The 55962-nt window shown below is 55.4% G+C and carries 55 protein-coding genes and 2 tRNA genes (1 of these 57 only partly in view); 32 read left to right on the top strand and 25 right to left on the bottom strand.

Annotation, left to right across the window (positions count from 1 at the left end):
• Positions 1 to 94 precede the first annotated feature (94 nt).
• Positions 95 to 817, bottom strand: a complete 723-nt coding sequence (locus tag AC6I8I_RS06930) for an autoinducer binding domain-containing protein (protein ID WP_312052634.1) — start codon at positions 815 to 817, stop codon at positions 95 to 97.
• A 540-nt stretch (positions 818 to 1357) separates the two neighbouring features.
• On the opposite strand from AC6I8I_RS06930, the gene AC6I8I_RS06925 reads away from it, so the two are divergent.
• Positions 1358 to 2032: a DUF4396 domain-containing protein gene (locus tag AC6I8I_RS06925; protein WP_312052635.1), complete on the top strand. Its 675-nt coding sequence runs from the start codon at positions 1358 to 1360 to the stop codon at positions 2030 to 2032.
• Position 2033: 1 nt separating this feature from the next.
• Here AC6I8I_RS06925 and AC6I8I_RS06920 read toward each other — a convergent pair whose 3' ends face one another.
• A complete protein-coding gene (locus AC6I8I_RS06920; protein WP_312756527.1) occupies positions 2034 to 2729 on the bottom strand; it encodes an extensin-like domain-containing protein in 696 nt (231 codons plus the stop codon).
• Positions 2730 to 3015: 286 nt separating this feature from the next.
• Between AC6I8I_RS06920 and cycA the strand changes: the two genes are divergently transcribed.
• Entirely contained in the window at positions 3016 to 4413 is a 1398-nt protein-coding gene (cycA, locus tag AC6I8I_RS06915; protein ID WP_312052638.1) for a D-serine/D-alanine/glycine transporter, read from the top strand.
• Positions 4414 to 4457: 44 nt separating this feature from the next.
• Here cycA and AC6I8I_RS06910 read toward each other — a convergent pair whose 3' ends face one another.
• Positions 4458 to 5432 carry a metal-dependent hydrolase gene (locus tag AC6I8I_RS06910; RefSeq protein ID WP_312052640.1) on the bottom strand — a complete coding sequence of 325 codons (975 nt, stop codon included), beginning with the start codon at positions 5430 to 5432 and terminating at the stop codon, positions 4458 to 4460.
• 36 nt (positions 5433 to 5468) lie between these two features.
• Positions 5469 to 6104 (bottom strand): HTH-type transcriptional regulator RutR, encoded by a 636-nt coding sequence (rutR, locus tag AC6I8I_RS06905; RefSeq protein ID WP_031376093.1) that lies wholly within the window; start codon positions 6102 to 6104, stop codon positions 5469 to 5471.
• 306 nt (positions 6105 to 6410) lie between these two features.
• Between rutR and rutA the strand changes: the two genes are divergently transcribed.
• Genes rutA through rutG form a run of 6 tightly spaced genes read left to right on the top strand, consistent with a single transcriptional unit; the run spans position 6411 to position 11373 of the window.
• Positions 6411 to 7502, top strand: coding sequence for a pyrimidine utilization protein A (gene rutA / locus AC6I8I_RS06900; RefSeq protein WP_089561072.1), 1092 nt, complete (start codon positions 6411 to 6413; stop codon positions 7500 to 7502).
• The gene (gene rutB, locus AC6I8I_RS06895) at positions 7502 to 8224 is read left to right on the top strand and encodes a pyrimidine utilization protein B (RefSeq protein ID WP_312052644.1); all 723 of its coding nucleotides are present in this window, start codon (positions 7502 to 7504) and stop codon (positions 8222 to 8224) included. The genes rutA and rutB overlap by 1 nt, the downstream gene beginning before the upstream one ends.
• A gap of 24 nt (positions 8225 to 8248) precedes the next feature.
• Positions 8249 to 8644 (top strand): pyrimidine utilization protein C, encoded by a 396-nt coding sequence (rutC, locus tag AC6I8I_RS06890; RefSeq protein ID WP_031376096.1) that lies wholly within the window; start codon positions 8249 to 8251, stop codon positions 8642 to 8644.
• Complete coding sequence (rutD, locus tag AC6I8I_RS06885; protein WP_312052647.1) at positions 8644 to 9453, top strand: pyrimidine utilization protein D; 810 nt, start codon at positions 8644 to 8646, stop codon at positions 9451 to 9453. Before rutC ends, rutD begins: the two co-directional genes overlap by 1 nt.
• A 20-nt stretch (positions 9454 to 9473) precedes the next feature.
• Positions 9474 to 9989: an NADH-dependent FMN reductase RutF gene (gene rutF / locus AC6I8I_RS06880; protein ID WP_312052648.1), complete on the top strand. Its 516-nt coding sequence runs from the start codon at positions 9474 to 9476 to the stop codon at positions 9987 to 9989.
• A 55-nt stretch (positions 9990 to 10044) separates the two neighbouring features.
• Positions 10045 to 11373, top strand: a complete 1329-nt coding sequence (gene rutG, locus AC6I8I_RS06875) for a pyrimidine utilization transport protein G (protein ID WP_312052649.1) — start codon at positions 10045 to 10047, stop codon at positions 11371 to 11373.
• Here the strand turns inward: rutG and AC6I8I_RS06870 are convergent, their stop codons facing one another.
• Together AC6I8I_RS06870 and AC6I8I_RS06865 are read right to left on the bottom strand one after the other, a co-directional pair.
• Positions 11374 to 12297: a DMT family transporter gene (locus AC6I8I_RS06870; RefSeq protein WP_312756514.1), complete on the bottom strand. Its 924-nt coding sequence runs from the start codon at positions 12295 to 12297 to the stop codon at positions 11374 to 11376.
• Positions 12298 to 12391: 94 nt separating this feature from the next.
• Positions 12392 to 12568 (bottom strand): con-10 family general stress protein, encoded by a 177-nt coding sequence (locus tag AC6I8I_RS06865; RefSeq protein WP_312052652.1) that lies wholly within the window; start codon positions 12566 to 12568, stop codon positions 12392 to 12394.
• 302 nt (positions 12569 to 12870) lie between these two features.
• Between AC6I8I_RS06865 and wrbA the strand changes: the two genes are divergently transcribed.
• Genes wrbA through AC6I8I_RS06850 form a run of 3 tightly spaced genes read left to right on the top strand, consistent with a single transcriptional unit; the run spans position 12871 to position 15148 of the window.
• Positions 12871 to 13470, top strand: a complete 600-nt coding sequence (gene wrbA, locus AC6I8I_RS06860; protein ID WP_312052654.1) for an NAD(P)H:quinone oxidoreductase — start codon at positions 12871 to 12873, stop codon at positions 13468 to 13470.
• Positions 13471 to 13490: 20 nt separating this feature from the next.
• Positions 13491 to 13721 carry a YccJ family protein gene (locus AC6I8I_RS06855; RefSeq protein ID WP_031376101.1) on the top strand — a complete coding sequence of 77 codons (231 nt, stop codon included), beginning with the start codon at positions 13491 to 13493 and terminating at the stop codon, positions 13719 to 13721.
• Between the two features lie 53 nt (positions 13722 to 13774).
• Positions 13775 to 15148, top strand: coding sequence for an NAD-dependent succinate-semialdehyde dehydrogenase (locus tag AC6I8I_RS06850; protein ID WP_497828467.1), 1374 nt, complete (start codon positions 13775 to 13777; stop codon positions 15146 to 15148).
• A gap of 65 nt (positions 15149 to 15213) precedes the next feature.
• Here the strand turns inward: AC6I8I_RS06850 and agp are convergent, their stop codons facing one another.
• From agp to AC6I8I_RS06835, 3 genes are all read right to left on the bottom strand, one after another.
• Entirely contained in the window at positions 15214 to 16962 is a 1749-nt protein-coding gene (agp, locus tag AC6I8I_RS06845) for a bifunctional glucose-1-phosphatase/inositol phosphatase (protein WP_497828466.1), read from the bottom strand.
• A 272-nt stretch (positions 16963 to 17234) separates the two neighbouring features.
• Positions 17235 to 17322, bottom strand: a tRNA-Ser gene (locus AC6I8I_RS06840).
• Between the two features lie 72 nt (positions 17323 to 17394).
• Positions 17395 to 17482 (bottom strand) — tRNA-Ser (locus tag AC6I8I_RS06835).
• Between the two features lie 220 nt (positions 17483 to 17702).
• Between AC6I8I_RS06835 and yccA the strand changes: the two genes are divergently transcribed.
• Complete coding sequence (gene yccA / locus AC6I8I_RS06830; RefSeq protein ID WP_031376104.1) at positions 17703 to 18356, top strand: FtsH protease modulator YccA; 654 nt, start codon at positions 17703 to 17705, stop codon at positions 18354 to 18356.
• 107 nt (positions 18357 to 18463) lie between these two features.
• Entirely contained in the window at positions 18464 to 18790 is a 327-nt protein-coding gene (locus AC6I8I_RS06825; protein ID WP_312756507.1) for a TusE/DsrC/DsvC family sulfur relay protein, read from the top strand.
• Positions 18791 to 18802: 12 nt separating this feature from the next.
• Here the strand turns inward: AC6I8I_RS06825 and yccX are convergent, their stop codons facing one another.
• Complete coding sequence (yccX, locus tag AC6I8I_RS06820) at positions 18803 to 19081, bottom strand: acylphosphatase (RefSeq protein WP_497828465.1); 279 nt, start codon at positions 19079 to 19081, stop codon at positions 18803 to 18805.
• A gap of 85 nt (positions 19082 to 19166) precedes the next feature.
• Between yccX and rlmI the strand changes: the two genes are divergently transcribed.
• Entirely contained in the window at positions 19167 to 20357 is a 1191-nt protein-coding gene (gene rlmI / locus AC6I8I_RS06815; protein ID WP_046288409.1) for a 23S rRNA (cytosine(1962)-C(5))-methyltransferase RlmI, read from the top strand.
• Between the two features lie 59 nt (positions 20358 to 20416).
• Positions 20417 to 20734 (top strand): heat shock protein HspQ, encoded by a 318-nt coding sequence (hspQ, locus tag AC6I8I_RS06810; RefSeq protein ID WP_031376107.1) that lies wholly within the window; start codon positions 20417 to 20419, stop codon positions 20732 to 20734.
• Between the two features lie 36 nt (positions 20735 to 20770).
• On the opposite strand, the gene AC6I8I_RS06805 is transcribed toward hspQ, so the two are convergent.
• Positions 20771 to 21184: a CoA-binding protein gene (locus AC6I8I_RS06805; RefSeq protein WP_497828464.1), complete on the bottom strand. Its 414-nt coding sequence runs from the start codon at positions 21182 to 21184 to the stop codon at positions 20771 to 20773.
• Between the two features lie 176 nt (positions 21185 to 21360).
• Here AC6I8I_RS06805 and AC6I8I_RS06800 point away from each other — a divergent pair, with 176 nt between their 5' ends.
• The gene (locus tag AC6I8I_RS06800; protein WP_497828463.1) at positions 21361 to 22002 is read left to right on the top strand and encodes a YccT family protein; all 642 of its coding nucleotides are present in this window, start codon (positions 21361 to 21363) and stop codon (positions 22000 to 22002) included.
• 69 nt (positions 22003 to 22071) lie between these two features.
• The gene (mgsA, locus tag AC6I8I_RS06795; protein WP_312052669.1) at positions 22072 to 22530 is read left to right on the top strand and encodes a methylglyoxal synthase; all 459 of its coding nucleotides are present in this window, start codon (positions 22072 to 22074) and stop codon (positions 22528 to 22530) included.
• Between the two features lies 1 nt (position 22531).
• On the opposite strand, the gene helD is transcribed toward mgsA, so the two are convergent.
• A complete protein-coding gene (gene helD, locus AC6I8I_RS06790; RefSeq protein ID WP_497828462.1) occupies positions 22532 to 24586 on the bottom strand; it encodes a DNA helicase IV in 2055 nt (684 codons plus the stop codon).
• Between the two features lie 123 nt (positions 24587 to 24709).
• Here helD and AC6I8I_RS06785 point away from each other — a divergent pair, with 123 nt between their 5' ends.
• Entirely contained in the window at positions 24710 to 25150 is a 441-nt protein-coding gene (locus AC6I8I_RS06785) for a YccF domain-containing protein (protein WP_312052672.1), read from the top strand.
• Positions 25134 to 27293 carry a YccS family putative transporter gene (gene yccS, locus AC6I8I_RS06780; protein ID WP_312052673.1) on the top strand — a complete coding sequence of 720 codons (2160 nt, stop codon included), beginning with the start codon at positions 25134 to 25136 and terminating at the stop codon, positions 27291 to 27293. Before AC6I8I_RS06785 ends, yccS begins: the two co-directional genes overlap by 17 nt.
• Here yccS and AC6I8I_RS06775 read toward each other — a convergent pair.
• A complete protein-coding gene (locus tag AC6I8I_RS06775; RefSeq protein WP_312052675.1) occupies positions 27290 to 27919 on the bottom strand; it encodes a TfoX/Sxy family DNA transformation protein in 630 nt (209 codons plus the stop codon). The genes yccS and AC6I8I_RS06775 overlap by 4 nt on opposite strands.
• A gap of 211 nt (positions 27920 to 28130) precedes the next feature.
• Here AC6I8I_RS06775 and sulA point away from each other — a divergent pair, with 211 nt between their 5' ends.
• Together sulA and ompA are read left to right on the top strand one after the other, a co-directional pair.
• Entirely contained in the window at positions 28131 to 28622 is a 492-nt protein-coding gene (gene sulA, locus AC6I8I_RS06770; RefSeq protein WP_312052677.1) for an SOS-induced cell division inhibitor SulA, read from the top strand.
• Between the two features lie 350 nt (positions 28623 to 28972).
• Positions 28973 to 30040, top strand: coding sequence for a porin OmpA (gene ompA / locus AC6I8I_RS06765; protein ID WP_312052679.1), 1068 nt, complete (start codon positions 28973 to 28975; stop codon positions 30038 to 30040).
• An 85-nt stretch (positions 30041 to 30125) separates the two neighbouring features.
• Here ompA and matP read toward each other — a convergent pair whose 3' ends face one another.
• Complete coding sequence (gene matP, locus AC6I8I_RS06760; RefSeq protein ID WP_497828461.1) at positions 30126 to 30593, bottom strand: macrodomain Ter protein MatP; 468 nt, start codon at positions 30591 to 30593, stop codon at positions 30126 to 30128.
• 53 nt (positions 30594 to 30646) lie between these two features.
• On the opposite strand from matP, the gene AC6I8I_RS06755 reads away from it, so the two are divergent.
• Together AC6I8I_RS06755 and fabA are read left to right on the top strand one after the other, a co-directional pair.
• Complete coding sequence (locus AC6I8I_RS06755; RefSeq protein WP_312052682.1) at positions 30647 to 32515, top strand: AAA family ATPase; 1869 nt, start codon at positions 30647 to 30649, stop codon at positions 32513 to 32515.
• Between the two features lie 68 nt (positions 32516 to 32583).
• Positions 32584 to 33102 (top strand): bifunctional 3-hydroxydecanoyl-ACP dehydratase/trans-2-decenoyl-ACP isomerase, encoded by a 519-nt coding sequence (fabA, locus tag AC6I8I_RS06750; protein ID WP_008925876.1) that lies wholly within the window; start codon positions 32584 to 32586, stop codon positions 33100 to 33102.
• 68 nt (positions 33103 to 33170) lie between these two features.
• Here the strand turns inward: fabA and rmf are convergent, their stop codons facing one another.
• The 6 genes from rmf to rlmKL all read right to left on the bottom strand — a co-directional run bounded on the left by rmf (position 33171) and on the right by rlmKL (position 41139).
• Positions 33171 to 33338, bottom strand: a complete 168-nt coding sequence (rmf, locus tag AC6I8I_RS06745; protein WP_072050988.1) for a ribosome modulation factor — start codon at positions 33336 to 33338, stop codon at positions 33171 to 33173.
• 280 nt (positions 33339 to 33618) lie between these two features.
• Entirely contained in the window at positions 33619 to 34188 is a 570-nt protein-coding gene (gene pqiC / locus AC6I8I_RS06740) for a membrane integrity-associated transporter subunit PqiC (protein WP_312052684.1), read from the bottom strand.
• Positions 34185 to 35828 (bottom strand): intermembrane transport protein PqiB, encoded by a 1644-nt coding sequence (gene pqiB, locus AC6I8I_RS06735; protein ID WP_312052685.1) that lies wholly within the window; start codon positions 35826 to 35828, stop codon positions 34185 to 34187. The genes pqiC and pqiB overlap by 4 nt, the downstream gene beginning before the upstream one ends.
• The gene (gene pqiA / locus AC6I8I_RS06730) at positions 35815 to 37083 is read right to left on the bottom strand and encodes a membrane integrity-associated transporter subunit PqiA (protein WP_312052686.1); all 1269 of its coding nucleotides are present in this window, start codon (positions 37081 to 37083) and stop codon (positions 35815 to 35817) included. The genes pqiB and pqiA overlap by 14 nt, the downstream gene beginning before the upstream one ends.
• 15 nt (positions 37084 to 37098) lie before the next feature.
• A complete protein-coding gene (locus AC6I8I_RS06725) occupies positions 37099 to 39018 on the bottom strand; it encodes an ABC transporter ATP-binding protein (protein ID WP_312756484.1) in 1920 nt (639 codons plus the stop codon).
• Between the two features lie 6 nt (positions 39019 to 39024).
• The gene (rlmKL, locus tag AC6I8I_RS06720) at positions 39025 to 41139 is read right to left on the bottom strand and encodes a bifunctional 23S rRNA (guanine(2069)-N(7))-methyltransferase RlmK/23S rRNA (guanine(2445)-N(2))-methyltransferase RlmL (RefSeq protein ID WP_497828460.1); all 2115 of its coding nucleotides are present in this window, start codon (positions 41137 to 41139) and stop codon (positions 39025 to 39027) included.
• A gap of 111 nt (positions 41140 to 41250) precedes the next feature.
• On the opposite strand from rlmKL, the gene AC6I8I_RS06715 reads away from it, so the two are divergent.
• Positions 41251 to 42360 (top strand): YcbX family protein, encoded by a 1110-nt coding sequence (locus AC6I8I_RS06715; RefSeq protein WP_497828459.1) that lies wholly within the window; start codon positions 41251 to 41253, stop codon positions 42358 to 42360.
• Here AC6I8I_RS06715 and AC6I8I_RS06710 read toward each other — a convergent pair whose 3' ends face one another.
• The 4 genes from AC6I8I_RS06710 to AC6I8I_RS06695 all read right to left on the bottom strand — a co-directional run bounded on the left by AC6I8I_RS06710 (position 42361) and on the right by AC6I8I_RS06695 (position 46567).
• Positions 42361 to 42903 (bottom strand): cell division protein ZapC, encoded by a 543-nt coding sequence (locus AC6I8I_RS06710; RefSeq protein ID WP_312052692.1) that lies wholly within the window; start codon positions 42901 to 42903, stop codon positions 42361 to 42363.
• A gap of 153 nt (positions 42904 to 43056) precedes the next feature.
• A complete protein-coding gene (pyrD, locus tag AC6I8I_RS06705) occupies positions 43057 to 44067 on the bottom strand; it encodes a quinone-dependent dihydroorotate dehydrogenase (RefSeq protein ID WP_312052694.1) in 1011 nt (336 codons plus the stop codon).
• 134 nt (positions 44068 to 44201) lie between these two features.
• Positions 44202 to 45503: a flippase gene (locus tag AC6I8I_RS06700; RefSeq protein ID WP_069728118.1), complete on the bottom strand. Its 1302-nt coding sequence runs from the start codon at positions 45501 to 45503 to the stop codon at positions 44202 to 44204.
• An 83-nt stretch (positions 45504 to 45586) separates the two neighbouring features.
• Entirely contained in the window at positions 45587 to 46567 is a 981-nt protein-coding gene (locus AC6I8I_RS06695; protein ID WP_312756479.1) for a glycosyltransferase family 2 protein, read from the bottom strand.
• Here AC6I8I_RS06695 and AC6I8I_RS06690 point away from each other — a divergent pair.
• The 6 genes from AC6I8I_RS06690 to ssuB all read left to right on the top strand — a co-directional run bounded on the left by AC6I8I_RS06690 (position 46557) and on the right by ssuB (position 51577).
• Positions 46557 to 46742: a hypothetical protein gene (locus AC6I8I_RS06690; protein WP_497828458.1), complete on the top strand. Its 186-nt coding sequence runs from the start codon at positions 46557 to 46559 to the stop codon at positions 46740 to 46742. The genes AC6I8I_RS06695 and AC6I8I_RS06690 overlap by 11 nt on opposite strands.
• A 573-nt stretch (positions 46743 to 47315) precedes the next feature.
• Positions 47316 to 47867, top strand: coding sequence for an NADPH-dependent FMN reductase (gene ssuE / locus AC6I8I_RS06685; RefSeq protein WP_312757314.1), 552 nt, complete (start codon positions 47316 to 47318; stop codon positions 47865 to 47867).
• Between the two features lie 13 nt (positions 47868 to 47880).
• Positions 47881 to 48834, top strand: a complete 954-nt coding sequence (locus AC6I8I_RS06680; protein WP_497828457.1) for a sulfonate ABC transporter substrate-binding protein — start codon at positions 47881 to 47883, stop codon at positions 48832 to 48834.
• Between the two features lie 10 nt (positions 48835 to 48844).
• Positions 48845 to 49990 carry an FMNH2-dependent alkanesulfonate monooxygenase gene (gene ssuD, locus AC6I8I_RS06675; RefSeq protein ID WP_497828456.1) on the top strand — a complete coding sequence of 382 codons (1146 nt, stop codon included), beginning with the start codon at positions 48845 to 48847 and terminating at the stop codon, positions 49988 to 49990.
• A 10-nt stretch (positions 49991 to 50000) separates the two neighbouring features.
• On the top strand, positions 50001 to 50792 hold the full coding sequence (gene ssuC, locus AC6I8I_RS06670) for an aliphatic sulfonate ABC transporter permease SsuC (RefSeq protein ID WP_312052702.1): 792 nt from the start codon (positions 50001 to 50003) through the stop codon (positions 50790 to 50792).
• Complete coding sequence (ssuB, locus tag AC6I8I_RS06665) at positions 50789 to 51577, top strand: aliphatic sulfonates ABC transporter ATP-binding protein (protein ID WP_497828455.1); 789 nt, start codon at positions 50789 to 50791, stop codon at positions 51575 to 51577. Before ssuC ends, ssuB begins: the two co-directional genes overlap by 4 nt.
• Before the next feature lie 41 nt (positions 51578 to 51618).
• Here the strand turns inward: ssuB and pepN are convergent, their stop codons facing one another.
• Positions 51619 to 54234, bottom strand: a complete 2616-nt coding sequence (gene pepN / locus AC6I8I_RS06660) for an aminopeptidase N (protein WP_497828454.1) — start codon at positions 54232 to 54234, stop codon at positions 51619 to 51621.
• A 244-nt stretch (positions 54235 to 54478) separates the two neighbouring features.
• Here pepN and pncB point away from each other — a divergent pair, with 244 nt between their 5' ends.
• Both pncB and asnS read left to right on the top strand, forming a co-directional pair.
• The gene (gene pncB / locus AC6I8I_RS06655; protein ID WP_312052707.1) at positions 54479 to 55684 is read left to right on the top strand and encodes a nicotinate phosphoribosyltransferase; all 1206 of its coding nucleotides are present in this window, start codon (positions 54479 to 54481) and stop codon (positions 55682 to 55684) included.
• A 157-nt stretch (positions 55685 to 55841) separates the two neighbouring features.
• A protein-coding gene (gene asnS / locus AC6I8I_RS06650) for an asparagine--tRNA ligase (RefSeq protein WP_312052708.1) crosses the window boundary here: on the top strand, positions 55842 to 55962 show its 5' end (the start). 1280 nt of this gene lie beyond the right edge of the window; only the first 121 of its 1401 coding nucleotides appear in the window; its start codon is at positions 55842 to 55844; its stop codon lies off the right edge, out of view.

The raw sequence follows: 55962 nt of genomic DNA, 5'->3' as shown, positions 1-55962 counted from the left end.
AATGATTTCTTTGCGCCAGCCTGGCAAAGCCCCGGCGCAGGGTAGACAACTGACCTGGACGAGGGAACTACTAAAACTGGTAGTTGCTTTTCGTCTAAATCAGCCCAGCTGCTGCTGCATAGCAGGCAATCTGGGTTTTATTGGAAACATTGAAACGCTTTTGCATATTTTTCTGGTGAAAGTTAACGGTATGTTCAGAGATGGATAGAATAAGCGAAATTTCTACCGCAGTTTTTCCCTCTGCAGTCCATTTCAAAATTTCCAGCTCGCGCTGACTAAACTCTTTTTTTAGTACCAGCATGGCATCATCGCTAAAGCGTTCCAGCGTATCTAAGCTTAGCTCCGCTAAAAAGTGTAGTTTGACTTCCAGCTCAATGCGGCGCTGTTGAATAGGAAGCGGCTGTTGCGATGATATAGATAATATACCAATGACGCGATTTGGTGCCATCGCAGAGCAAGAAAAACCGCTCTGCAGGCCGTGCTCTCTCGCCTCCTGCCACAGGTTACCGGCCTCGTTAAACAGCGCATGCGTCCACACCATTCCTTTGCCGGGCCGCTGGCACTGTGTCAGTACCGGATCAACCGCGTAATAATTGTTCGCTTCATAATGCTTAACCCACCGTGGGGGATAACTGCTGTGTAAATGAATCCGCGGCCGGGTGAAAGGTACCGGATGCTGAATCAAAAAGGAAAAATAGTCGAAACCTAAGGCTTCAGTAAAATGTTGCAATAACGTCTTAAGTTCAGCAGAACACGTTAATGCCTGAAATTTTTCTTCAGCTTCACCCCGCCAGGCGAAATAATCCCTGCTACTCATATTGCCTCGGCATTATTTTTACGCATTTGCGCGTTATTCATTTTGGTTATTCAGATAAAAAATAAATTATCAGGAGTAAATTAATTTATTGTACAAATCGCCATCGCCACAATAAACAGGGTAGTTAATTCTCTGAACCACAGGCTCCGGGAAAATTGCCGTACCCGGTCAATATGCGGCCGTCCGGGGCAACTTTCAATCATTGACGGAGAATAAGATTTTTCCGATAGAATTTCAATCCTTGTCTGTCGGTGAGTTTTGCATCAGGGTGGGAAATGTTCCTGTATGGCGAAAAAAGTCATTTGCTAAGCGCCAGTAATTTGCGACTAAACAGCAGGTTAATTACGCGTAATATAAGCGAAGCGGTAAAAATTGTTTTCAACATATTTTTCATCAGGAAATAAGAACCCATTTCACTCTTTTGATCCTGAGACTACGCTTTACCTGCGGGCAACGTGACTACCCTTAAGATCCCGGACGAAACAACCGTTACATGCGCGCGTTAACACGGCATGGATTAACCCGGCACAGGAGCATACGATGCTAAATCAGTGGGCTTTACTCTTTCTGGTGTCCGGCGTTTGTACCGCGCTGATGATTACCAAGGATATTTTCCTTTATCGTCAGCCCGGCAAACTGATGAACCTGATCTGGCCACTCACCGGGCTTTATCTGCCGTTTATCGGCTGGCTGGCATGGTGGTATCTCGGTCGCATTCCCCGCCATCAGTTAAAAGCAGCGTTACTGCTTTCGCCCAAAGCACCCCGCTATCGCGGCTGGCAAACCCTATTTATCGCCACTGCTATCTCATCTGCCGCCTGTATTTTAGCTGAGGCGCTAACCTTACCAATTATCACGCTGCTGAACTATCTGAAAATACCGCTATTGATCTGGCAACAGGCAGCCATTTCACTGCTGATCTCTTTGCTGTTACTGCTGCTTTTTCAATTTTTATCCCTGCGACAACATGAAAAAAAATCATTCTGGCAACGATTGTCGCTGGCATTTAAACGCAGCGCCTTTCCGCTGCTGATTTGTCAGGCTGGCATTTTTCTCTTTATGTCGCTGGCCCTGAAATTTGTGCTGCATCAGCAGATCAATCCGTCAGGAAGTCGCTTCTGGTTTATGTTGCAATTAGCGATGATGACTGGATTTGTTTTTTCGTGGCCAGCCAACCATTTCATAATCAAACGCGGCATTAATCCTGTTTTATGATTTATCGGCAGTAACCAGCGCCACGCATACCCAGATGAAAATGGGTGGTATGAGCGGCGTTATAGTCGGGTCCCAGCGCATTACCGAACACCTGGCAACCGCCACGCCACAGCGTATGCAACAAGGCTGCTTTTTCTGCGGGCTGCTGCCAGTGCTGGCTGACAGTAAGCCGCTGACCATTGGCCAGCTGAAAGCCGGTCACATCCCAGGCATCAGCCGTGGCATGCTCGCTTAACCGCCCTTCGGCCCGATGATAAATATTGCGACAGGCATAACTGCCGACGTGGTTAATCCGCACCAGCGGACTGTGCATCTGCTGCAGGGCCTGTTCACGGCTGCGTATGGCGTACATGGTGCTGGCTACCGCCATCGGACAGCTGGCAAGAAAACTGCTGCTCAGGCTGACCGGGCCAAATTTCTGGATGCGCAACGGATCGGCGAGGGGACAGTTGCCCCGTAACGGCGGTCTTTCGCTGAAGCTGACCCAGCCCGCCTGCTGTGCGCGCCGCATCACCGCCAGACAGGCGGCAGGATCGCCCGCCAGCCGTTTCATTTTGAGTTGCGTCATCCAGCCGGGCGGGTCGGTAACTGACAGCGGAGTAAAGGGGTTAAACTGCGGCGGCAGGTGCTGTTTTAGCCAGGGTAAACTGACCCATCCCAGCGCGATCAACAGCAAAAGCAGGATAAGCGTGCGCATAGTCCCTCTCGCAGCATGATGAATAACCAACAAAAAGTGTAGAAGTACAATCCCCGTCGCGCCCTGGACCTGACACAACGTGATGAAAACTTACCCAGCCTGACGCAGGATTAACCCGCGTAACGCTTTGCTGCCACCTGATTGAGCGGCAATGGTCACAATTGATAAAAAACCGTTACCGGCTTTAGACTGACTTCCACTATCTTATGCCGGCTTGCCTTCGGGCGGCTCCATTCAGTAACAGCCAGCAGAGCTGACACAACATCAAGAAAGGAAAGACAATTCTATGGTTGATCAATCTAAAGACGCGCCACTCGCGCAGGAAGGCCCGGATAAGCTACAGCGCAACCTGCATAATCGCCACATTCAACTTATCGCCATCGGCGGCGCTATCGGTACCGGCCTGTTCATGGGGTCCGGTAAAACCATTAGCCTGGCAGGTCCCTCGATCATTTTCGTTTATATGATCATCGGCTTTATGCTGTTCTTCGTGATGCGGGCAATGGGTGAGTTGCTGCTCTCCAATCTTGAGTACAAATCATTCAGCGATTTTGCCGCTGATCTGCTCGGTCCCTGGGCGGGCTATTTTACCGGCTGGACCTACTGGTTCTGTTGGGTGGTGACCGGCATTGCTGATGTGGTTGCCATCAGCGCCTACTTTCAGCTCTGGTTTCCCGGCTTCTCAATCTGGATGAGCGCCCTGCTGTGCGTGGTGGTTTTTCTGACACTCAACATCGCGACGGTCAAACTGTTTGGTGAGATGGAATTCTGGTTCGCGATCATCAAAATCGTGGCGATTGTGGCGCTGATCATCACCGGCATTGTGCTGGTATCGATGCACTACCCCTCGCCCGGCGGCGGCACTGCCTCGCTGAGCAATATCTGGGATCACGGTGGGCTGTTTCCAAAAGGGCTGAGTGGCTTCTTTGCCGGCTTCCAGATTGCGGTGTTTGCCTTTGTCGGCATTGAACTGGTCGGGACCGCCGCAGCAGAAACTCACGATCCGCATAAAGTATTGCCGCGCGCGATTAACGCCATTCCGCTGCGGGTGATTATGTTTTACGTGCTGGCGCTGATGGTGATCATGGCGGTAACCCCCTGGACCCAGGTGATGGCTGACCGTAGCCCGTTTGTTGAAATGTTTGTGCTGATTGGCTTGCCCGCTGCGGCCAGTATCGTTAACTTCGTGGTCCTGACCTCGGCTGCCTCCTCTGCTAACAGCGGTATTTTCTCGACCAGCCGTATGCTGTATGGCCTGTCGCAGCAGGGCGTGGCCAGCCGTGCCTTTGGCCGCCTGTCAGCACGTGCCGTTCCGACCACCGGCCTGTTTTTCTCCTGCCTGTGTCTGCTGGCTGGCGTGGCGTTGATTTACCTGATCCCGGACGTGATGACGGTATTCACCCTGGTGACCACCGTGTCCGCCATTCTGTTCATGTTCGTCTGGACCATCATCCTGTGCAGCTATCTGGCCTACCGCAAAAAGTATCCGCAGCGTCATGCGCAGTCCGGCTTTAAAATGCCAATGGGCAAGTTCATGTGCTGGGTTTGCATGGCGTTCTTCGTTTTCGTGCTGGTGTTGTTGACGCTGCAGGAAGATACGCGCCAGGCCCTGATGGTGACACCGCTGTGGTTTGCGCTGCTGACGATGGGCTGGCTGGTGCGCCGCCGCAGTCAACCGCGCTAATCGCCTGCTGGAGATAAAAGGCCCGGTCACTGACCGGGCCTTTTTTATAGCCGCTCAGACAGTGCAGAGAACACCGCCTGCAAAGCAGGCCGCTCTGACGGCAGCCGCTGTGGCTGTGGATCGGGCTGTTGTGGGCGACCGAGGTTAAAAGTAAAGGTGAAATCATCGCCTTCTCCCATCCGCAGATCGGCGATGGTGATCTGCCCGTTGCGTTCCGCCATGGCATAAAAACCGTGGCTGAACCACGCGACCCGCTCGGCATACCAGTCGCCGCGCAGCGCATCAAACAGTTCGGGATGACGGGGACGCCATACCACCTGCAGCGCGCGCCGTGGTGACAGCAGTGACCAGTAAACCTCGCCGTAGCGATCCGGTGTCATCACCACGCTGCGCCACACCAGGGTATTAAAGGCGGTCGGCGTGACCAGCACCTTATCAGCTGGAATTCCCTGCCGCATCAGCGCCTGCTTAATCTGCCCTGTCGCCACGCTCTGAATGATCACGCTCCACAGCAGATAGAGTGTACTCAGGGTCAGGCCAAGCCGGTTCCAGCGTAGCCCGCGCTCACTGCGCCGCCACAGCGCCAGCGCCACGCCAATCAGCAGTGGCAGCGTATACAGCGGATCGACAATGTAAATACTGCCAATCGCATAGGGATGATCGGTAAGCGGCAGGCCAAGCTGAGTACCATACACCGTCATTAAATCGAGTAACGGATGGGTAATCAGCGCCAGCCAGATCGCAGGCCACCATACCGGCCATTTCACCCGATGCCGGAACAGCCCCGCCACCAGCCAGGCGATCAGTGGCGATATTAAGGTGAGATAGAGCAACGCATGACTTTCGGTGCGATGCAGCGTCATATTACGTATCGCATCGCCATGATTGAGGAACACATCAAGATCGGGCAAGGTGCCGCAGACGGCACCGACCGCCGCAGCCTGCCAGACCGGCACCCGCCGTCCCATTACCGCCACGCTGACCGCGGCACCCAGTACCAACTGCGAAACAGAATCCATGGTTTACTCCGTCGCGAACGGTCGATCCAGCGTCAGTCAGCGCACCCGAATCCCTTCAATTATCATGCGCTGCACGTTGCTGACCGTCTGATCAAAAAAATCGGGATCGTTAAGCGTCTGACCGGTGACCGCTTCGACCTGACTGGCAAAATCGGCATAGTGCTGGGTAGTGGCCCACAGCATAAAGATCAGATGCTGCGGCTGAACACCTGCCAGCCGGCCTTCATCAATCCAGCGCTCAATAATCGCCGCTTTGTCATCCACCAGCTGTTTCAGATCGCCCGCCAGCTCACCTTTAAGCAGCGGCGCGCCCTGCAACATTTCCAGGCAAAACAGCCGCGAGGCCTGCGGATGATCGCGAGATACTTCCAGCTTAAGGCGGATGTAGCGGCGAATCGCCACCAGCGGATCCTGATCGTGCGCCAGCGCCCGCAGCGGAGCCAGCCAGACATCGAGTATCTGTTTCAGCACCGCCACATACAGCGCTTCTTTAGAGGGAAAATAGTAGAGCAGATTGGTTTTCGATACGTCAGCCCGTTCTGCCACCTTATCGAGGCTGGTGCCATGAATGCCAAACTGTGAGAAGAAGGTCAATGCCGCCTCCAGAATGGCAGCACGTTTCGCGGCGACGGCACGCGAACGACGCGTTGGCTTTTTTTCATCGGTTTTCACACGTTTACCTCATCCCTCTTGTGTTAGCGCATCATAGCAAAGTGCTTCCGCCCTGCCCAATCCACCGCCTGCACCTTTTTTGCCCAGCCTGCATGGAAAATGTGCAGCGAATTTTGACCAAACGGTCCGAAATGGACCATCTGCTCCGGTTACCTCTTTCGGGTTAAGTTTAACTTGTTGTTATCTATTGCATTAAAAAAAGTGGCACACCCTTTGCAGAACTGTGACTGAGCGCAGCCATCAGGGATGAAGCAGGAAGCAGTGCCGCGCGTGAAATGTCCTCCCCCGACTGCATAGAGGTTTCACATGAAGATAGGCGTCTTTATTCCGATTGGTAACAATGGCTGGCTGATTTCATCCCATGCACCGCAATACAAGCCGACCTTTGAACTGAACAAAGCGATCGTGCTGAAAGCAGAGCATTACCATTTCGACTTTGCGCTGTCGATGATCAAACTGCGCGGCTTCGGCGGTAAGACCGAATTCTGGGATCACAACCTTGAGTCCTTCACCCTGATGGCGGGCCTGGCGGCCGTCACCTCGCGCATTGAGATCTACGCGACGGCGGCCACGCTGACGCTGCCCCCGGCTATCGTTGCGCGCATGGCTGCCACCATTGATTCGATTTCCAATGGCCGATTCGGTGTCAACCTGGTGACCGGCTGGCAGAAGCCCGAATATGAGCAAATGGGATTGTGGCCAGGCGATGAGTACTTTGGCAGCCGTTATGCCTATCTGACCGAATACGTTACCGTGCTGCGCGATCTGTGGGGCACCGGCAAGTCTGACTTTAAGGGTGATTTTTTCACCATGAATGACTGCCGCGTCAGCCCGCAACCTCAGCGTCCGATGAAGGTGATTTGCGCCGGTCAGAGTGATGCCGGTATGGCATTTTCCGCCCAGCACGCCGATTACAACTTCTGCTTTGGTAAAGGCGTGAATACCCCTACTGCGTTCAGCGCGACCTCCACGCGAATGAAGCAGGCGGCGGAAAAAGCGGGACGCGATGTCGGTTCCTATGTGCTGTTTATGATTATCGCGGCCGCGACTGATGAAGAAGCCCGCGCCCGATGGGAACATTACAAAGCCGGCGCCGATGAAGAAGCACTCTCATGGCTGACCACCCAAAGCCAGCAGGACACTAAATCCGGCAGCGACACCAACGTGCGCCAGATGGCCGATCCCACCTCGGCGGTCAACATTAATATGGGGACGCTGGTCGGTTCCTATGCCAGCGTGGCGCGGATGCTGGATGAGGTGGCGCAGGTGGACGGTACCCACGGCGTACTGCTGACGTTTGATGATTTCCTGCAGGGCATCGAGGACTTTGGTCAACATATTCAACCGCTGATGCAGTGCCGCAGTGCCCTGCTGGAAGCCCAACAGGAGGTGGCCTGATGAGTACAGTTTATTGCGCCCACACCCCCGACGTGCCACAGGTTGAACTGCCGGCGCGTCCCGAACCAATCGCTTTTCCACCCAGCCAGAGCGCGCTGATTGTAGTGGATATGCAAAATGCCTACGCCACCGAAGGCGGTTATCTGGATCTGGCCGGGTTTGATGTCTCTGCCACCCAGCCGGTGATCGCCAGCATCGCACAGGCAGTGACCGCAGCCCGGTCGGCAGGCATCCAGATTATCTGGTTTCAGAACGGCTGGGATGCAGATTACGTTGAAGCTGGCGATGCCGGTTCACCCAACTTCCACAAGTCGAATGCGCTGAAAACCATGCGTAAACGTCCGGAACTGCACGGCACGCTGCTGTCGAAAGGCAGCTGGGATTATGCGCTGGTCGATCAGCTGGTGCCGCAGCCCGGCGACATTGTGTTGCCGAAACCGCGCTACAGCGGCTTCTTTAATACGCCGCTCGACAGCATGCTGCGTAGCCGCGGTATCCGTCATCTGATCTTCACCGGCATTGCGACTAACGTCTGCGTCGAATCGACGCTGCGTGACGGTTTCTTCCTTGAGTATTTCGGCGTGGTGCTGGAAGACGCGACTTATCAGGCCGGGCCGCCTTTTGCACAGCAGGCGGCCCTGTTCAATATCGAAACGTTTTTTGGCTGGGTGTCGGACGTCGCCACCTTCTGCGAGAGCCTGAAACCGGCGGATCCCCGCTGAGCGATCCACAAAGGAGAAGTTGCTATGCCAAAAAGCGTGATTATTCCGCCGGGGACCACTACCCCGATTGCCCCTTTCGTCCCTGGCACGCTGGCTGATGGCGTGGTGTACGTTTCGGGTACGTTACCGTTCGATGCTGACAATAACGTGGTGCACGTTGGCGACGCTGCGGCACAAACCCGCCACGTGCTGGAAACCATCAAGAAGGTGATTGAAACCGCTGGCGGCAGCATGGCGGACGTGACGTTCAACTCGATATTCATCACCGACTGGGCCAATTACGCGGCGGTGAATCAGGTCTATGCCGACTATTTTCCCGGTGATAAACCGGCCCGCTTCTGTATTCAGTGCGGGCTGGTCAAACCCGATGCGCTGATTGAAATCGCCAGCGTGGCGCACATCGGTAAACAGGAGGTCTGATGCAGCTGGATATCCTTGGCCTGCAGTCGCCGGATGCCCCAACGCTGGTGCTCTCTTCCGGTCTGGGTGGCGTGGCCGGCTTCTGGCAGCCGCAGCTGGCTGCCCTGACCGCTCGTTACCGGGTGGTGCTCTACGATCAGCGCGGCACCGGTCGCAGCGCCGATACCCTGCCGGAAGGTTACAGCATGGCGATGATGGCGGCAGAGCTGGCCGCCGCGCTGGCGCAGCAGGGGATCCTGCGTTTCAGTCTGATCGGTCATGCGCTGGGCGGGCTGGTGGGGTTGCAGCTGGCGCTGGATTATCCGGAGCGGGTTGAACGGATCGTGGTGATCAACGGCTGGCTGACGCTGCATCCCCACACGCGCCGCTGCTTTCAGGTGCGCCAGGATCTGTTGCTTAACGTCGGTGTTGAAGCCTTTGTGCGTGCCCAGCCGCTGTTTCTCTATCCGGCGGAGTGGATGGCGCAGCATCAGTCGCGGCTGGAACAGGAGGACAGCCATCACATTGCCCATTTCCAGGGAATGGAGAACCTGATGCGGCGTTTGCACGCCCTGATGAGCGCCGATTTCAGCGCCCGCGCCGCCGCTATTCCTCAGCCGGTGCTGGTGATCTGCAGTCAGGACGATCTGCTGGTGCCCTGGAGCTGTTCCGCTCAGCTGGCGGCGGCGCTGCCGAACGCTTCGGAGCAGGTAATGGCATGGGGCGGCCACGCGATGAGCGTAACCGATGCCGATCGTTTTAATGCCCTGCTGCTGCAGTGGCTGGATGACACCGATGACGTGCAGCCGCTGGCACGCGTCACCGGGTAACCCTTTTTGTGGAGATCGCGATGAATCCGAATCATCTTGCGCCTGTGGTAGAGAAAACTGAGTTTCGCAACGCCATGTCGCGGCTGGGTGCCGCTGTCAATATCATCACCACCGAAGGCCCGGCCGGGCGCGCTGGCTTTACCGCCTCGGCGGTCTGCAGCGTTACCGATTCGCCACCTACCCTGCTGGTCTGCCTCAATCGTTCCGCCTCGGTCTGGCCGGTGTTCTGTGAAAACCGCCAGCTGTGTGTCAATACGCTGGCGGCGGGCCACGAAACCTTATCCAACCTGTTCGGCGGCAAGACGCCGATGGCCGAACGCTTTATTGCTGCCGAATGGTCTACGGCGGTTACCGGTTCGCCGGTGCTGAGCGGCGCAGTTGCCTCGTTTGACTGTCGCATCAGCCAGATTGTCAGCGTCGGAACCCACGACATCCTGTTTTGTGAGGTACTGGCGCTGGTGCGTAACGACGATACCCACGGTCTGGCGTGGTTTGACCGCGGTTATCATCCGCTTATGCGGCAGGAAGCCTGTTAATCCGCCAGCCCTCAGCAGGCCTGGCCCCGGCATTCATCACCTTCTGGAGTATACGATGGCTCGTTCCTGGTTCCCGCAATGGCAAAAGAAGTCGGCACTGAGTGAAAACGGCATTATCGCCCCGGATGAAACGCTGCCGATGGGGCAAACGCTGATTCTGGGTTTGCAACATGCAGTCGCGATGTTTGGCGCAACGGTGCTGATGCCGTTGCTGATGGGGCTGGACCCTAACCTGGCGATTCTGGTGTCGGGGATTGGCACCCTGCTGTTCTTTTTGATTACCGGCGGTCGGGTGCCCAGTTACCTTGGCTCCAGCGCCGCGTTTGTCGGGGTGGTGATCGCCGTGACCGGCTTCAGCGGTCAGGGACTCAACCCCAATCTCAGCGTGGCGCTGGGCGGCGTGATCGCCTGTGGCCTGGTCTATACCCTGATTGGGCTGGTGGTGATGAAAGCCGGAACCCGCTGGATCGAAAACCTGATGCCGCCGGTGGTAACCGGCGCGGTGGTGATGGCCATCGGGCTGAACCTGGCCCCGATTGCGGTGCATGGCGTATCCGGTTCCTCGTTTGACAGCTGGGTGGCGGTAATGACAGTGCTGTGTATTGGCGTGGTGGCGGTATTTACGCACGGCATGATACAGCGCCTGCTGATCCTGATTGGCCTGATGGTGGCGTGGGCGCTCTATGCACTGCTGACCAACGGGCTGGGGCTCGGCAAGCCGGTCGACTTTACGTCGCTGGCGCAGGCACCGTGGTTTGGTCTGCCGCACACCACCGCGCCAGCCTTTAATCTGCAGGCGATGGTGATGATCGCACCGGTCGCGATCATTCTGGTGGCGGAGAATCTCGGTCATCTGAAAGCGGTGGCCGGAATGACCGGACGTAACCTTGACCCGTATATGGGTCGGGCGTTTGTCGGCGACGGTCTGGCGACCATGCTCTCCGGCTCGATCGGCGGCAGCGGTGTGACCACCTATGCCGAAAATATCGGGGTGATGGCGGTCACCAAAGTCTACTCAACGCTGGCGTTTGTCGCGGCGGCAATCGTTGCCATTCTGGCCGGTTTCTCACCGAAGTTTGGTGCGCTGATCCATACCATTCCGGCTCCGGTAATTGGCGGCGCATCGATTGTGGTGTTTGGGCTGATTGCGGTGGCAGGCGCACGCATCTGGGTACAAAATCACGTTGATTTCAGCCAGAACAGTAACCTGATTATGGTTGCCACCACCCTGGTGCTGGGTGCCGGTGACTTTGCGCTGAAGATCGGTTCATTTACCCTCGGCGGTATCGGCACCGCCACCTTTGGCGCCATTATCCTTAATGCGATTCTGCGCCGACGCGGCATGACGCTGCCGGATAAACCGCTGGCGCGACAGGAGGGCTAACTATTCCTGCGATTCCTGCGGTGTGGCCGCTGGCTGCACCGCTTTCTTCCTTTTCAGCCGCAGCTCACTGACAATCACGCCGCAGACAATCAGCGCCCCGCCGAGCAGCGCTAAAGCAGGCAAACGCTCGCCCGCTATCCGCCCGACTACGCCCGCCCAGACCGGTTCGCCAGCATAAATCACCGTCGCCCGGGTCGGTGAAACGCTGCGCTGCGCCCAGTTCATCGTAACCTGAATTAAGGCGCTGGCCGCGCCAAGCCCCAGCGCGCTGAGCAGCAGCGGCATCGAAAGCGCCGGCACCGTTTCACCATTAGGGATCATCAGCGCGAAAGCGCACAGCGACGCCACCGCCAGCTGTATCAGAGTAACCCGGCGTACATCAACCTGACCGGCATAGCGGCTGATTAAGATGATCTCAGCCGCGATCGCCAGAGTACTGAGCAGGGTCGCCAGTTCACCGGCGTTCAGGCTGATGCGGCCATCCTGCGGCCCAGCCACCAGCAACAGGCCGGTAAACGCCAGCACAATGCCGAGCCACGACATCACCCCCGGCGGACGGCGTAAAAACAGCCATTGCAGCAGCGGCACTACCGGCACATAGAGCGCGGTGAGAAACGCCGACTGGCTGCTGGAGATGGTCTGCATTCCCCAGGTCTGTAAGCCGTAACCGCCGGCAATCGACAGGCCAATCAGGGTGCCAGCCTTGATTTCCAGCCAGCTGACGGCGGCCAGATACCGGCGGAAAAACAGCGCCAGCAGCAGCGCTGCCGTAGCAAAGCGCAGCCCGACAAAGAAAAAGGGACCGGAATGCTGCATCGCCCGGTGCACCACCAGAAAGGTGCCGCCCCAGACCATGGTGATAAACAGTAGTACCAGCTCCTGCCGCGTAAGGCGCAGGGATAAACCGCGGGGTGCGTCCGACATAATTCACCTGATGATGGATTCGGGCTTATTGTGCGGAGTGAACAGGGGAAAATCAACGGCGTTGACCGCCGGTAGTTACCGGCGGAACAGAGGTTTATGCATCATCGGATTTTTTACTGCTGCTGCGCCCCCCTTTCTCGCCAGCACGGGCAGCGCGTTGCGGATCGTTCTTAAAGTTCCCGCCGCTGTTTTTACCGCCTTTTCGCCCTGCTTCTGCAGCACGTTCTCGGTTTTCAGCGAAATTTCCTGAACCTCCACGATGTGATGCCATGATCTACTCCTGTCGCGTAACGCGATAAATGAGGAAAGAAAGCAACCTGTGACTGACGGCAATAGCACCGGTCTCAGCCATGCTTAAAGAATAGCCAGGTTCTGTTTTCGCTCCTGCGACAGTCACATTTAGCAACAGACTATTCACCGCCAGTTTGATTAAACAACGCACATTCTGTTGCCTTACAACCGATTGCCTGGCGGTTTATTACCCGACTGCCGGACACCTGAGCCGCGCTTCGCCCACGTGAAACGAAAGCTCTTCTATACTTTTCAGGACGTCAAACCGACCCGGAGAGATTAATGGCTAAGATTCTGGTGCTCTACTACTCAATGTATGGACATATCGAAACGATGGCGAACGCGGTTGCAGAAGGCGCTCGTCGGGTGCCTGGTGCGGAAGTGGATATCCTGCGGGTGCCAGAAACCATGGATGCCGAGCGCTTTGCGCAGGTGGGCGGTAAAACCGAACAGGCGGCTGCAGAAGCAACCCCTGAGGTGTTGACGCAGTATGACGCCATTATCGTCGGCACCCCGACCCGCTTCGGCAATATGTCAGGTCAGATGCGCACCTTCTGGGATCGCACCGGTGGACTGTGGGCCTCGGGTGCGCTGCATGGAAAAGTCGGCAGCGTGTTTACCTCAACCGGCACCGGCGGTGGCCAGGAGCTGACGATTACCTCGGTCTGGACCACCCTGGCGCATCACGGCATGGTGATTGTCCCGATCGGCTACGGCACGCAAGAGCTGTTTGATATTTCCCGGACACGCGGCGGTACGCCTTATGGCGCCTCTACCCTGGCGGGCGGGGATGGTTCACGTCAGCCCACGGAAGAGGAACTGAACATCGCCCGCTATCAGGGTGAGCACGTTGCCGGGCTGACTGTAAAACTGAAGGACTGATTTCATCGAAGGAGAACATTATGGCTACTGAACAAGCAAAAGCACATCACGTTGGCGAATGGGCCAGTCTGCGTCATACCTCGCCTGAAATCGCCGAGGCCATTTTCGAAGTGGCAAATTACGATGAGCGGCTTGCAGAAGAGATCTGGCGCCAGCAAGGCAGTGACGACGTGCTGATTCGCGCCTTTGAAAAAACCGATAAAGATGTCCTGACCTGGGATGACAAAACAGTAGAACGAAAAAACGTGTAATTCAGGGGCGGGAATTTCCCGCCTCGACTTTTTAACTGACCAAGGAGCACGCTATGTCTTCCTATCAAAGCATTAATCCCGCGAACAACCAGCTGCTGAAAAGCTGGCCCTCCCATGATGAGGCGGCCGTCAGCCATGCCCTGGAGGTCGCCGATCGCCTTTACCACTCAGACTGGAGCAAAGGCGATATTCAGCCACGTCTGCAGGTGTTGCACAAACTGGCCGATCTGATTGATAGCCGTGCGGAAGAGCTGGCCACCATCGCCAGTAAAGAGATGGGCAAGCTGATTGGTCAAAGCCGCGGCGAAGTAAAAATTTGTTCGCAGATTGCGCGCTACTATGCCGAAAACGCAGAACGTATCCTGAAACCGCAGTCCTACACAAGTGAACTGGGCGAAGCCTGGATTGAGTATCATCCGATTGGCGTGCTGGTGGCGGTTGAGCCGTGGAACTTCCCCTATTACCAGCTGATGCGGGTGCTGGCACCTAATCTGGCGCTGGGTAATCCGGTGCTGGCGAAACATGCCAATATCGTCCCGCACTGTGCCGACGTGTTTGAAAAGCTGGTCCGCGAAGCCGGTGCGCCTGAAGGTGCCTGGACTAACCTGTTTATCTCAACCGATCAGGTTGCGGATTTGATTGCCGACGATCGGGTTCAGGGCGTGGCGCTGACCGGTTCGGAGCGGGCAGGCAGCGCCGTCGCAGAGCAGGCCGGTAAGCACCTGAAAAAGTCGACTCTCGAACTGGGCGGCAACGATGTTTTTGTCGTGCTGGATGATGCCGATCTCGATGAAGCGGTGCGTCAGGGGGTACAGGCTCGCCTGAGCAACTGTGGTCAGGTCTGTACCGCCGCTAAGCGCTTTATCCTGCATGAAAAGATTGCCGACCGCTTTATCAGCCAGTTCAGCGCGGCGCTGAGTTCCGTCACGCTGGGCGATCCGCTGGATGAGAAAACCACGCTGGGCCCGCTTTCGTCGAGTGATGCGCGTGACCGGCTGGTGAAACAGGTGGATGAAGCGGTGGCGCATGGCGCGCAGCTGGTCACCGGCGGCAAAGCCGTTGAAGGCGTTGGATGTTACTATCAACCTACCCTGCTCACCGGCATTACGCCGGATAACCCGGCTTATTATCAGGAATTTTTCGGCCCGGTTGCGCAGGTTTACGTGGTTGGCGACGATCGGGCTGCCATCGCGCTGGCCAACGATTCTCACTACGGTTTAGGTGGATCGGTCTGGACCCGTGATATTGCACGCGGTCGCAAGCTGGCTTCAGCGATTGAAACCGGCATGGTGTTCATCAACTCGCAAAGTGACACTTCGGCCGAACTGCCGTTTGGTGGAGTTAAACGTTCCGGCTATGGTCGTGAGCTTTCAGACCTCGGCATTAAAGAATTTGCCAATCAGAAGCTGGTGGTGGTCGCCGGTTAACCGGACGTCAGCCATAAAAAAACCCCGTTTCGACGGGGTTTTTTATTTTACAGCGGCAGATAAAGTTACTGCGCTGCGGTTGCCACCGATTTTGCGTCGTCGTTTTGCGCAGCGGCCGGGGCCTGGCTGGCTGTGGCGTTATCAGCTTTCGCTTTTTCAGCCGCGGCTTTCTCAGCGTCTGCTTTCTCTGCTTTAGCATTCTCTGCCGCCGCTTTGTCGGCTGCTGCTTTGTCGGCTGCTGCCTTGTCTGCTTTAGCTTTTTCAGCTGCAGCTTTATCGGCTTCAGCCTTCTCTGCTTTGGCTTTTTCAGCTGCAGCTTTATCGGCTTCAGCCTTCTCTGCTTTAGCTTTATCCGCTGCGGCTTTCTCTGCCTTGGCTTTTTCAGCTGCTGCTTTATCGGCTTCAGCCTTCTCTGCTTTGGCTTTATCCGCAGCGGCTTTGTCGGCGTTCGCGTTGTCCGCAGGCTTATCGGTTGCGCTGTTAGCTGCGTCGTTAGCCGCCGGTGCCGCATCGCTGTCAGGCTGAGCCGCTGCCGCCGGTTTAGGTGCAGCCGCAGGCTGCATTGGCGTACCCTGCAAGGCGGTATTTAACGCCTGCGAGAACTGCTCCCAGCTGCAATAGCCATTCGCATCGGTCTGACAACCGGTCAGTTGCAGAGTGACGCGCTTCGGCGGGTTTTTCAGGCTCAGTACATCGGCATCACGCAACTGATCGGCGGTCTGGTAAACGTACTCGACCTTCAGCAGATCTTTATCATTTTTGGCATCGTGCCAGCGCTCAAATACCACCTGACCGCCAATCGGCGTTTTTTCATAGGTATCCGGCAGCTCATATGGCTTCACCTGTAACGCACTCAGCAAGGAGGCGATATTGGAGTCGTGACCAACCATCAGGGTCACTTTTGGCGCATTAGCCTTGTCCTGATCGACTAGCTGGCTACGGATGTAATCCACCAGCGGGGCCGCCACTTCACGGGCAATTGTCGGGCTGGTGAACAGCGTATCCTGATAACCGTTTTTAATCGCAGACAGCTCTTTCCACTGCTCAGGCGTTTTAATCTGACCCCAGGCAACCTGCTCCAGCGGGAAACCTTCATAATATTGCAGCGTAAAGGCATCCATCAGCGAGTTCCCCACTTTTAATGGGCCGCTGACGTTAGGTTCTTTGCCATTTTCTGCACTGAAGCTATTCTGGCCGCTGCTCAGATCGCACTGCTTTTTGTTGTTACAGGCCGGTGCGGATTTGTAGTCAACGATCTTTTCCAGCCGCTGGAAAGCGGGTTTCAGCGCCAGCTTTTCATTGGCGGCAGCCATGTCAGCCAGCGCTTGCTTGTTGAACGCTTCGCTGCCATCGGTGATGACCGGATTGAAAATAGGATCCATGGTTCCCATCGCATCCTGATGGGTGACGGCGACATCACAACCCGGGAAGGCACCATTAACAAAGAACTGGGCGGTAGCGACGGTGCGCTGCAGGCTATTGGCGTACACGAAGACGTTATTGCTGTCAGGACAGCTGCCATTTTGCACCAGGCCCTGCTGCGCCAGCCATTGACGGGTGTAGTTACCCATGTAGATTTCCAGCACGCCGCCTTTGGTGGTCAGCTGTCCACCGGGCACATCCCATTGTGGCCAGCTTTTTTTGGTCGACTGCTCCAGCACGCTGCCATTATCGGCCAGCGGCGCACGCAAATTATGTCGACTTAACATCAGCACCTGTTGCAGCTGCATATCGCCATCAGCGGCGAAGGCGACCGTTCCGACAGGTAATGCTGCCAGCACTGATAATGCGCAAAGACTCAGTTTCTTGATCATTGTGCCTATTCCATTCATTCAGTAGAGAAACACTCTGGCTATCAACCGATTAGCTCGCCTCAGAGCGAAGTGCTAAACAGTGTAACCCAGCTCATCCAGGAAAATCGCCAGATGTTTACAAAAACAGTGAGTGGACTATAGCAGAGATGCGCCGGGCAGATGAACGCTGCCGCCCTCATCAGAAAGCTAAACGGGAGAATTTCGGAAATGCGGAAGACGGATAGCAGAAACAGAACAGGCCAGCACAATGTGCTGGCCTGTTCTGTAAAATGTGGCGGAGGAGGAGAGATTCGAACTCTCGGATGGTTTCCCATCGGCGGTTTTCAAGACCGCTGCCTTAAGCCGCTCGGCCACCCCTCCGTTTTGTAACATTACTGCATAAGCAAAATCATCATCAGACATTTTGCCGCTTTATCGCCTGAGCAGATAAAGTGGCGGAGGAGGAGAGATTCGAACTCTCGGATGGTTTCCCATCGGCGGTTTTCAAGACCGCTGCCTTAAGCCGCTCGGCCACCCCTCCGCAATGACGCGCACTATAAACATCCCGTTTGGCGATGTAAAGCATCGATCAATTCATTCGCCTGAAAAACAGTCAAATTGCGATTATTCGATGTCAAAATCGCCACTCTGCTCAAAGAATTAGCGGAATGGCGCGTAAAGAAGGGTAAAACGCCTTTTCCCTCATTATTGCACTGCGTATTCTCAGCGCATATTCAGTGTTCTGCTAAAAGGAGCGCAACATGGAAAGAATTGTTACTTCATCGCAGTCGTCATTGCTGACGACCCATAAAGTTCTGCGTAATACCTATTTTCTGCTCGGCCTGACGCTGGCCTTCTCGGCGGTAACCGCGACCGCCAGTACCCTGCTGGCCCTGCCTGCGCCGGGACTGATCCTGATGCTGGTCGGCTTCTACGGGCTGATGTTCCTGACCTACCGTCTGGCCAATAGCCCGATGGGTATTCTGGCCGCTTTCGCCTTTACCGGCTTCCTTGGCTATTGCCTCGGCCCTATCCTTAGTTCGTTCCTGACTGCCGGCATGGGCGATGTGATCGCGCTGGCGCTGGGCGGTACTGCGCTGGTGTTCTTCTGCTGTTCGGCGTATGTGCTGACCACCCGCCGCGATATGTCATTCCTCGGCGGAATGATGATGGCAGGCTTTGTGGTACTGCTGGTGGCGGTCATCGCTAACCTGTTCCTGCAACTGCCGGCGCTGCATCTGGCTATCAGCGCGCTGTTTATTCTGTTCTCAGCCGGTGCGATTTTGTGGGAAACCAGCAATATCATTCACGGCGGCGAAACGAACTATATCCGCGCGACGGTCAGCCTGTATGTCTCGCTGTATAACATCTTTATCAGCCTGCTGAGCATCCTCGGTTTCTCGCGCAGTAACTAACCTGTTATCGCCGGTCAAACCTGCTCAACCCCGCTTCGGCGGGGTTTTTGCTTTTTCTGCCGGGCGAATTTGGTAAACTGCGCCGTGATTAATCAAGAGGATCAAACGTGAATTTCAACGGTAACGAAATCGCCGTCGATGCCGAAGGCTACCTGAAGCATCGTGACGACTGGAGTGAGGCACTGGCCAGCCACATCGCCGACCAGGAAGGTATCGTGATGACCGAGGCGCACTGGGAAGTGGTAAATTTTGTGCGGGCGTTTTACCTCGAATACAACACCTCGCCAGCGGTGCGGATGCTGGTTAAGGCAATGGCGCAGAAATATGGCGAAGAGAAAGGCAACAGCCGCTATCTGTTTCGTCTGTTTCCTGAAGGGCCGGCCAAACAGGCAACCAAAATCGCTGGCCTGCCCAAACCGGCCAAATGCTTATAGCATGACGGAGGGTCAACCGGTGGTAAAACCACGCGGCGGCTGAGCAGGCTGATGGGGTTCCACCAGCACCTGGTCGACCCGGGCGCTGCGCGGTCCGCCCGCTTTCAGCCAGCTGATTAACGCATCGACCTGTTCAGACTCACCGCAGGCCAGCACTTCGACACTGCCATCGTCCAGATTACGTGCATATCCCTGCAGGCCGAGCATTTTTGCTTCGGCCTGGGTGCTGTAACGAAAACCGACGCCCTGTACGCGACCGTGAACCCACGCTTTAACACAGGCTACTGACATTTTTCACTCCTGCTGCTGTTCGTTGCATTTTCCCGTTATCCACCGGACAATGGCGCCTCATTTTTTCAGGTAAGCATAGCAAACTATGACAGTCAGATTGATTCTCGCGAAGGGACGTGAAAAGTCCCTGCTCCGTCGCCACCCCTGGGTCTTTTCGGGTGCGGTTGCCCGTATGGAAGGCAAAGCGCAACTGGGCGAAACCATTGATGTTTGCGACAGTAACGGTAAATGGCTGGCCCGTGCCGCCTGGTCACCTCAGTCGCAGATTCGTGCCCGCGTCTGGAGCTGGCAAGCTGATGAATCCATCGACATCGCCTTCTTTGTCCGCCGCTTTGAACAGGCACAGCAGTGGCGCGAATGGCTGGCCGCCCGTGATGGCCTGGACAGCTACCGTCTGGTAGCCGGTGAATCAGACGGTTTACCCGGCGTCACCATTGACCGCTTCGGCAATTTTTTAGTGATGCAGCTGTTATCCGCCGGGGCGGAATATCAGCGTCCGGCGATTATCTCTGCCTTGCAGCACTGCTTCCCGGGCTGCGCTATCTATGACCGCTCTGATGTCGCGGTCCGTAAGAAAGAGGGACTGGAACTGGCGCAGGGCACCGTTACCGGTGAGATCCCGCCGCCGCTGCTGCCGATTACCGAACATGGCATGAAGCTGCTGGTGGATATTCAGGGCGGCCATAAAACCGGCTATTACCTCGATCAGCGCGACAGCCGTCTGGCAACGCGCCGCTACGCCAAAGATGCCCGGGTGCTGAACTGCTTCTCCTATACCGGTGGATTTGCCGTCTCTGCCCTGATGGGCGGCTGTAAAGAGGTGATCAGCGTTGATACCTCACAGGATGCGCTGGATGTGGCGCGTCAGAACGTTGAGCTTAACCAGCTGGATGTGTCGCGCGCCCGTTTTGAACGGGATGACGTGTTTAAACTGCTGCGTCGTTATCGTGACGCGGGCGAGAAGTTTGATCTGATCATCATGGATCCGCCGAAGTTTGTTGAGAATAAGAGCCAGTTGATGGGCGCCTGTCGCGGCTATAAAGATATCAATATGCTGGCGATCCAGTTGCTCAACCCAGGCGGCATTCTACTGACTTTCTCCTGCTCCGGCCTGATGGCGACCGATCTGTTTCAGAAGATTATCGCCGACGCGGCGCTGGATGCCGGACACGAGGTGCAGTTCATTGAGCAGTTCCGTCAGGCGGCTGACCATCCGGTCATTGCCAGCTATCCGGAAGGTCTCTATCTGAAAGGTTTCGCCTGTCGGGTAATGTGACTTGAAAAAATGGCTCCTGACCCCATATTGGATCAGGAGTACTTTTTTCGGAGGTCACTATGATTGCCAGTAAATTTGGTATTGGTCAGCAGGTTCGTCATCGTTTGTCCGGTGTGCTGGGCGTTATCGTCGATGTCGACCCGGAATACTCGTTAGATGAGCCTAAAATTGAAGACGTTGGCGCGGAAGAGAAGCTGCGCAGCGCGCCCTGGTATCATGTAGTGATGGAAGATGAAGAAGGCGATCAGGTGCATACCTACGTTGCTGAGATTCAGCTTGCCGGTGAAACCAGCGTTGAGCATCCGGAACAGCCGTCAATGGACGAACTGGCTGCGTCAGTCCGTCAGCAACTGCAGGCCCCTCATCTGCGACATTGATTCGTGGCGGCACGGTTTGCCGCCACGTCTGCTCAGTTAACGCGTGATTCCCAGACGCGGAATCTCAATCTTCGGGCAACGATCCATAATCACCGTCATGCCCGCATCCTGTGCCAGCACCGCCGCCTGTTCATTGATCACTCCCAGCTGCAGCCATAGCGTATCCGCACCCGCCGCGATCGCGTCCTGCGCGACGCCCCATGCGGCTTCAGAATTACGAAACACATCCACCATATCGATTTTCCCGGGCACCTCAGCCAGGGTGGCATAAGCCTGCTGCCCCAGCAGCGTTTTGCCCGTCAGTTTCGGGCTGACCGGGATCACCTCATAGCCCTGATCGAGTAAATACTTCATCACCCCATAGCTCGGGCGTTCCGGGCGGTCGCTCGCGCCCACTAAAGCGATACGTCGGGTGCGAGTCAGCACATCACGAATGGTTTGATCGTTCATTGTTATCTCCTTTCTGGCCTGCGTTGAGTGTAGATTGGCCGGGTCATTCACGGCGAAGCCGGCAGCGAAATTAATTGAACCGGCGCACGAATAAATATGTTCAAATGTAAATTAACTGCCATAATGTAAGAATTTGCTACACGCCTTCCCTTGCGCCCACTGCTACTGGAGTTGAAATGAAGCTGTCGCTGGCTGTCACGGGGCTGTTAACACTCCTCGTCTCGGCGTCCTGTTCTGCCATCACCTTAAAGCTCGATCCGCAGATTGACCTGTTAGTGCTGGATGGCCGAAAAATTTCGGGCTCGCTGCTCAAAGGTGCCGACAGCTTAGAGCTGGATCGCGGTCAGCATCAGTTTCTGTTCCGGGTTGAAAAACTGCGAAACGATCAACCGGATACGGTTCAGCGCTACCAGTCGGTGCCGATGATCGTTACGTTTACCGCCGCCGCCAAAACCATCACCATTAAGCTGCCGTCGCTGGAGACCAAACGCGAGCGTTACCATTTCGATCGCACCCTCAATTTCCAGCTGGTGGATGAACACGGCAAAGAGATTGTCAGTATGCGCGACCATCTGCCACCCAGCGCCAGCGCAGATATGGAAAAGGCGATGCTTAACTATAATCGCACCGGTCAGGTCGCCTCGGTACCGCAGTTTGCTCGCCAGGTGAAGACGTCTTCTTCCTCCGCCCGGTTAACCGCCGATCTTGCCTGGACCCCCCAGGCGGAATTGCCCTCGCTTCATCGCTGGTTTCAGCGCTTTGATGAAGCGACCCGCCAGCAGTTTATGACACTGGTCAAAATGTTACGTACGAGTTGATAGAGAGGAAAGGCCAGGGGTAAACTCATGCCACCGATTCTTCCGCATGAGACTTATCAGGAAGCCTTTATGGAACAAACCGTTCGTACCCTCGGCATAAAAAAACATATCGCACTGGTTGCCCATGACCACTGCAAAGCCGCGTTACTCGACTGGGTTAAACAAAACCAGGCCGCACTCGAACCGCATACCCTGTACGCCACCGGCACCACCGGCACGCTGATCAATCGTCATACTGGTTTAACCGTTAACGCCATGCTGAGCGGCCCGATGGGCGGTGACCAGCAGGTCGGTGCGATGATCTCCGAAGGCAAAATTGATGCGCTGATGTTCTTCTGGGATCCGCTGAATGCGGTGCCGCACGATCCGGATGTCAAAGCGCTGCTGCGTCTGGCGACCGTGTGGAACATTCCGGTCGCCACCAACCGCTCAACCGCCGACTTTATTATTCAGTCGCCGCTGTTTGCCGGCGCGGTTGATATTTTGATCCCCGATTATCAGCGCTACATGGCGGAACGCCTGAAGTAACTCAGGCTTTGCGCAGCACCGGCACACCGAGTTCGCGGAACTGTTCGACAAATACCGACGGCTGCGCTTTATCGAACATCAGCCAGACCTGCTGACGCGCCCGCGTCAGTGCCACATAGGCCAGCCGTCGCTCTTCTGCATCCGGAAACGCTTCCGGCTGCGGTAACAATCCCTGTTCGATAATCGATTCACGCGCCGCCGCAGGAAAGCCTTCTTTCCCCTGCTGTAAGCCGAGCAGAATAACGTAATCTGCCTGCTGTCCTTTACTGGCGTGAATCGTCATGAAATCCAGCTTAAGCTTTGGCCAGCGGGTTTTCGCTTTATCCAGCAATTCCGGCCGCAGATAGTGGTAGCGCGCCAGCAGCAGGATGCGTTCCTCCGGTTTTGCGTAGCCACTGAGCTTGTTCAGCAGCCCTTCGAGCTGATCCTGTGCCAGCAGCGAAATCGACTTCTTATTCCCTTTGGTCACGCTGTTAAGCGGTTTGCGTAACTGCTGCGGGTTTTGTTGCACAAAGCGATTGGCGATCTCTCCAATCCGATCGTTGAAGCGATAAGTGGTGTCCAGTACACAGCGATCGCCTTCGCCAAAATAGTGATGAAAGGCGGTGGTCAGCGACATTTCTGCCCCGCTGAAACGGTAGATCGCCTGCCAGTCATCTCCCACCGCAAACAGCGAGGTACGCTTATTCTGCTGGCGTAATGCGGTCAGCAGCGCTGCGCGTTGCGGAGAAATATCCTGGAATTCATCGACCAGAATATGTTTCCACGGGCTGATGAAACGGCCCTTTTCCAGTATCGCAATCGCCTGGTGGATCAGGCCGGAAAAATCGACTGCACCCTCCTCTTTCAGCGCACTCTTCCAGGCTTTCAGCAGCGGCGCCATTAGCCTGATGCGTTTGCTGAACAGGTCGCGGGTTTCGTCCGGTACCTCAGCGATCATTGCCGCCTGGGCGCCGCCGTGCATGCGCATCAGGCTCAGCCAGCGCTCCAGTCGCGTTGCCAGCCGGTTAGCCAGCCGGTCATCCTGCCAGAACGCGCCCTCCGGCAGCTCCCACTCCAGCTCATCACGCAGCCATTGCCGCCAGCCGTTGGCCTGCGCTTTCTTCTCGCTGCACTGCTGACGCCAGTGCTGAATCAGTAAGGCCCGGCGAGCGTCGGTATCGCTCTCCAGTTTACTGATCGCCGGCTGCTTATTACTGCCTTCGCGAATAATGTGCAGCGCCAGCGAGTGAAAAGTACGTGCCTGAATATCGCTGGCGCCCAGACGGGACTGGATCCGATCGTTCATCTCTTCCGCAGCCTGCCGGCCAAAGGCCAGCAGCAGGATTTGATCGGCACTGGCCAGCCGGCGCTGCATCAGCCAGCCCGCTCTTGCCACCAGCACCGAGGTTTTTCCGCTACCGGCGCCTGCCAGCACCAGCAGCGAAGCTTCACCGTTCACCACGGCTTCGCACTGGGCGGTATTCAGCGGCGTTGTTTCTACGCTGGCGAAGAAGTCGTGATAGCGCGTCAGCATGGCGGCGGTCCAGTCACGATTACGCTGACGCAGCGCCGTTTCGCCCTGCTCCAGCCAGCGCTGGCAAAATTCCAGGTCATCGCGACAGGTGGCAAATTCATTAAGGCGGGTCAGCGGCAGGGGCAAGGCATCAAACTGTTTAACGATCTGCGCTTTTAACCCCTGCAGCTCACTGCGGTTGAGCCAGCGATCCTGGGTGCTGAACGCCTCAATCTCGCTACGCAGCGCCTGTAAAACCTCGCGGCACACCTCGCTCATCTCCAGGCTCCACTGCTGCCAGGATTGCAGCAGGTAGTGGTGAAAACGCTGTGTTTCCTGCCATTCCGTGCCGTGCAGCCGGACCACTTTTTCGTCAGCCAGTAAGAATTCCAGCTCTCCCCACACCAGCCCGCGTTTGCAGGTGATATCCAGCAGCTGGTTAAAAGGGATCAGGTACTCATGCTTATCGCCGCAGACTTCGACGCCAGCCGCCATCAGACGGACCCGATTATAAGGATGCTGGGCAAGCCGTTTGCCCATGGAGGTTGCTTTCAGTTCCACGCCGACACCAACGACAGAGAATAGGATTAGGGGGAGTTTACCTGTCAGACCCTTGGCGCTCCAGCCTTAAAACAGGCTAAACTTGGCGTCACATCTTGCGGAATGCAAAAGGAAAAAAATGTCATGCGCACCGTCTTAAACGTTCTTAATTTTGTTCTGGGTGGCTTTTTCACCACCCTGAGCTGGCTGTTTGCCACTTTAATCAGCATTGTGCTGATTTTTACCCTGCCGCTAACCCGCTCCTGCTGGGAAATCACCAAACTGTCGCTGTTGCCCTTTGGCAACGAAGCGGTGCATGTCGACGTGCTGCGCCCGGAAAACAGAAGCCACATCATGAACACCGGCGGCACCTTCCTGAATATCTTCTGGCTGATCTTCTTCGGCTGGTGGCTCTGCCTGTCACATATTTCGATCGGCATTGTGCAGTGCATCAGCATCATCGGCATTCCGGTCGGCATCGCTAACTTCAAGATTGCCGCAATTGCACTGTGGCCGGTAGGACGCCGTGTCGTATCGGTGGAAGAGGCGCGTGCTGCGCGCGAAGCCAATGCCCGTCGCTATTAGTATGATGTCGAAAAGCCTGCCCGGCTGGCGGCAGTATCTGTTTAATAGCACCTGGCGCTACCTGCTGCGCATTCTGTTTGCGCTCAGCGGGTGCGCCGCCATTCCCTGGTGGCTGCACCAGATTGAGTGGACCATCCCGCTGACGCTGGGCGTGGTGGCCGCGGCGCTGGCGGATCTTGACGATCGGCTGGCCGGGCGGCTGAAAAATCTGCTGATCACCCTGCTCTGCTTCTGCATCGCTTCGGTGTCGGTTGAACTGCTGTTTCCCTACCCGCTGGCGTTTATTGCCGGCCTGGCGCTCTCCACCTGGGGCTTCATTCTGCTGGGGGCGCTTGGCCAGCGTTACGCCACCATCGCCTTTGGCGCCTTGCTGATTGCGGTTTATACCATGCTCGGCATCGGGCTGTTCAGCCAGTGGTATATGCAGCCGATTCTGTTGCTGGTGGGCGCGCTCTGGTACAACCTGCTAACCCTGCTCGGTCACCTGATGTTTCCGGTACGGCCGGTTCAGGAACAACTGGCGGGCAGTTTTTCCCAGCTGGCACGTTATCTGGATGCCAAAGCCAATCTGTTCGATCCGGATGCTGGTGAACAGGATGATGCCACCTTTATTGATGCCGCGATGGTCAACAGCCAGTTGGTTGCCCAGCTCAATCTGACCAAGACCACTCTGCAAAGTCGGCTGCGTGGCGATCGCGGCTCACGCGGTACCCGGCGCAGTCTGCACTACTACTTTGTGGCGCAGGATATCCACGAACGCGCCAGTTCGTCTCACCTGCAATACCATCTGCTACGTGGCGACTGGCGCTACAACGAGATCCTGTTCCGTTTCCAGCGTTTACTGAATATGCAGGCCCAGGCCTGTCGGCAGCTGGCGCACTCTATTTTAATGCGTGAACGCTGGGTGCACGACAGCCGGTTTGAGCGGGCATTTGAACGGCTGCAAAAAGCGATAGAACGCCTTGAACAGCGCGAGCCAGAGGCCACTCACACCCGCGCGCTTTACTGGCTGCTGCGCAACCTGCGGGCGATTGACGCCCAGCTGGCTTCTATTGAATCAGAGCAGACGCTGGCTGGCGACGATCCCCAGCACAGCGACAATCTGCTATCACGCGAAGGCCTGAGCGGCTGGAGCGATATCCGGCTGCGCTTCAGTCGTCACCTGACTCCCGCCTCGGCGCTGTTCCGTCATGCGGTGCGGATGTCGGTGGTGCTGTGTATCGGTTACGGCTTCATTCAGATTACCGGACTGGAGCGAGGCTACTGGATACTGCTGACCAGTCTGTTTGTCTGCCAGCCCAATTACAATGCGACACAGCGGCGGCTGGCGCTACGCATTGGCGGGACGCTGGCGGGGATCGCTATTGGCTTGCCGGTGCTCTGGCTGGTGCCCTCGGTCGAAGGACAACTGATTCTGATCGTGATCAGCGGGGTGCTGTTTTTCGCCTTCCGGCAGGTGCAGTACGCGCAGGCGACGCTGTTTATCACGCTGCTGGTGCTGCTCTGTTTCAACCTGCTCGGCGAAGGGTTTGAGGTGGCTTTACCGCGGGTGGTCGACACGCTGCTGGGCTGTGGTCTGGCCTGGCTGGCCGTCGCCTTTATCTGGCCTGACTGGCGCTTCCGTCAGTTACCGGCGGTGGCAGAACGCACCTTGCAGGCCAACTGTCGCTATCTTGATGCGATTATGGAGCAATACCATCAGGGCAAAGATAACCGGCTGGCTTATCGTATTGCCCGACGGGATGCGCATAATGCCGATGCCGAACTGGCGTCGGTGGTTTCCAATATGAGCAGTGAAAGCCGTACCAGCCAGGCGATGCGTGAATCCGCTTTTCAGCTGCTGTGCTCAAATCACTCTTTCCTGAGCTACATCTCTGCACTGGGTGCGCATCGCGATAAAATTAGCGAACCGGAACTGCTCAAACTGCTGGATGATACGGTCTGTTATGTTGAGGATGTGCTGCAAACGGATGTCGTCAGCGATCAACAGGCTGAGACGATGCGTCATCAACTGGCTCAGCGCATCAGCCAGCTGGCCACCGATGCGGATACGCGCGCGCCACTGGTATTGCAGCAACTTGGCTTGCTGGTGGCGCTGATGCCTGAGGTCGCTCGCCTGCGCCGCACGCTTAACGCAGACTAGTTTACCCCGCCTTTCGGGTTCAGCGTCATCAGCACGGTACGCTGAAACCAGGCGTTAAGTTCCGCCCTGACCGCCTGCGGCAGGGCGGCATAATGATGACCCGATATTGCTCCCTCCAGCGCCAGCAGCGTTTGTAATCCGATATTCTGGTTCACCACCTTAAGCTTCAGCCAGCACTGCTTAGCCCCAATCTCATGAAGATGCTGAACGTTCAGAATACCCGCTTCATGCAACATCATCTCCATACGCAGGCTGAGATTAGGCAGATCTTTTAAGCGGAGGGATAACTGCTTATGCTGCTGCTCTTCCCTTGCGGTCTCCAGTGATGCGGCTGATAGCGTCAACAGATGTGCTGGCGTATGCCATAAGGCATCGTCCACCCGGTAATAGTTGAGGCTGACCAGCACGCCACGCTTACGAAAAATTAACGGCTCCAGCGGACGCTGCGCGATGTATTCACGTAACGGCTCACTGGCGCGCAGATAGAGTGCGTCATTATTAACTAAAGCAAAAACCACGCGCTCGACAGCCAGTGCATAACCACCAAACTGGGTTCGCGACTCAATCGTACCCAGCGGGGCTAGCTGCGCTCTGGAACGTTCAATGATCGGATTTAACTTTTTCATCACACCACCTCCATGTAAGAGAAATGCCTGAAATTATCTTTTGTTTCAGACAATTAGAAGATAGGAAAAAGGCCTGATCGGTTCAATCAATTAATAGCGGTTCCGCTAACCTTGTGACGTTTTTGCGAGCCGTTATCAGAAATTTGGGTTGATCTTTATGCGCAACGCCAGTACTGTATATTCATACAGTCCACTGCTGAGTGATTAACTTATGCGAACACAACATCCGAACAATACACGCTATGCTCATCATTATGCGTCCTCTTCCGTATCCGCTTCTCAACACGGCTGGATTACTGAGTTACGCTATAGTGAGCAGCCCGGAATGATGCAGATGTTACTGTTACCGCTGTTGCAGCAGCTGAGTCAGCAGTCGCGCTGGCAACTGTGGTTAACCCCTGCGCATAAGCTGAATCGCGCCTGGCTACAGCAGTCCGGCTTGCCGCTGGACAAGAGCATGCATATTGCCGATTCTGAGCGTCTGAACGCAGTTGAAGCGATGATTAAAGCGCTGCGTACCGGAAATTACAGTGTCGTTCTGGCATGGATTCCCTACGAGCTGGATGAAGATGAACGACGTCAACTGGAAAATGCAGCAGCCGAAGGTGATGCCCTGGGATTGATTTTGCGTTCGAGTGGAACACCCGAAGCGCCTCTCGGACCACAAAATGCGCTAAAAATTCAGTCGGATTTGTTTCATTAAGTAAAAATCGGAAGTTTCTCAAGCTATATTTCTTATCTGTCGTCGCTAAACCACTGATTCTGTTAGTTCGAGCGTTGACAATGGTTTAGCAGGTTTTTTGGGCGTTGAGCCGCGACAATAATACCAGGCTAATTGTTAGAATTTGTGTATAAATCTCTGTTTTTTTACAGAAGCGCCTCACATCATACTTGTAAGTTTCCAATCTCGTTGTAGACTTTATCTCGCCAGGGTGCTCAATAACCTCCGTTTTTTTGCGGTAGAGTCATAAGCGAGCGTTTTGACCCGGCGAAGGATTAAACCAAGAGCAACCTTTTTGCTCATTGCCTATTTGGATGATAACGAGGCGCAAAATGAAAAAGACAGCTATCGCAATTGCAGTGGCACTGGCTGGCTTCGCTACCGTAGCGCAGGCCGCTCCGAAAGATGACACCTGGTACACCGGTGCTAAACTGGGCTGGTCTCAGTACCACGACACTGGTTACTACGGTAACGGTTACCAAAACAATGACGGTCCAACTCACGAAAGCCAGCTGGGTGCAGGTGCATTCGTTGGTTACCAGGCAAATCCATACCTGGGCTTCGAGCTGGGCTATGACTGGCTGGGTCGCATGCCTAATAAAGGCAACGTGACTAACGGCGCGTTCAAAGCACAAGGCATTCAGCTGGCTGCTAAACTGAGCTACCCAATTTATGACGATCTGGACGTGTATACTCGTCTGGGCGGCATGGTATGGCGTGCAGACTCAACGCAGACTAACCCAACTAATGGCCGCATCAGCGACCACGACACCGGTGTTTCTCCACTGGCAGCAGTTGGTGTTGAGTATGCGCTGACCAAAAACTGGGCTACCCGTCTGGATTACCAGTGGGTTAACAACATTGGTGATGCACAGACCGTTGGTACCCGTCCAGACAACGGCATGCTGAGCGTAGGCGTTTCATACCGCTTCGGTCAGGATGAAGCTGCTCCAGCACCAGCTCCGGCTCCAGCGCCAGCACCAGTTGTTGAAACCAAGCGTTTCACTCTGAAGTCTGACGTTCTGTTCACCTTCAACAAAGCTACCCTGAAGCCAGAAGGTCAGCAGGCTCTGGATCAGCTGTACAGCCAGCTGAGCTCAATGGATCCTAAAGATGGTTCCGTTGTCGTACTGGGCTTCACCGATCGCATCGGTTCAGAGCAGTACAACCAGAAACTGTCTGAGAAACGTGCTCAGTCAGTAGTAGATTACCTGGTATCTAAAGGTATCCCTTCTAACAAGATCTCTGCACGTGGCATGGGTGAATCTAACCCAGTTACCGGCAACACCTGTGACAGCGTGAAAGGCCGTAACGCCCTGATCGACTGCCTGGCGCCGGACCGTCGTGTAGAAATCGACGTTAAAGGCATCAAAGACGTTGTAACTCAGCCACAGGCTTAAGTTTATACGTAATAAAAAACCCCGCTAAGGCGGGGTTTTTTTATGCCGGTCTGCCGGCAAAATGGCCCGGCTACGCCGGTCTTAGTTACTCTTTTTCTGAGCCAGACTTACCGAGAATCGCCTGCAGATCCTCTCTCAGGCTCGACATCTGGTTTGCATACTTCTCTTTGCGTTCCGCATCTTCAATCAACTGAACAACCGTCTCAGACAAGGTGCTGTTACGCCGCTGCGCCAGTCCTGCCAGTCGTTGCCAGACCAGATACTCCAGGTCGATCGACTTCTTGCGCGTATGCTGGTGTTCAGCGTTGAAATGGCGTTTGCGTCGCGCACGGATGGTCTGCTTTAGCCGGTTATCGAGATCGGCATGAATATGCTCAGCAATCCATTCATTTACCGATACCGGATTATTTTCCATCGCCAGCAGCTTATCGACTGCCGCCTGCGCCGCACTTAATTCAAGGTGACGCGTGATCAGTTCACCCTCCCGATGTTTTTTCACCAGGTATTTCCATTTCCATCCACTTTCAAGATTTTCGAGTTGCTGGTATTTCATCGGAATCTCATCGTGATCACGTAACGAGCTAAGAATAACAGCTTTTTTCCCGGATGCAGCAACGAAAAACATGCTGCCAGCATCACATCTTCAACAGGAAGTCTGCAGTGCTTAACAAGGGTGAATCCTGTATAATCTCGCTTTTCTTAAATCAGACAAATGCGATTATTTTGACCAGCACCCAACTTACGTGGCAAACCTTACAGCCGGATAGCGCACAATACCAATCCGTTTTCTCCCGAATTGCTGATGAAGAAACCGATGCTCTGGCAACGGTACAGCCCCGATTGCTGAATGCACTGGCGCATTTACACCACCAGACGCAGGGATTCCCGTTACTGCTGGTTCGCAGCCAGGAAAATCGCGACTACCTGGCGCTGATAGCCCAGGCGGCTCAGCGGGTCATGGAGGACAACACCACGCTGTATGGTGGTGATTACCATATCATGGCCGACAACGTCACGCTGCAGCCCCCTTCTGACCCGCAGCGCCCTTTCACCAGTCAGGGCGGTATCCATTTCGCCGACTGGATTGAGACCGAACAGCTGTTTGGCTGTGTGCGTCAGCACAAGGATCGTATCCAGCTTGAGCCGGGCCTGATCCATCGCGCCAATGGCGGCACGCTGGTGCTGTCGCTGCGCAGTTTTATGACCCAGCCGATTCTCTGGCTACGCCTGAAGAAATGCATCGAGCAGGGTTATGTCGACTGGACATCTCAGGATGAACGTCGTCCGCTGCCGATCGCTATCCCGCCATTACCGCTGCAGTTAAATCTGGTCCTGTGTGGCGATCGTGAAGCGCTGGCTGATTTTCAGGAACTCGATCCTGAAGCACATGAAATGGCGATTTACACCGAATTTGAAGAGAACATTCAGGTTCTGGATGAAGATGACATGCTCGCCTGGTGCCGCTGGACTGCTGAGCTGGCGCAGCAAGCCGGGCTACCGTTACCGGAAGCGGATTTCTGGCCGGAACTGATTAAAGAAGGCGTACGCTTTAGCGGCGATCAGGAAACGTTGCCGCTCTGCCCGCGCTGGTTACAACGCCAGATGCGTGAGTCAGCACTGATGGGCGAAAAGCTTAATGCGGAAGCGCTGCGTGATGCACTCGAAGCGCGCCTGTGGCGTGAAAATTATCTCAACGAGCGGATGCGCGATGAGATCCTGCTGAAACAGATTCTGATTGAAACCGAAGGCGAAGTGGTCGGCCAGATTAACGGTCTGTCAGTGGTGGAGTATCCCGGCCATCCACGCGCCTGGGGCGATCCGTCACGTATTACCTGCGTAGTGCATCCCGGCGACGGTGAATTTACCGACGTTGAACGCAAAGCAGAGCTGGGCGGCAATATTCATGCGAAAGGCATGATGATTATGCAGGCTTATCTGATTGCCGAACTGGAACTGGAGCAGCAGCTGCCCTTCTCGGCTTCGCTGGTGTTTGAACAATCTTATTCTGAAGTCGACGGCGACAGCGCCTCGCTGGCGGAGCTGTGTGCGCTGATCAGTGCGCTGGCAAACCAGCCGGTCAATCAACAAATTGCGGTTACCGGCTCGGTCGATCAGTTTGGTAATGTGCAGCCGGTCGGCGGGCTGAACGAAAAAATCGAAGGTTTCTTCGATATTTGCCATCAGCGTGAACTGACCGGCCAGCAGGGCGTGATTATACCCGCCTGCAACGTGCGCCACCTGAGTCTGAATCAGGCCGTGGTCAGTGCGGTTGAGCAAGGTCGCTTCCATATCTGGGCGATTGAACGTGCTGATGAAGCACTGCCGCTGCTGACCGGCAAAGTCTGGGATACTGAGGATGGTGAAGGCGACAGCCTGCTGCGCACCATTCAGGAACGTATTAGCCAACTGCACCAGTCGGACGTGCCGCACCGTCCGTGGGGACTACGCTGGCTTAACTGGTTTAACCACCGTTAATCCGATTTGCTCAGCGTACAACTGTTCGCTAATATTCGTGATTCACTAAAAAAAGGCTTATTGTAAACATGGTAGATAAACGCGAATCCTATACCAAAGAAGATCTGATTCTGTCAGGTCGTGGTGAACTGTTTGGCGAAAATGGTCCGCCGCTTCCGTCAGGCAACATGTTGATGATGGACCGCGTGGTCAAGATGACCGAAGACGGCGGCAAATATGATAAAGGCTTTGTTGAAGCAGAGCTGGATATCAATCCTGACCTTTGGTTCTTCGGCTGCCACTTTATTGGCGACCCGGTGATGCCAGGTTGCTTAGGCCTGGATGCCATGTGGCAGCTGGTCGGTTTCTATCTGGGCTGGCTGGGCGGCGAAGGTAAAGGTCGTGCGCTGGGCGTGGGTGAAGTGAAATTTACCGGTCAGGTTCTGCCTGAAGCGAAGAAGGTCACTTACCGTATCCACTTCAAACGCGTCATCAACCGCAAACTGGTGATGGGCGTTGCCGATGGCGAAGTGCTGGTCGATGGCAACCTGATCTATACCGCCAGCGATCTGAAAGTAGGCTTGTTCAAAGATACCGCAGCTTTCTAAACGTTTCCCCCTGAAACGAAAACCTCCGCGCGCAGCGGAGGTTATATTCCCTTTTCAGTGACATCCGGCTAGGCAGCTACCGACCTGTCCTCCATGGCTTGTCGCCAACCTCCCAACCAGTGAGACTTAGCGTCAATCATCTGATACGGACACATCTCTTTTGAGCGTCCAGTAATGCCTGCCTGATAACCACGTGAATGGGCGCGTTCGAGGCGGTCTCGTTTCTGTCTCTTCATACTCCGTGTCCCTCATGTAAGGTCTGTGGAATCTGGTGGAAAGAAAAAGGTGGTGAATTAATGTTCAACCACCCTAATGTTCTACCCGCTACGCGCCCAAAGATCAATGCGCAATCTTCACGCCAGTGTCATAAATGTGACCTCTGTCTGACAAAATTACGCTATTTTGTGATGGATCCGGCAACACTATCTCGCTGATTACGCTAATAAAAAAACCCCTGTTTTTCGTCGCTGGTGCTTAACGAAAATCAGGGGCTTAGCTTATTTATTCATACTCTTCTTAATTTAACGCAACCGTACTGTTGGCGATCTGCTGCGCGGTTTGCTGCCAGCCCACCGCCAGCGTTCTGACCAGCGCATCGTAACCATCTTCAGTCTGTGGCAGCGCCAGATTGAACGCCTGCTTGGTCAGATGACCCTGATGTTCGAGCGTCCACTCACCACTGATCACCGCCTTGCCGTCGTAGCGACCCTGGAAGCCAGTAATGGTCACGTTCAGGGTGTCGTGCTGCGCGCCCATTGGCGTACCGGCGACCAGTCTGCCCGGCAGGGCTTTACTGAGGTTGGTAATCAGCGTTTGCTGCAGTTGCTGATCGAGCGGGCTGGCCCAAAGGTTATTGGCGGCGATAACATATTTTACGTCACTGGTCTGATAGACCAGTCCGTTACCTGCCAGATAATCAGGCACCGTAACCTGCTGAACCCACAGCATTGGTTGCGCTTCAGTGGTGCTGCTACTGCTGACCTTCATCGGCGCCGCCCCGGAGGGCAGCTGATACCAGGTATTATCGATGGTGCTGCTGCACGCGCTCAGCAGCAGCGCGGCAGAGAGTATCATTCCTTTCTTCACTGTTTCGCCCTCTTAGGCTGGGGATCCTGTCCCGGTTTCGCCTCAAACACCAGCGCGTTGCTCTTGGTATTCAGCGTCTTCAGCACCGGCTGCAGTTCACGCAGCACCTGGTCGAGTCGCTGCATATCTCCGACCAGCTTGCTGTACGCTGGCGAGCCTGGCTGCAGTCCTTTCATGCTGCGGTTCAGCTCACGCAAGGTCTGTTGCATATCTTCCGGCAGCGTTTTCATTGCCGGGCTGGCCGTCACTTTATTAATGTTTTCGATGGTGCGTTGCAGGTCACGCATCGTTCGCTGACTCTCTTTCAGCGTGCCGGTCGCTTCGCTAATCATACCGTTAAGCGGCAGTCCGTTGATCTTATCCAGCGCCGCCATCAGCTTCTGCTGAATCTGACTCAGGCCACCGCTGACGGTCGGGATAACTTCATAACCCGATACTTTCTGCGGCCCTTTGTAAGCTGGCGCATTGTCATAGAAGTCGAGATCGACGTATAACGCGCCAGACAGCAGGTTGCCGGTTTTCAGCGTGGCACGCAGGCCGCGTTTCTTACCATCCTGCAGATGCTGTTGCAGATCGAAGTTTTCGCCCAGTCGGCTGATGAAACGATCCGGTTCGATGCGGATCAGCACCGGCACCCGATAATCATTGTTCAGCGCCTGATCCAGACCCGCTTTCATCAGTGGCGCTTCAGACACCGTACCGAGGCGAATGCCGCGGAATTCAACCGGCGCACCGGCCTGCAGGCCACGAATCGAATCGGTAAAGAACAACAGATAATCGATATGATCGGTATACAGCGAGTCCTGAATGCTGCGTTGATCGTCAAACAGATGATAATCAGACTGATTCTGTGCGGCCTGGCCCAGATCCCAGCCATCCGGCACGTCAAAGCTGACGCCACCGCTGAACAGCGTGGTCAGCGATCCCATTTCCACCCGCATACCTGAGGCAGACATGTCGACGGCGATGCCACTGTCCTTCCAGAAGCGGACATTGGTGGTCACCAGCCGATCGTACGGTGCCGCGATAAACAGCTGATAAGTCATCATGCGTTTATCGGTATCGAAGGTGCTGGTTTCAACCGTACCCACGCGATAGCCACGGAACAGCACCGGATCGCCCGGATTCAGCTGGCCGGCTTTTTTGCTGTCGAGGATAATGCGGATGCCTTTAGCATCCGGTGGCGCTAATGGTGGCGCATCCAGCAGGTTAAACTGTTCAGGCGCTTCACTTTTGGTACCCGGCTGTAATTCAATATAGGCACCTGACAGCAGGGTTCCCAGACCGCTGATGCCTTCGCGACCAATTTGCGGTTTAACCACCCAGAAAACGCTGTCTTTGTGCAACAGTTTTCCCATACCGGCATTGAGGCGGGCTTTGATTTCTACGTGATGCAGATCGTCGCTCAGCACTGCGCTCTCGACCACACCGACATCAACGCTGCGGCTTTTGATGGTGGTTTTACCTGCTTCAATGCCTTCAGCATTTTCGGTAATCAGAGTAACGACCGGACCCTGGTGGCTGAAGTGATAGAACAGAATCCATCCGCCGATTAACAGCGTAACGATGGGGACAATCCAGACTGGCGACCAGCGCTTGATCTGTTCCACCTTTGCATGGCCGTGATTAGTTTCCGTCAAGGCGCGACTCCTTAATATTGTTTTCGCGTACACGATCCCAGGTTAATCGCGGGTCAAAGGCCATTGCAGCAATCATGGTCAGAATGACCACCAGCGCAAATAACACTGCCCCCCACGCGGGATACACACTCATTAATTGCCCCATGCGCACCAGCGCAGAGAGCACGGCAATCACAAATACGTCGATCATCGACCAGCGACCAACAAATTCAACCACTTCATAAATCAGGTGCATCTTGTGGCTATCATGGCTTCCACGTCCGCCGGCATCCCAGCAGAGCCAGCCGATCGCCAGCATTTTCAGCGTCGGCACCATAATACTGGCGATAAAAATCACCAGCGCCACCGGATAAGACCCGTCGCTCCACAGTAAGATCACGCCCGCCATAATATTGGAGGGATAAGCGCTGCCCAGCGTTTCTGTCACCATAATGGGCATCAGGTTAGCGGGAATATAGAGAATGACCGAAGTCAGCAGCAGCGCCAGCGTCCATTGCAGGCTGTGTTTACGACGCACTGATGCCACCACTCCGCAGCGGGTACAGTGGCGCTGCTCTGCCGACAGAATGGCGGTGCAGCAGGGACAAGATCGCAAGTCCTGCTGCAGGCCGGTGACGCCAACTTTGGGTGGATGCGGCAGAGCGGGTAGTGGCGCAATGCTCTGCCACAGCTGACGCCGATCGATGCATTGAAAGGCCCGCAGTTGCAGCAGGCAGAACAGACACCACGGCCAGAAGCTGGTTTCCAACCCGATATCGCCATACGCCATCAGCTTGACGAAACTGACCAGCACCCCCGCCATGAAGATTTCCGCCATGCCCCAGTTGCGTAACTGAAACAGTATGCGCGCCAGCCCCAGTTTCAGGCTGTTGGGCAGCGGCACCGGATTTACCAGCAGCAGAATGGTGACCATGCAGAACGCCGGAATCGCCTGAACAAACAGCAGGAACAGCGTCGCCAGGCTGCTGTAGTCCTCCGACACCATCACCTGCGGTATCTCTGTCAGAGTGATCTGGCTGCTGAGCCCGGCCACTTTCATGGTGATAAATGGAAACAGGTTAGCCAGCAGCAGCATAAACAAGGCGGCCAGCGCATAACCGGTTGGCCGCCTGCGCGGCTCGTACCAGTTCGCCGTCAGGGAAGTGTGACAGCGCGGGCATGAGGCACGGCTGCCAACGGGGATGTCCGGCAGCTTATTCATTAAATCGCATTGTGGACAGAGCATCCACGCGTCACTTTTATCTGCTGAACACATCCGTTATCCCTTGCTCTACGCGCCGTTTTTCATTGACTCAAGCTCTTCCCAACGCGCGAAAGCGGTTTCCAGTTCCTGCTCAGCCTGCGCCAGACTGTCCAGTACCGGTTGCGTTTGATCATGGGCCTGGCTGAAGAAGTCCGGATGACTCATTTTCGCCTGCAGTTCGCCAATTCTCGCTTCCAGCTGTTCCAGCTTTTGCGGCAGCTGTTCCAGCTCACGCGCCAGGTTATAGCTTAGTTTGTTGACGCTGCGTTTGGCAGCCTCGTTTTTCTCTGTCGCAGGTTTTGCCACAGTGCTCGCGGCTTTGGCCGGTGCGCCCGCTTTCTGCTGCTTATAGGCCGCACGCTGCTGTTGGGCATCGTGATAGCCGCCGACGAAGGTGCCAATTTCACCGTTGCCTTCGAAGATCCAGCACTCGGTGACGGTATTGTCGACAAACTGACGATCGTGGCTCACCAGCAGCACGGTGCCCTGATAGCCATCAATCAGCTCTTCCAGCAGCTCCAGCGTTTCAACGTCGAGGTCGTTGGTCGGTTCATCGAGAATCATCAGGTTGCTGGGACGCAGGAACAGACGCGCCAGCAGCAGGCGGTTACGCTCACCACCGGACAAGGCACGCACCGGCGTCATGGCGCGTTTAGGGTGGAACAGGAAGTCCTGCAGATAGCCCAGCACGTGACGCGGCTTGCCGTTGACCAGCACTTCCTGCTTGCCTTCAGCAAGGTTATCCATCACGGTGCGGTCCGGATCGAGCTCGGCGCGGTGCTGGTCGAAATAGGCCACTTCCAGCTTGGTGCCAGAATGAACGCGGCCATGATCGGCTTGCAGCTGCTGCAGCATCAGGCGCAGTAAAGTGGTTTTACCGCAGCCGTTCGGGCCGATCAGCGCAATTTTATCGCCACGCTGCACCTGGGAAGAGAAGTTTTTCACCAACACTTTGCCGTCAACCGCATAGTCGACGTTTTCCAGCTCAAACACGATTTTGCCCGAGCGCGACGCTTCGCCCACCTGCATGTTGGCTTTGCCCATCACTTCGCGACGTTCTGAACGTTCACGACGCAGCGCTTTCAGCGCACGCACGCGGCCTTCGTTACGGGTACGGCGCGCTTTGATGCCCTGACGGATCCAGACCTCTTCCTGCGCCAGCTTGCGGTCGAATTCCGCGTTCTGCATCTCTTCGACGCGCAGCGCTTCCTCTTTCCCTTCGAGATACTGGTCATAATTGCCCGGCCAGGAAACCAGTTTACCGCGGTCGAGATCGACAATTCGCGTCGCCATGTTGCGAATAAACGAACGGTCATGCGAGATAAACACGATGCTGCCGCTGAAGTTCTTCAGGAAAGTTTCCAGCCAGTCGATGGTTTCGATATCGAGGTGGTTCGTCGGCTCATCCAGCATCAGTACGCGCGGATTGCTGACCAGCGCCCGACCAAGCGCCGCTTTACGCAGCCAGCCACCCGACAGCGATGAAAGTTCGGTATCGGGCTGCAGACCAATCTGCTCCAGCACATCATTGATACGGCTTTCCAGCTGCCACAAATTCTGGTGGTCGAGAATGCTCTGCAAACGCGCCATTTCATTGAGGTTTTTATCGCTGGGATCTTCCATCACCACATGGGAAATGGCGTGATAAGCCTTAAGATGTTCGGCCTGTTCTTCCACGCCTTCGGCGACGAAGTCATACACTGAACCGGTAATATTGCGCGGCGGGTCCTGCTGCAGACGCGCAACAACTAAATCGGTTTCATAAACGATGCGACCATCATCCAGCGGCTGTTCGCCGTTGATGATCTTCATCAGGGTCGATTTACCGGCACCGTTACGGCCCACCAGACAGACGCGCTCGTTCTCTTCGATGTGCAGTTCGGTATTGTCTAACAGCGGCGCATCGCTGAAGGAGAGATAAGCGCCGTGGATACTGATTAATGACATGTAAACTTATTCCTTACCGACGTGAGTGATCAGCCAGCAGTTGTGAATTTGACGGTTACGCGCGAAGTCCTGCGACTGCGTTTTTTGGGTAATGTCCTGCGCCTGCAGGCCCAACGCCTTCAGACCATCCATATCCATTTTGAAACCACGTTTGTTATTGGAGAACATGATGGTGCCGCCGCGACGCAGCAGACGCTTCAGGTTGCGCATCAGCATCATGTGATCGCGCTGCACGTCGAAGCTCTCTTCCATACGTTTTGAGTTCGAGAAGGTCGGCGGATCGATAAAGATCAGATCAAAATTCTCATCACTTTCATTCAGCCAGCTCAGGCAATCCGCCTGCATCAGGCGATGCTGACGACCGGTCAGGCCGTTCAGACGTAAATTGCGCTCCGCCCACTCCAGATAGGTACGTGACATATCCACCGTGGTGGTTGAGCGCGCGCCGCCGAGACCGGCGTGCACGCTGGCGGTGCCGGTATAGGCAAACAGGTTAAGGAAGTCTTTTCCCTGACTCATCTGACCCAGCATTTTGCGCGCAATTCGGTGATCAAGAAACAGACCGGTGTCGAGATAATCAGTCAGGTTGACCCAGAAACGCGCATTAAACTCTTTGACCTCAAAATAGTCGCCCTTCTCGCTGAGCTTCTGATACTGCGCTTTGCCTTTCTGGCGTTCACGCGTTTTCAGGATCAGACGGTCGGCGGGCAGTTCAAGCACGGTGAGCGTCGCACTGATCACATCGAACAGGCGCTGGCGCGCTTTGTTCGGATCGATGGTTTTCGGCGGCGCATATTCCTGAATGATCACCCAATCGGCGTAGCGATCGACCGCCACGTTGTAGTCCGGCAGATCGGCATCATAAATGCGATAACACTCAATGCCTTCCTGCCGCGCCCACTTCTCCAGCTTCTTCAGATTTTTACGCAGGCGGTTGGCGTAATCTTCCGCGATCTGGCCGGCGCTTTCACCGCTGTTGACCGAAAGCTGATAATTTTTCTGCACGCAATCCAGCGGACCGTTTTTCGCTTTGAACTGGCGATCGGCGCGCAGTTGCAGACAGCTCAGCAGTTCCGGCGAGGCGCTGAACAGCGACAGATTCCAGCCGCCAAAGTGCAGCTTCATCAGGCGTCCGAGCTGGCTGTGCAGCGCAATCAGCGCCGGCTCACTCTCCAGACGTTCACCGTAAGGGGGGTTGCACAGCACCGTGCCGTGGATCAGTGGATCGACCGGGTTAGTCAGCTTCAGCAGATCCTGCTGGCCGAAGGTAAAGAGTTCGAATACGCCAGCACGACGGGCATTGGCCTGCGCCCATTCCAGCACCCGACCATTGTTGTCATAGCCGAAGAAGCGTGCCTGAGTCGCCGCCGTGCCGTTACGGGCGCGGGTCTGCGCTTCGGTTTTCACTTCCTGCCACAGCGCGGCGTTAAACTGACTCCATGCGGTGAAGCCCCAGTGCTTACGCAACAGGCCTGGCGCGCGATCGCAGGCGATCAGTGCCGCTTCGATCAGCAGCGTGCCCGATCCGCACATCGGATCGATCAGCGGCGTGGTTGGCTGCCAGCCTGAACGCAGCACGATCGCCGCGGCCAGGTTCTCTTTCAGCGGTGCCTGTCCGGTCTGCTGGCGGTAGCCGCGCTGATGCAGCGCACTGCCGCTCAGATCCAGCGCAATACTGGCGCGATCGTCGTTCAGCCAGACGTTAATCCGGATATCCGCCTGCTCGCGATCCACATTCGGACGCTCCAGATTCTGGCGGGTAAAGCTGTCGACAATGGCGTCTTTCACCTTCAGGGCACCGAACTGGCTGTTGCGAATCGAATCATTGGTTCCGCTAAAGTGCACCACAAAGGTTTTGTCGCTGCCGAACATCGTTGGCCAGTCAACGCTTTGCACACCCAGATAAAGATCCAGATCGCTGTAGACGCCAAACTCTCCCAGCGGCAGCAGGATGCGTGAGGCTAAACGGCTCCACATCAGGCTTTGATACATTACGCGCTCGTCGGCCTGGTAGTGAACACCGCCCTGCACCACCTGCAAATCCTGCGCGCCCAGCGCGTCCAGCTCACTTTTTAACAGCTCTTCGAGCCCACGCGCCGTGCTGGCAAACAGAGAATTCATATCGTCACTTTTTAACTCTTGAGAAAATTGTTGCGCATTATAGCGAATCGGAGACCTATGTCATAAAGTTAGCTACTTTTGTCTTGCGCGCCTGGTTTCAAGGAGATCACCATGATTACGCTTTCCCGCTTATTTATTCATCCTGTGAAGTCGATGCGGGGATTGCAACTGTCGCATGCGCAGGTTTCAGACAGCGGACTGGCGTTTGATCGCCTGTTCATGGTGACTGAACCTGATGGAACCTTTATTACGGCGCGACAATACCCGGAGATGGTCCGTTTCACACCGGTGATTCTGCCGGATGGCCTGCTGCTGCTGGCACCGGACGGCAGCCATTCAAGCGTTAGCTTCAGTGATTTCAGCGGGCAGTATCATCCGACTGAAGTCTGGGGCAACCATTTCACCGCCCGTATCGCGCCAGAGGCAATCAACCAGTGGCTCAGTCAGTTCTTTCCGCGCGAGGTGCAGGTGCGCTGGGTCGGTCCGCAACCCACCCGACGGGTCAAAAATTTCGCGTCAGTGCCGCTCAGCTTTGCCGATGGCTTTCCGTTTCTGCTGGTCAACAGCGCCTCGTTAGCCGATCTGCAACAGCGCTGCCCGGCCAGCGTCCGTGTTGAACAGTTTCGGCCGAATCTGGTGGTCAGCGGTCCCGCAGCCTGGGAAGAAGATAGCTGGGCGGAGATTAAGATTGGCGAGGTGTTATTCGAAGTCACCAAACCGTGCAGCCGCTGCGTGTTCACCACCGTCAGCCCGGAGACCGGGCATAAACATCCGGCTGGCCAGCCCCTGGCGACATTGCAGGGCTTTCGCAGCGCGCAGGACGGCAGTGGCGACATTGATTTCGGTCTGAATTTAATTGCCCGCAATTCGGGCGTGGTTCGCGCCGGTGATACGGTTACCGTTATTAAACGACGTTCGCCGCGTGTTTACGGCGCGGGTGAGGTGGTTCAGACGCTGCAACCCCAGCGGCAGGCGCCGTCGGCCGTCAACATTACCTTTCAGGGCCAGACCTTCACCGGTGATAATCAGCAGGTGTTGCTGGAACAGCTGGAGATGCAGGGGTTCCGTATCCCCTACTCTTGCCGGGCAGGTTTATGCGGCAGTTGTAAACTCAGGCTGGTTGCGGGGGAAGTTAAGGCCCTCAAGCAAAGCGCCATAGGTCAGGATGGCACCCTGTTGAGTTGCAGCTGTATTCCGGCTGGCGATGTGGAACTGAACTGATTACACCGCGCGGGCATAGCGCGGCATAATATCCTGACAGTAAGGTTGCAGGCGGTCGTTCATCACTTTGATAGCATCGCCAAGCACCATCGACTTACCCGCCAGCGTCAGACCGGGCTGTGCCAGCAGGCAGAGTGCGGCGTTATCGCCCTTCTCCACCACCAGCAGACGTGCCGGTTCGCCATTGTCCGCCAGCGTGACCTGCACCATCTCACCGATATTCGGCTGCAGGGCGGGCGCATAAGATGAGAAATGCCAGCTTTTCGGCATCAGCGGTTTCAGGAATCGTGCCGCCACCAGCGCATTTAACACCAGCTCCGCGCGGTGCTGGCTGCTCAACTTACACTGCCGACAGGTCTCTTCAAAGGTGTAATAGAGCGCGGCGTCATCAACACAAAAGCCGGTTTCATTAAACGCATCCGGGGTGAGCATTTTGCGGGAATAGCGGGAACGAAAAAGCATACCGTCAGCCAGGTCGAGCATCATTCGGTCGTGGCTGGCATCAAAATACCAACGCCAGTTATCATCAGGTTTGATTTTCATAGTGTGCCCTGTATTTACCGCTGCGCCAAAAATCACGCAGAATTCAGCGAAAAAAGAAACATAAGGAAAAGCTGAAAATTCGTGCAACAGGCCAAAATATAAACGAGCCGGAAGGATAAATAAACCCCCCGGCTGACGATTGTAAGAAATGTCTTAGAGATAAGTGACGATATCTTTAATTAATCCTGGTCCCTGATAAATAAAGCCGGAATAAATCTGTACCAGCGTCGCACCCGCTGCGATCTTTTCGCGTGCCGCAGTCAACGAATCAATCCCGCCTACACCAATAACTGGCAGTCGACCCTTCAGCTCCTGAGACAGGCGCTGAATCACCTCAGTGCTGCGCGACTGGACCGGACGACCACTTAGCCCACCGGCCTCTTCAGCATATTTAAGGCCACTCACCAGTGAACGATCGAGGGTGGTATTGGTGGCAATGACGCCATCAATCTGGTGACGGACTAAACTGTCGGCGACCTGAATTAACTCTTCTTCGGTGAGGTCGGGGGCGATTTTTACCGCCACCGGAACATATTTTAAGTGACGCTGTTCCAGCTCTTTTTGTTTTTGTTTGATCGAGACCAGCAGATCGTCCAGCGCTTCGCCATATTGCAGTGAGCGTAATCCCGGGGTGTTCGGCGAGGAGATATTGATCGCAATATAACCGGCATGGGCGTAGACCTTTTCCATGCAGATCAGATAGTCCTCTTTGCCTTGCTCGACCGGGGTATCTTTATTCTTGCCAATATTGATCCCCAGTACCCCTTTAAAACGTGCTTTTTTGACGTTTTCAACCAGGTGATCAACGCCGAGATTATTGAACCCCATGCGATTAATAATGCCGCCCGCTTCGACTAAACGAAACATCCGCGGTTTGTCATTGCCCGGCTGGGCACGTGGCGTGACGGTACCGACCTCAACGAAGCCGAAGCCCATTGCGCCAAAGGCATCGATACATTCGGCATTTTTATCCAGACCTGCCGCCAGGCCGAGGGCGTTATCAAAGGTTAATCCCATACAGGTTACCGGACGCGACGGCAGCTTCTGGCGGATTAACCCTTCCAGCGGTGTGCCGCTCATGAAACGCAGTTGCTGAAAGGTGAGTTCGTGCGCGCGCTCGGGGTCGAGTTTAAACAGCGCCGGTCGGACGATAGGATAAAACATGCACTCTCCTGAAGGACGGAAGCAATCGTGAAAGTCGGTGCACGGGAAAATGTGCGCCAGAATGGTAAAGTGCTCTGGCGCAAAAGTAAATCGAACGGCGAGGAAGGGGAAAAGTATCTGAAGCTGAGTTGATCTTACCCCACGGAATCGTTTACGGGGTCGATTCGGGCGTGGGCGGGAAACAGGTATTCACGCAGAATACCGCGCCGCAGCATGATGCCAAAAATGCCGATGCAGACGAACGCTTCCGCCAGCACCATCGACCAGGCAGCACCTATCGCCCCATACTGCCACGCCAGCAGGCAGCAAAGCGGCACGTTGATGACCCCAGCCGCCATCATCACCAGCATACGCTGGCGCGCCAGGCCGTGCGGGATCAGAATCTGCAAACCGGCTGGATAAGAGATATTGCCGAACAGGAAGCAGAGCACGAACACCCGCAGCACATCCGCCGACGGCATAAACGCCTTGCCCAGCAGCAGTGACACCACCTGATCGGCAAACAGCCAGGTAAATATCACAATCGACAGGCTGAGAGAAAACGAGAGCAGCAAACTTTTACGGGTGGCGGCAATCGCGGCGCGCTTATCGCGTCCAAACAGGTGGCTGACGCGTGGGAAGAAGGCGCTGCCGATCTGTTCCGGCACCGAGTTGGCCGCTTTACGCAGGCGATCTGCCCCGTTGTAAATACCGACCATGTAGTGCGAGGTAAACGAGGCGAGGATTACCACATTGACGCTGTTAAACAGATTGGCCCCGGCGATAGCGATAAACACATCCATGCTGTCGGTGATGCGCTGTTTGATTTCGCGTGGCTCAAAGCGGTAACGGCCAATCACCTTCATCTCCAGCACAAATTTCAGGGTGATGGCCGCACTGATAATCGAAACGGCCCCCGGGATCAGGGCAGCCAGCCAGGTATCCTCAGGTGTTTTGACCAGCAAAAAGGTCAGCGGGATAGCGCAGAAGTTACCAAAGGTGGCAATCACCGCCGTTTTGCCGAGCTTCTCAAAGCCCTGCATCAGCCAGCCAAACGAAAACAGCGAGCCGATCAGCGTGGTGCAGTTGGCAAGAATAATAAAGAACAGCGGATGCCAGGCCGGATTAAACCAGGTGGCCGTCAGCAAGGTGCCGCTGGTCAGCACCAGCAGCATCAGTTTGGCATTGAAGGTCGACCAGAACAGCTGACTGACCCGCGCTTTGTCATCACGATGGTGAGCAATATCTTTGGTGGTAAAGACATTAAACCCCCAGTCGGAGATGGTGCTGCAATAGAGCACGCAGGCAATCGCCAGCGCCAGGGTCCCCATCTGTTCGACGCCGAGGATGCGCGCCAGATAAGGCAAGGTCGCCAGCGGAAACAGAAACGAAGCGCCGCGGTAGGCCAGCAGTGAGAAGATATTAATAATCAGACTTTTATCAAGAACTTTTGCCATGTCGCAACAACCTTATACACATTGCATGTCTCACCTTCTCATTTCGCTAAGGCATAAACAATATTGCTAAACACTTTTCAGAATCAGGCTGCGCGGTTAATTTCTTTTTTGACCTTGTAGCTCTGCAAGGCAATAAACAGGTCCGGTTGATTGAACAGCAACCACTCTTTAAAGTTTTGTGCTTTCACACCACGCCCCATAAAACGAATGGCATTACGCACATATTCCGGCACCGGCGTTTGATTATACAGCGATAAATAGATCATCAGGCGGAACGAGTGGGTTAAATAGGCTTTCTCCAGCGTCGTACGCCACTCTGTTTTAGCCTGGGAGCTATTTAAGGTATTGTAAGCGTGCATAAACGCGTCGTAGCGCTGAAAGAAAAACTCATCACCTTTGGTACTGTTTGTCAGCGAGCCGCTGCGAATACGCTGCTTATAATAAACCTGACGACTAACCCACGCCTGCTGACATTTCATAAATACCGACAGCGTGAAATTATGATCTTCATGAATCCGGCGAACGAAGCGTAATTTATGCTGCTCTATCACGCTTTTTCTCAGCACGTAGTTCCACACCGCCGAGGTATAGCTGCCGTTACGCAGCAGGCGCATAAAGACTTCCTGAGGCCGCTGCACACCAAACTGGTCATGTTTGACTTTGGGTGAGGTTATCTCAATATGGCCATCTTCGTAGACGCAGGAATTAAAGCAGAACAGGTCGGTGCGGGGATGTTTCTCCACGACGCTGGCCAGCTCCGCCACCAGCCCATCAACCACCACGTCATCCGGGTCACAGAAGAACAGGAACTCGCCCTGCGCCAGCGCAATACCGGTATCGCGGGCATTGCCCAGTCCGCCATTTTCAATGGTGATCACTTTTACCTGAGAAAGATGCGCATAATTCTGCTCAATCAGGGCCAGTGTTCCATCGGTTGATCCATCATTTACAATGATTATTTCATTCGGCGCTTTTACCTGACGCAATAATGAATCAACGCACTCCACAATATATTTCTCAACGTTGTAAGTCGGAATAATCACCGATAACAGGATGTCAGACATAGGCAATTCTCTGCTGTTAGAAAATGACAATACGATTCACCTGCCTGATGCAGGTCATGACCAGAGGCGAAACGTCGGAAAAGAAGTATTCATTATTAAAGCTGCTTACTTTGAGCCTGATTATCTTAAACCGGTTAAGCCGATAAAGACCAGTCGGGAAAAAATAGCGCAGTGAAAAACGGGCTGTCACTGTTAAATAAGTTGCATCTATAGTCTGGTGGGATGTTAAAACGGTTGAGGATTGATTTAATTTTGCAGTAAAAAGCAGCGGTAACCGGTCTCCGGAAAATGTAAGCGAATGCCTGAAAGCGTTAATATCTTCATTATTACATTGTTTTCGTTTCAGTGACCTTTCTGCAATTAATCTGAGCTGTTGTTACTCTACCACCCTGGGAGGGGTTGATTTTATATCGTTTTTTCCGATTATTTGCCCAGCCGCCTCGTTTTTCACGCCCCTCACCATAATAAGAATGGTTAAGCAATCAGTCTGCGGATGATTTACTGGCGGCGGCTCGCTTATTTTGTGATCTCGCTTCATGAGCTTTAATGAGTAATCGGACGGACAGCCCAAAATTTAAGAATTATCGGAAGCCGCTTTACCATCGCTTATTGCTTAGCCCGCCTATTTGCAGATTTCACTTTTAGATTGCCGGATAAATCATTTAAGCCCACTCCCCTGCTCTGACAGTATGAAGGCATAAGTTCTCAACATTAGATAATCAATAACTTTTAGTTATAAGGAGTGATGATGCGAGTTATTACGCTGGCAGGCAGCCCACGGTTTCCTTCACGCTCAACGTCGCTACTGACGCTGTGTCAGCACAAACTGGAAGCACGGGGTATCGAAGTCATTCCGTGGAATATTCATAACTTCCAGCCGGACGATCTGATCAATGCGCGTTTTGACGCCCCGGCGCTGCTGGCATTACGTGAAGATCTGGCCACTGCGGATGGCCTGATTGTGGCGACGCCTATCTATAAAGCCTCTTTTTCTGGTGCACTCAAAACCCTGCTCGATCTGCTGCCGGAACGTGCGTTAGAGCACAAGGTGGTGCTGCCCTTAGCCAGCGGCGGCAGTGCAGGCCATATGCTGGCCCTCGACTATGCGCTAAAGCCGGTGCTCAACGCCCTGAAAGCGCAGGAAATTCTGCATGGCGTGTATGCCGAAGATAACCAGATTCATCATTACGATCGTCAGCCGGAGCTACAGGACTCGCTGGCACAGCGCCTTGACGACGCGGTAGCCGCGTTCTGGCTGGCGCTGACCCGTCATCACCATCCCGTTGCACAAGCGGTATAAAAGGAGCAGTTCGATGAAACAGAGATTCGTTAAATGGCTGACGGCGGGATTATTACTGGCGGGTCTGCAGGCGCAGGCTGCTGAGCCCGATCCGGCACAAATCCGTATTGGTTATCAAAAAGGGTCAGTCAGTATGGTGCTGGCCAAGTCGCACCAGCTATTAGAGAAGCGTTTTCCGCACACCAAAATTCAGTGGATTGAATTTCCGGCCGGCCCGCAGATGCTGGAAGCGCTGAATGTGAACAGTATTGACCTTGGCAGTACCGGCGATCTTCCGCCGCTGTTCGCCCAGGCAGCGGGCGCTGATTTACTCTACGTCGGTTCCGAACCACCCAAGCCGCAGGCTGAAGTGATTCTGGTCCCGAAAACCAGCACGCTGCAACAGGTCGCCGATCTGAAGGGCAAGAAAGTGGCCTTTCAGAAAGGCTCCAGCTCACACAATTTACTGTTGCGCGCCCTGCAGCAGGCCGGCCTGAGCTTTAAAGATATCACCCCGGTTTATCTTACCCCCGCGGATGCACGCGCCGCGTTTCAGCAGGGAAATGTTGATGCCTGGGCGATCTGGGATCCCTATTACTCGTCGGTGCTGTTACAGGGCAATTCTCGGGTGCTGGTTGATGGCAGCAAACTCAATCTGACCGGCTCGTTCTATTTAGCCACCCGCAGTTATGCCGAGGCGCACGGTGCATTCATTCAGCAGGTGCTGGACACCTTTAGTGCAGCCGATGCGCTGACCGTCAGCCAGCGGCCACAGAGTATTACGCTGTTAGCGCAGGCGATAGGCTTACCCGAGCCGGTGATCGCCAGCTATCTCAGCCATCGTCCGCCCACCACCATTACGCCGGTTAGCGACAAAACGGCGGTTGCCCAGCAGCACACCGCTGACCTGTTCTATGCCAATCATCTGCTGCCAGTGAAAGTGTCGATTCGCGATCGCATCTGGCAACCGCATACCGTGACTCAATAAGGAGCAAAAAATGGTATCCATATTCTGGTTTCTGCCAACCCATGGCGACGGCCACTATCTTGGCACCGCAGAAGGCGCACGTCCGGTGGATCACGCCTATCTGCAACAGGTGGCGCAGGCAGCCGACCGTCTCGGCTTTGGCGGCGTACTGATCCCGACCGGCCGATCCTGTGAAGATGCCTGGCTGGTTGCCGCGTCATTGATTCCGGTGACACAGCGCCTGCGTTTTCTGGTGGCTTTACGGCCTGGCGTGATTTCGCCGACCCAGGCGGCGCGTCAGGCGGCAACGCTGGATCGCTTATCCAACGGTCGCGCGCTGTTTAATCTGGTGACCGGCGGCGATCCGGAAGAGCTGGCGGGCGACGGGGTGTTCCTCGATCACCGTGAGCGCTACGCCGAGTCAGCTGAATTTACCCGCGTATGGCGTCGGGTGCTGGAGGGCGAAACGGTCGATTACGAAGGCAAGCACGTTAAGGTGCGCGGTGCCCGCCTGATGTTTAAACCGGTACAGCAACCGCGTCCGCCGTTGTGGTTTGGGGGCTCGTCTGAACCGGCGCAGGATCTGGCGGCTGAACAGGTCGATGTCTATCTCACCTGGGGTGAACCACCGGCTCTGGTGAAAGAGAAAATCGACCAGGTCCGTGCCAAAGCCGCCGCGCAGGGACGTACGGTACGTTTCGGTATCCGTCTGCATGTGATCGTGCGTGAAACCAATGAAGAAGCCTGGCAGGCCGCCGACAAACTGATCGCCAATGTGGACGATGCCACCATCGCCAAAGCGCAGGCCGCGTTTCAGCGGGCAGATTCGGTCGGGCAGCGCCGGATGGCGGCGCTTCACGGCGGTCGCCGCGACAAGCTGGAAATCAGCCCGAACCTGTGGGCCGGTGTCGGCCTGGTGCGCAGCGGCGCAGGCACCGCGCTGGTCGGTGACGGACCCACGGTCGCCGCGCGAATTAAAGAGTATGAAGCGCTGGGTATTGAAACCTTTATTTTGTCTGGCTATCCACACCTGGAAGAAGCTTATCGGGTTGGCGAACTGCTGTTCCCGCATCTCGATCTGCAGGTTCCGCTGGTCCCCCAGCCGCGCGTAGTGCAGGCACATGGTGAAGCGGTCGCCAACGATTTTACCCCTGAGAAAAAATTCGCACGCGGCTGAGGAGAAGATCATGGCCAGAACAGGTAAACGTCTCGCCGATACGCTGGTGCCGTGGGTGCTGCCGGCGCTGCTGGTGGTGGCATGGCAAATCGCCTCGCAAACCGGCTGGTTATCGACCCGCATTTTGCCGGCACCGGAAAAAATAGTGACCACCTTCTGGCAGCTGGCCGCCAGCGGTGAACTGTGGCAACACCTGGCGATCAGTAGCTGGCGGGCACTGATTGGTTTCAGCATCGGCGGATCGATTGGTCTGCTGCTGGGGCTGATCACCGGCACCTCCCGCACCGGCGAGCGGCTGCTGGATACCTCGGTTCAGATGTTACGTAACGTGCCCCATCTGGCGCTGATCCCGCTGGTGATTCTGTGGTTCGGTATTGATGAGTCGGCCAAAATTTTCCTGGTGGCGCTCGGCACGCTGTTTCCGATCTACCTGAATACCTATCACGGCATTCGTAATATCGATCGTGGACTGGTGGAGATGGCCCGCAGCTATGGCCTCTCCGGCTGGAGCCTGTTTATCCAGGTGATCCTGCCCGGTGCGCTGCCGAACATCATGGTCGGCGTCCGTTTCGCGCTTGGTCTGATGTGGCTGACGTTGATCGTGGCAGAAACCATTTCGGCGAACTCGGGCATCGGCTATCTGGCGATGAATGCGCGTGAATTTCTGCAAACCGATGTGGTGGTGGTCGCCATCATTCTGTATGCCCTGCTCGGTAAACTGGCTGATGTCGCCGCGTTGTTGCTGGAACGCGTCTGGCTGCGCTGGCATCCGGCTTATCAACTGAAGGAGGAGAACGCATGAGTCAGACCCTTTCCCCGGCGCGCCTCAATGCGGGCACCCCGGTTGGCGTCAACAACGTCAGCAAACAGTACGGTAGTCGTACCATCCTGAACAATATCGACCTGCACATTCCGTCAGGTCAGTTCGTGGCGGTGGTCGGCCGCAGCGGATGCGGCAAAAGTACCCTGCTGCGCCTGCTGGCCGGGCTGGAGCAGACTTCCAGCGGCCAGCTACTGGCGGGCAATGCGCCGTTACAGTCGGCACGTGACGATACCCGCCTGATGTTTCAGGATGCGCGGCTGCTGCCGTGGAAAAAGGTGATTGATAATGTCGGCCTCGGGCTGAAAGGCAACGCCTGGCGCAGTGCGGCACAGGAGGCGCTGGCGGCGGTCGGGCTTGCCGATCGGGCCAGTGAGTGGCCGGCTACTCTCTCAGGCGGACAGAAACAGCGGGTGGCGCTGGCCAGAGCGCTGATTCATCGGCCGGGTTTGCTGCTGCTGGATGAGCCACTCGGTGCGCTGGATGCCCTGACCCGCATCGAAATGCAGGAACTGATTGAATCGCTGTGGCAGCAGCATCATTTCACGGTTCTGCTGGTTACTCATGATGTGAGTGAAGCGGTGGCGATGGCCGATCGGGTGCTATTGATTGAAGAAGGCGAGATTGGTCTGGATCTGCTGGTTGATTTACCGCGTCCCAGAAGGCGCGGATCGCAGCGTCTGGCAGAATTAGAGGCGGAAGTGCTGGATCGGGTAATGCGCCGCACCGCACCCTCGCAACCGGTCCGTGTTGCGCGGCAGCGTTAAAAAAAACGGCGGAGTCCGACTGGTACTCCGCCGTTCTGCTATCAGGCGTTCAGCGCCCGGGTGATCTTCTCGTAGAGATCGCCCGACAGCTTCTCCAGCCCTTTCAGCTGTTCCAGCGCCTCGCGCATCATCGCCTGACGATCGTCGTCATAGCGTTTCAGTCGAATTAATGGCTCCACCATCCGCGCCGCAACCTGCGGATTACGGGTGTTCAGGTCGATCAACATCTCCACCAGGAATTTATAGCCGCTGCCATCTTTGGCATGGAACGCAGCCGGGTTAGCGGAGGCAAAGGCCCCCACCAGCGAACGGACCCGGTTAGGGTTGCTCATGCTGAAGGAGCGGTGGTTGAGTAACTGACGCACATTACGCAGCACGTTGGCCGCCGGACTGGTGGCCTGCAGCACAAACCACTTGTCCATCACCAGACCATCCTGATGCCAGCGCTCATCGTAGGCCGCCAGCAGCGCATCACGGCACGGCAGCTGCGCCGCTACCGCTGCAGAGAGTGCCGCCAGCGCGTCGGTCATGTTGGTCGCCTGGTGATACTGCGTCTGCACCAGCTTGTCCGCCAGTTGCGCATCGCCAAAGGCCAGATAGGTCAGGCAGATATTTTTCAGGCTGCGCTGACCGATCGCGGCATGCTCAATCCGGTACTCACTCTGCTGATTGGCGTTATAAATCGCAAAGAACTCGTCAGCCAGCTCGCGCGCCAGCGTGCGCTGCAGCGCGTCACGTACCAGCGCAATCGCCTGGGGATCGATGACATCGAACAGTTCGGCGATCTCATTTTCAGTCGGCAACGTCAGAATCAGCGCGGTCAGCGCCGGATCACAGTCGGTATCAAGCAGCACTGCGCGGAACGCGTCTGCCACATGCAGCGGCAGTGACAGATGCTGCCCCTGCTGATAGCGCGCCACGTTGAGACGGATATAGGTTGCCAGCAGGCTCTGTGCCGCATCCCAGCGGGAGAAATCGTTACGCGCATGACGCATCAGGAAGGTGAGCTGCGCATCGCTCCATTTGTAATCAAGCTTCACCGGCGCAGAGAACTCACGTAGCAGCGACGGCACCGGCTGGAAGTAGACGTTATCGAAAATGAAGGACTGAAACTCCTCGGTGACGTTCAGCACATGATGCACCGGATGGCCGTTGTGCTGCAGCGGAATCACTTTCCCTTCGTTATCATACAGTTCGATATCAAGCGGGATGTGCAGCGGCAGCTTCTCTTTCTGATCGGCAGTCGCCGGGGTGTGCTGCGTGACGTGCAGCGTGTACTGCTCCAGCTCCGGGTTGTAATCATCGCGTACCGTCAGCACTGGCGTACCGGACTGGCTGTACCAACGGCGGAACTGTGACAGATCCACATTGGAAGCATCTTCCATCGCCTGTACGAAGTCATCGCAGGTGGCCGCACTGCCGTCGTGACGATCAAAATAGAGCTGCATCCCCTTCTGGAAATTGGCTTCGCCCAGCAGGGTGTGCAGCATGCGGATCACTTCCGATCCTTTTTCATACACCGTCAGGGTGTAGAAGTTATTCATTTCAATCACCTGATCCGGGCGGATCGGGTGAGCCATCGGGCTGGCATCTTCAGCAAACTGCGCGCCGCGCACGATACGCACGTTGTCGATGCGATTAACGGCGCGTGAACCGAGGTCAGAACTGAACTCCTGATCGCGGAACACCGTCAGCCCCTCTTTCAGGCTGAGCTGGAACCAGTCACGACAGGTGACACGGTTGCCGGTCCAGTTATGGAAATATTCGTGGCCGATCACCGCTTCGATACCGAGATAGTCTTTATCAGTGGCGGTTTCCGCTTTCGCCAGCACATATTTGGCGTTAAAGACGTTCAGGCCTTTGTTTTCCATCGCGCCCATATTGAAGAAGTCGACCGCCACGATCATAAAGATGTCGAGGTCGTATTCGAGACCGAAACGCTCCTCATCCCACTTCATGCTGTTTTTCAGCGAGGTCATTGCCCAGTCAGCGCGGTCGAGATTGCCACGATCGACAAAAATCTCCAGCGCTACGTCACGGCCGGAACGGGTAGTGAAACTGTCACGCAGCACGTCGAAGTCGCCCGCCACCAGCGCAAACAGGTAGCACGGCTTCGGGAACGGGTCCTGCCATTTAACCCAGCTACGGCCCTGCTCATCACGCCCGCTGTCGACGCGGTTACCGTTTGACAGCAGGTACGGATAGCGTTCGCCGTCAGCAAAAATGGTGGTGGTGAAACGCGCCAGCACATCCGGGCGATCCAGATACCAGGTAATATGACGGAAGCCTTCAGCCTCACATTGAGTACAGAGCGCCTCGCCTGATTTGTATAACCCTTCCAGCGCCGTGTTCTGATCCGGATGAATATCGTTGATGATTTTCAGCGTGAAACTGTCCGGCAACTGGCTGAGCACCAGCGCACCGTTCTCCTGGCGATAGTCCGTCCAGGGTTGTCCATCCACCTCAAGTGCGATCAGCGTTAAATCTTCGCCATCCAGACGCAAATCAGCCTGGCTGTCACCGAGACGTTTAACCTGACTGATAGCCGTTACGCGGGTGGTCGACGCATCCAGTTCAAAGGTTAAGTCAATGTCAGTAATGGTGTAATCCGGCGCACGGTAATCGTGGCGATATTTAATTTGGGGCTGTTGCGTCATATTCCGTCTCGCGTTGTTATAAGTTTACCTGGCAAAGTCTAAGCTTGTTACTACAAGCTTGCCACGCACAATGCACCTAATGAGCGAAATGGCTACAAATTGTTAACAATGGCACAGATTGGCCTCGACCCATTACAGTGAAATATGCTGTGATTGGCGTTAATGACTGAATTATACTTCCGCGTCTTTAAGACTGTGTACAACACCGGGCTCTGCGCCACCGAACAGGATGCTGAAACGCGCCATGACAGGACATGCTTCCCCGATACTGACCTCGCTGCTCGATACGGACGCCTATAAGCTCCACATGCAGCAAGCCGTCTTCCACCGCTATCATGATGTCACGGTGGCGGCGGAGTTTCGCTGCCGCGGCGACGAACTGCTGGGCCTCTACGCTGATGAGATTCGTGATGCGATTCGCGCAATGCAAACGCTGGCGCTGACCGATGACGAATATCACTGGTTATCCCGTCTGCCCTTCTTTCAGCAGGATTACCTGAACTGGCTGCGCGATTTTCGCTACAACCCCGATCAGGTTGAGGTACGTAATCACCACGGCAAACTGGAACTGCGTATTCAGGGACCGTGGCGTGAAGTGATTTTGTGGGAAGTGCCGCTGCTGGCGCTGATCAGTGAAGTGGTGCATCGTCATCGCACCCCTGAGATCACCACGCAACAGGCGGTCGACCATCTGCAGGATAAGCTTGCCGACTTTACTCATCAGGTGGCCGATCTGGATATGTCACGCTTCCACCTGATGGATTTCGGTACCCGCCGTCGCTATTCACAGGATGTCCAGCAGGCGATTGTGGCAACGCTGAAACAGGACTTCCCGTGGCTGATCGGCACCAGCAACTACGATCTGGCGCGTCGCCTGACGCTGACGCCGGTCGGTACGCAGGCGCACGAGTGGTTCCAGGCGTTCCAGCAGATCAGCCCGGTGCTGGCCAACAGTCAGCGCGCCGCGCTGCAGGCGTGGCTGGACGAATATGATGATCAGCTCGGTATCGCCCTGACCGACTGTATCGCCATGGATGCTTTCCTGCGTGATTTCGGTCCGGTATTTGCCCGACGCTATCAGGGGCTGCGTCACGACTCTGGCGATCCGGTCGAATGGGGCGAGAAAGCCCTTGCCCACTATCAGAAGCTGGGAATCGATCCGCAAAGCAAAACGCTGGTCTTTTCCGACAATCTCAACCTCGACAAAGCGCTGGCGCTTTATCGCCACTTTGGTCAGCGTGCCAACGTCATTTTCGGCATCGGTACCCGCCTGACCTGCGATATTCCGGGCGTTACGCCACTGAATATTGTGATCAAGCTGGTGCAGTGCAACGGCAAACCGGTGGCGAAACTGTCCGACAGTCCGGGTAAAACCATCTGCCAGGATAAAGCCTTCGTCCGGGCCCTGCGCAAAGCCTTTGACCTGCCGCTGGTGAAAAAAGCGAGCTAAGCCACTTCTTATCGGGGCGTTGATGCGCCCCGCTTCTGCTGTAATAAATCATCCATTCCGCCGGATTTTGCTTGTTTCCTGAAGACTCGCAAGTAACATAGCAAAACCCCCGGTTCGGGGACCTTTTTACTCACTTCTTCTATATAGAGAGATATTTATGAGCGTTGTGCCTGTAGCGGACGTACTGCACGGTCGCGTCGCGGTTGACAGTGAAGTCACCGTACGTGGTTGGGTGCGTACCCGAAGAGATTCAAAAGCCGGTCTTTCCTTCATCGCCG

Source organism: Pantoea sp. X-Soil-YNGN-775, assembly GCF_059730575.1.
The sequence above is the reverse complement of the archived record's forward strand: the minus strand, read 5'-3'. Positions and strand labels throughout refer to the sequence as shown.

What these genes read in the sequence shown, in the direction of transcription:
- pepN (WP_497828454.1), bottom strand. Translation starts at nt 54,234, where the DNA reads ATGACGCAACAGCCCCAAATTAAATATCGCCACGATTACCGTGCGCCG.
- AC6I8I_RS06870 (WP_312756514.1), bottom strand. Translation starts at nt 12,297, where the DNA reads ATGTCGGACGCACCCCGCGGTTTATCCCTGCGCCTTACGCGGCAGGAG.
- pncB (WP_312052707.1), top strand. Translation starts at nt 54,479, where the DNA reads ATGACAGGACATGCTTCCCCGATACTGACCTCGCTGCTCGATACGGAC.
- yccX (WP_497828465.1), bottom strand. Translation starts at nt 19,081, where the DNA reads ATGTCAGTAGCCTGTGTTAAAGCGTGGGTTCACGGTCGCGTACAGGGC.
- AC6I8I_RS06700 (WP_069728118.1), bottom strand. Translation starts at nt 45,503, where the DNA reads ATGGCAAAAGTTCTTGATAAAAGTCTGATTATTAATATCTTCTCACTG.
- AC6I8I_RS06725 (WP_312756484.1), bottom strand. Translation starts at nt 39,018, where the DNA reads ATGTCATTAATCAGTATCCACGGCGCTTATCTCTCCTTCAGCGATGCG.
- ssuB (WP_497828455.1), top strand. Translation starts at nt 50,789, where the DNA reads ATGAGTCAGACCCTTTCCCCGGCGCGCCTCAATGCGGGCACCCCGGTT.
- AC6I8I_RS06805 (WP_497828464.1), bottom strand. Translation starts at nt 21,184, where the DNA reads ATGAACGATCAAACCATTCGTGATGTGCTGACTCGCACCCGACGTATC.
- rutC (WP_031376096.1), top strand. Translation starts at nt 8,249, where the DNA reads ATGCCAAAAAGCGTGATTATTCCGCCGGGGACCACTACCCCGATTGCC.
- AC6I8I_RS06925 (WP_312052635.1), top strand. Translation starts at nt 1,358, where the DNA reads ATGCTAAATCAGTGGGCTTTACTCTTTCTGGTGTCCGGCGTTTGTACC.
- yccS (WP_312052673.1), top strand. Translation starts at nt 25,134, where the DNA reads ATGCCCGTCGCTATTAGTATGATGTCGAAAAGCCTGCCCGGCTGGCGG.
- AC6I8I_RS06775 (WP_312052675.1), bottom strand. Translation starts at nt 27,919, where the DNA reads ATGAAAAAGTTAAATCCGATCATTGAACGTTCCAGAGCGCAGCTAGCC.
- ssuD (WP_497828456.1), top strand. Translation starts at nt 48,845, where the DNA reads ATGGTATCCATATTCTGGTTTCTGCCAACCCATGGCGACGGCCACTAT.
- AC6I8I_RS06855 (WP_031376101.1), top strand. Translation starts at nt 13,491, where the DNA reads ATGGCTACTGAACAAGCAAAAGCACATCACGTTGGCGAATGGGCCAGT.
- agp (WP_497828466.1), bottom strand. Translation starts at nt 16,962, where the DNA reads ATGATCAAGAAACTGAGTCTTTGCGCATTATCAGTGCTGGCAGCATTA.
- rlmI (WP_046288409.1), top strand. Translation starts at nt 19,167, where the DNA reads ATGACAGTCAGATTGATTCTCGCGAAGGGACGTGAAAAGTCCCTGCTC.
- AC6I8I_RS06910 (WP_312052640.1), bottom strand. Translation starts at nt 5,432, where the DNA reads ATGGATTCTGTTTCGCAGTTGGTACTGGGTGCCGCGGTCAGCGTGGCG.
- yccA (WP_031376104.1), top strand. Translation starts at nt 17,703, where the DNA reads ATGGAAAGAATTGTTACTTCATCGCAGTCGTCATTGCTGACGACCCAT.
- AC6I8I_RS06800 (WP_497828463.1), top strand. Translation starts at nt 21,361, where the DNA reads ATGAAGCTGTCGCTGGCTGTCACGGGGCTGTTAACACTCCTCGTCTCG.
- AC6I8I_RS06695 (WP_312756479.1), bottom strand. Translation starts at nt 46,567, where the DNA reads ATGTCTGACATCCTGTTATCGGTGATTATTCCGACTTACAACGTTGAG.
- rutD (WP_312052647.1), top strand. Translation starts at nt 8,644, where the DNA reads ATGCAGCTGGATATCCTTGGCCTGCAGTCGCCGGATGCCCCAACGCTG.
- hspQ (WP_031376107.1), top strand. Translation starts at nt 20,417, where the DNA reads ATGATTGCCAGTAAATTTGGTATTGGTCAGCAGGTTCGTCATCGTTTG.
- sulA (WP_312052677.1), top strand. Translation starts at nt 28,131, where the DNA reads ATGCGAACACAACATCCGAACAATACACGCTATGCTCATCATTATGCG.
- rutG (WP_312052649.1), top strand. Translation starts at nt 10,045, where the DNA reads ATGGCTCGTTCCTGGTTCCCGCAATGGCAAAAGAAGTCGGCACTGAGT.
- mgsA (WP_312052669.1), top strand. Translation starts at nt 22,072, where the DNA reads ATGGAACAAACCGTTCGTACCCTCGGCATAAAAAAACATATCGCACTG.
- rmf (WP_072050988.1), bottom strand. Translation starts at nt 33,338, where the DNA reads ATGAAGAGACAGAAACGAGACCGCCTCGAACGCGCCCATTCACGTGGT.
- rutF (WP_312052648.1), top strand. Translation starts at nt 9,474, where the DNA reads ATGAATCCGAATCATCTTGCGCCTGTGGTAGAGAAAACTGAGTTTCGC.
- matP (WP_497828461.1), bottom strand. Translation starts at nt 30,593, where the DNA reads ATGAAATACCAGCAACTCGAAAATCTTGAAAGTGGATGGAAATGGAAA.
- ompA (WP_312052679.1), top strand. Translation starts at nt 28,973, where the DNA reads ATGAAAAAGACAGCTATCGCAATTGCAGTGGCACTGGCTGGCTTCGCT.
- AC6I8I_RS06680 (WP_497828457.1), top strand. Translation starts at nt 47,881, where the DNA reads ATGAAACAGAGATTCGTTAAATGGCTGACGGCGGGATTATTACTGGCG.
- AC6I8I_RS06715 (WP_497828459.1), top strand. Translation starts at nt 41,251, where the DNA reads ATGATTACGCTTTCCCGCTTATTTATTCATCCTGTGAAGTCGATGCGG.
- ssuE (WP_312757314.1), top strand. Translation starts at nt 47,316, where the DNA reads ATGCGAGTTATTACGCTGGCAGGCAGCCCACGGTTTCCTTCACGCTCA.
- cycA (WP_312052638.1), top strand. Translation starts at nt 3,016, where the DNA reads ATGGTTGATCAATCTAAAGACGCGCCACTCGCGCAGGAAGGCCCGGAT.
- AC6I8I_RS06690 (WP_497828458.1), top strand. Translation starts at nt 46,557, where the DNA reads ATGTCAGACATAGGCAATTCTCTGCTGTTAGAAAATGACAATACGATT.
- wrbA (WP_312052654.1), top strand. Translation starts at nt 12,871, where the DNA reads ATGGCTAAGATTCTGGTGCTCTACTACTCAATGTATGGACATATCGAA.
- AC6I8I_RS06710 (WP_312052692.1), bottom strand. Translation starts at nt 42,903, where the DNA reads ATGAAAATCAAACCTGATGATAACTGGCGTTGGTATTTTGATGCCAGC.
- pqiA (WP_312052686.1), bottom strand. Translation starts at nt 37,083, where the DNA reads ATGTGTTCAGCAGATAAAAGTGACGCGTGGATGCTCTGTCCACAATGC.
- rutA (WP_089561072.1), top strand. Translation starts at nt 6,411, where the DNA reads ATGAAGATAGGCGTCTTTATTCCGATTGGTAACAATGGCTGGCTGATT.
- fabA (WP_008925876.1), top strand. Translation starts at nt 32,584, where the DNA reads ATGGTAGATAAACGCGAATCCTATACCAAAGAAGATCTGATTCTGTCA.
- ssuC (WP_312052702.1), top strand. Translation starts at nt 50,001, where the DNA reads ATGGCCAGAACAGGTAAACGTCTCGCCGATACGCTGGTGCCGTGGGTG.
- rlmKL (WP_497828460.1), bottom strand. Translation starts at nt 41,139, where the DNA reads ATGAATTCTCTGTTTGCCAGCACGGCGCGTGGGCTCGAAGAGCTGTTA.
- AC6I8I_RS06755 (WP_312052682.1), top strand. Translation starts at nt 30,647, where the DNA reads ATGCAGCAACGAAAAACATGCTGCCAGCATCACATCTTCAACAGGAAG.
- AC6I8I_RS06785 (WP_312052672.1), top strand. Translation starts at nt 24,710, where the DNA reads ATGCGCACCGTCTTAAACGTTCTTAATTTTGTTCTGGGTGGCTTTTTC.
- AC6I8I_RS06850 (WP_497828467.1), top strand. Translation starts at nt 13,775, where the DNA reads ATGTCTTCCTATCAAAGCATTAATCCCGCGAACAACCAGCTGCTGAAA.
- AC6I8I_RS06930 (WP_312052634.1), bottom strand. Translation starts at nt 817, where the DNA reads ATGAGTAGCAGGGATTATTTCGCCTGGCGGGGTGAAGCTGAAGAAAAA.
- rutB (WP_312052644.1), top strand. Translation starts at nt 7,502, where the DNA reads ATGAGTACAGTTTATTGCGCCCACACCCCCGACGTGCCACAGGTTGAA.
- AC6I8I_RS06865 (WP_312052652.1), bottom strand. Translation starts at nt 12,568, where the DNA reads ATGGCATCACATCGTGGAGGTTCAGGAAATTTCGCTGAAAACCGAGAA.
- AC6I8I_RS06920 (WP_312756527.1), bottom strand. Translation starts at nt 2,729, where the DNA reads ATGCGCACGCTTATCCTGCTTTTGCTGTTGATCGCGCTGGGATGGGTC.
- pyrD (WP_312052694.1), bottom strand. Translation starts at nt 44,067, where the DNA reads ATGTTTTATCCTATCGTCCGACCGGCGCTGTTTAAACTCGACCCCGAG.